At 37.8% G+C, this 57,671-nt stretch carries 54 protein-coding genes and 1 riboswitch (2 of these 55 only partly in view); of the genes, 16 read left to right on the forward strand and 38 right to left on the reverse strand.

Annotated features, from left to right (window positions below):
- A protein-coding gene (locus P256_RS08010) for a glycoside hydrolase family 68 protein (RefSeq protein ID WP_023273181.1) crosses the window boundary here: on the reverse strand, window positions 1–703 show its 5' portion. The gene continues 620 nt to the left of window position 1, outside the view; the window shows 703 of its 1,323 coding nt (coding positions 1–703); it begins with the start codon at window positions 701–703; its stop codon lies beyond the left edge, outside the window.
- A gap of 304 nt (window positions 704–1,007) precedes the next feature.
- On the opposite strand from P256_RS08010, the gene P256_RS08015 reads away from it, so the two are divergent.
- Window positions 1,008–1,526 carry a GNAT family N-acetyltransferase gene (locus tag P256_RS08015; protein WP_023273182.1) on the forward strand — a complete coding sequence of 173 codons (519 nt, stop codon included), beginning with the start codon at window positions 1,008–1,010 and terminating at the stop codon, window positions 1,524–1,526.
- A 55-nt stretch (window positions 1,527–1,581) separates the two neighbouring features.
- On the opposite strand, the gene P256_RS08020 is transcribed toward P256_RS08015, so the two are convergent.
- Window positions 1,582–2,268, reverse strand: a complete 687-nt coding sequence (locus P256_RS08020) for a S24 family peptidase (protein WP_023273183.1) — start codon at window positions 2,266–2,268, stop codon at window positions 1,582–1,584.
- Window positions 2,269–2,467: 199 nt separating this feature from the next.
- Here P256_RS08020 and P256_RS13115 point away from each other — a divergent pair, with 199 nt between their 5' ends.
- The 3 genes from P256_RS13115 (at window position 2,468) to P256_RS08030 (ending at window position 7,672) form a co-directional block, all read left to right on the forward strand.
- Entirely contained in the window at window positions 2,468–2,665 is a 198-nt protein-coding gene (locus tag P256_RS13115; protein ID WP_322783240.1) for an ogr/Delta-like zinc finger family protein, read from the forward strand.
- 187 nt (window positions 2,666–2,852) lie between these two features.
- Complete coding sequence (locus P256_RS08025; protein WP_023273185.1) at window positions 2,853–4,043, forward strand: multidrug effflux MFS transporter; 1,191 nt, start codon at window positions 2,853–2,855, stop codon at window positions 4,041–4,043.
- A 143-nt stretch (window positions 4,044–4,186) separates the two neighbouring features.
- On the forward strand, window positions 4,187–7,672 hold the full coding sequence (locus P256_RS08030) for a hybrid sensor histidine kinase/response regulator (protein ID WP_023273186.1): 3,486 nt from the start codon (window positions 4,187–4,189) through the stop codon (window positions 7,670–7,672).
- Between the two features lie 54 nt (window positions 7,673–7,726).
- Here the strand turns inward: P256_RS08030 and P256_RS08035 are convergent, their stop codons facing one another.
- The gene (locus P256_RS08035) at window positions 7,727–8,377 is read right to left on the reverse strand and encodes a response regulator (protein WP_040332014.1); all 651 of its coding nucleotides are present in this window, start codon (window positions 8,375–8,377) and stop codon (window positions 7,727–7,729) included.
- Window positions 8,378–8,806: 429 nt separating this feature from the next.
- On the opposite strand from P256_RS08035, the gene P256_RS08040 reads away from it, so the two are divergent.
- Complete coding sequence (locus P256_RS08040) at window positions 8,807–9,712, forward strand: mechanosensitive ion channel family protein (protein WP_051353582.1); 906 nt, start codon at window positions 8,807–8,809, stop codon at window positions 9,710–9,712.
- Here P256_RS08040 and P256_RS08045 read toward each other — a convergent pair.
- From P256_RS08045 to P256_RS08055, 3 genes are all read right to left on the reverse strand, one after another.
- On the reverse strand, window positions 9,709–10,422 hold the full coding sequence (locus P256_RS08045) for a 16S rRNA (uracil(1498)-N(3))-methyltransferase (protein ID WP_023273189.1): 714 nt from the start codon (window positions 10,420–10,422) through the stop codon (window positions 9,709–9,711). The two genes, P256_RS08040 and P256_RS08045, sit on opposite strands and share 4 nt — an antisense overlap.
- Window positions 10,419–11,696, reverse strand: a complete 1,278-nt coding sequence (locus P256_RS08050; RefSeq protein ID WP_023273190.1) for a 3-deoxy-D-manno-octulosonic acid transferase — start codon at window positions 11,694–11,696, stop codon at window positions 10,419–10,421. Before P256_RS08050 ends, P256_RS08045 begins: the two co-directional genes overlap by 4 nt.
- A 150-nt stretch (window positions 11,697–11,846) precedes the next feature.
- Complete coding sequence (locus P256_RS08055; protein ID WP_023273191.1) at window positions 11,847–12,491, reverse strand: LysE family translocator; 645 nt, start codon at window positions 12,489–12,491, stop codon at window positions 11,847–11,849.
- A 145-nt stretch (window positions 12,492–12,636) separates the two neighbouring features.
- On the opposite strand from P256_RS08055, the gene P256_RS08060 reads away from it, so the two are divergent.
- Window positions 12,637–13,539: a LysR family transcriptional regulator gene (locus tag P256_RS08060; protein WP_023273192.1), complete on the forward strand. Its 903-nt coding sequence runs from the start codon at window positions 12,637–12,639 to the stop codon at window positions 13,537–13,539.
- Between the two features lie 36 nt (window positions 13,540–13,575).
- Here the strand turns inward: P256_RS08060 and P256_RS08065 are convergent, their stop codons facing one another.
- The 3 genes from P256_RS08065 to prfB form a co-directional block, all read right to left on the reverse strand.
- Window positions 13,576–14,643 carry an alkene reductase gene (locus P256_RS08065; protein ID WP_023273193.1) on the reverse strand — a complete coding sequence of 356 codons (1,068 nt, stop codon included), beginning with the start codon at window positions 14,641–14,643 and terminating at the stop codon, window positions 13,576–13,578.
- A 36-nt stretch (window positions 14,644–14,679) separates the two neighbouring features.
- Window positions 14,680–14,982, reverse strand: a complete 303-nt coding sequence (locus P256_RS08070) for an ArsR/SmtB family transcription factor (RefSeq protein ID WP_040331968.1) — start codon at window positions 14,980–14,982, stop codon at window positions 14,680–14,682.
- A 156-nt stretch (window positions 14,983–15,138) separates the two neighbouring features.
- Window positions 15,139–16,234, reverse strand: a protein-coding gene (gene prfB, locus P256_RS08075; RefSeq protein WP_155756753.1) for a peptide chain release factor 2 whose coding sequence is annotated in 2 segments (ribosomal slippage) — window positions 15,139–16,161 and window positions 16,163–16,234 — 1,095 coding nt in all. Because the reading frame shifts where the segments join, the coding sequence is not laid out codon by codon here.
- 340 nt (window positions 16,235–16,574) lie between these two features.
- On the opposite strand from prfB, the gene P256_RS08080 reads away from it, so the two are divergent.
- Window positions 16,575–17,351, forward strand: coding sequence for a putative porin (locus P256_RS08080; protein WP_023273196.1), 777 nt, complete (start codon window positions 16,575–16,577; stop codon window positions 17,349–17,351).
- A gap of 41 nt (window positions 17,352–17,392) precedes the next feature.
- Here P256_RS08080 and recJ read toward each other — a convergent pair whose 3' ends face one another.
- The 8 genes from recJ to P256_RS08120 form a co-directional block, all read right to left on the reverse strand.
- On the reverse strand, window positions 17,393–19,099 hold the full coding sequence (recJ, locus tag P256_RS08085) for a single-stranded-DNA-specific exonuclease RecJ (protein ID WP_023273197.1): 1,707 nt from the start codon (window positions 19,097–19,099) through the stop codon (window positions 17,393–17,395).
- Entirely contained in the window at window positions 19,100–19,756 is a 657-nt protein-coding gene (gene pdxH / locus P256_RS08090; protein ID WP_023273198.1) for a pyridoxamine 5'-phosphate oxidase, read from the reverse strand.
- A complete protein-coding gene (gene glmM / locus P256_RS08095; RefSeq protein ID WP_023273199.1) occupies window positions 19,756–21,096 on the reverse strand; it encodes a phosphoglucosamine mutase in 1,341 nt (446 codons plus the stop codon). Before glmM ends, pdxH begins: the two co-directional genes overlap by 1 nt.
- A gap of 142 nt (window positions 21,097–21,238) precedes the next feature.
- Window positions 21,239–22,705: an IMP dehydrogenase gene (guaB, locus tag P256_RS08100; protein WP_023273200.1), complete on the reverse strand. Its 1,467-nt coding sequence runs from the start codon at window positions 22,703–22,705 to the stop codon at window positions 21,239–21,241.
- 208 nt (window positions 22,706–22,913) lie between these two features.
- Entirely contained in the window at window positions 22,914–23,489 is a 576-nt protein-coding gene (locus tag P256_RS08105) for a TMEM165/GDT1 family protein (protein WP_023273201.1), read from the reverse strand.
- 73 nt (window positions 23,490–23,562) lie between these two features.
- Window positions 23,563–23,694, reverse strand: a riboswitch (yybP-ykoY riboswitch).
- 182 nt (window positions 23,695–23,876) lie between these two features.
- Complete coding sequence (locus P256_RS08110) at window positions 23,877–25,853, reverse strand: 2-oxo acid dehydrogenase subunit E2 (RefSeq protein ID WP_023273202.1); 1,977 nt, start codon at window positions 25,851–25,853, stop codon at window positions 23,877–23,879.
- A gap of 2 nt (window positions 25,854–25,855) precedes the next feature.
- On the reverse strand, window positions 25,856–28,573 hold the full coding sequence (aceE, locus tag P256_RS08115) for a pyruvate dehydrogenase (acetyl-transferring), homodimeric type (RefSeq protein ID WP_023273203.1): 2,718 nt from the start codon (window positions 28,571–28,573) through the stop codon (window positions 25,856–25,858).
- A 238-nt stretch (window positions 28,574–28,811) separates the two neighbouring features.
- Window positions 28,812–29,402 carry a M23 family metallopeptidase gene (locus P256_RS08120; protein ID WP_023273204.1) on the reverse strand — a complete coding sequence of 197 codons (591 nt, stop codon included), beginning with the start codon at window positions 29,400–29,402 and terminating at the stop codon, window positions 28,812–28,814.
- A gap of 105 nt (window positions 29,403–29,507) precedes the next feature.
- Here P256_RS08120 and P256_RS08125 point away from each other — a divergent pair, with 105 nt between their 5' ends.
- On the forward strand, window positions 29,508–29,948 hold the full coding sequence (locus tag P256_RS08125) for a DciA family protein (protein WP_023273205.1): 441 nt from the start codon (window positions 29,508–29,510) through the stop codon (window positions 29,946–29,948).
- 82 nt (window positions 29,949–30,030) lie between these two features.
- On the opposite strand, the gene lpxC is transcribed toward P256_RS08125, so the two are convergent.
- The 9 genes from lpxC to P256_RS08170 all read right to left on the reverse strand — a co-directional run bounded on the left by lpxC (window position 30,031) and on the right by P256_RS08170 (window position 40,306).
- A complete protein-coding gene (lpxC, locus tag P256_RS08130) occupies window positions 30,031–30,933 on the reverse strand; it encodes a UDP-3-O-acyl-N-acetylglucosamine deacetylase (RefSeq protein WP_023273206.1) in 903 nt (300 codons plus the stop codon).
- A gap of 122 nt (window positions 30,934–31,055) precedes the next feature.
- Window positions 31,056–32,252, reverse strand: a complete 1,197-nt coding sequence (gene ftsZ / locus P256_RS08135; protein WP_023273207.1) for a cell division protein FtsZ — start codon at window positions 32,250–32,252, stop codon at window positions 31,056–31,058.
- A gap of 169 nt (window positions 32,253–32,421) precedes the next feature.
- Window positions 32,422–33,684 (reverse strand): cell division protein FtsA, encoded by a 1,263-nt coding sequence (gene ftsA, locus P256_RS08140; RefSeq protein ID WP_023273208.1) that lies wholly within the window; start codon window positions 33,682–33,684, stop codon window positions 32,422–32,424.
- Between the two features lie 64 nt (window positions 33,685–33,748).
- Entirely contained in the window at window positions 33,749–34,600 is an 852-nt protein-coding gene (locus tag P256_RS08145) for a cell division protein FtsQ/DivIB (RefSeq protein WP_023273209.1), read from the reverse strand.
- Window positions 34,601–34,603: 3 nt separating this feature from the next.
- Window positions 34,604–35,530, reverse strand: a complete 927-nt coding sequence (locus P256_RS08150) for a D-alanine--D-alanine ligase (RefSeq protein WP_023273210.1) — start codon at window positions 35,528–35,530, stop codon at window positions 34,604–34,606.
- 46 nt (window positions 35,531–35,576) lie between these two features.
- Window positions 35,577–37,025, reverse strand: a complete 1,449-nt coding sequence (murC, locus tag P256_RS08155) for a UDP-N-acetylmuramate--L-alanine ligase (protein ID WP_023273211.1) — start codon at window positions 37,023–37,025, stop codon at window positions 35,577–35,579.
- 13 nt (window positions 37,026–37,038) lie between these two features.
- Window positions 37,039–38,139, reverse strand: a complete 1,101-nt coding sequence (murG, locus tag P256_RS08160) for an undecaprenyldiphospho-muramoylpentapeptide beta-N-acetylglucosaminyltransferase (RefSeq protein WP_040331973.1) — start codon at window positions 38,137–38,139, stop codon at window positions 37,039–37,041.
- A 359-nt stretch (window positions 38,140–38,498) separates the two neighbouring features.
- Window positions 38,499–39,443 (reverse strand): glutathione synthase, encoded by a 945-nt coding sequence (gshB, locus tag P256_RS08165; RefSeq protein ID WP_023273213.1) that lies wholly within the window; start codon window positions 39,441–39,443, stop codon window positions 38,499–38,501.
- A gap of 44 nt (window positions 39,444–39,487) precedes the next feature.
- Window positions 39,488–40,306 (reverse strand): shikimate 5-dehydrogenase, encoded by an 819-nt coding sequence (locus P256_RS08170; RefSeq protein ID WP_023273214.1) that lies wholly within the window; start codon window positions 40,304–40,306, stop codon window positions 39,488–39,490.
- Between the two features lie 160 nt (window positions 40,307–40,466).
- Here P256_RS08170 and P256_RS08175 point away from each other — a divergent pair, with 160 nt between their 5' ends.
- Window positions 40,467–40,679, forward strand: a complete 213-nt coding sequence (locus P256_RS08175; RefSeq protein ID WP_023273215.1) for a DUF1737 domain-containing protein — start codon at window positions 40,467–40,469, stop codon at window positions 40,677–40,679.
- A gap of 28 nt (window positions 40,680–40,707) precedes the next feature.
- On the opposite strand, the gene pyrE is transcribed toward P256_RS08175, so the two are convergent.
- Complete coding sequence (gene pyrE / locus P256_RS08180; protein ID WP_023273216.1) at window positions 40,708–41,358, reverse strand: orotate phosphoribosyltransferase; 651 nt, start codon at window positions 41,356–41,358, stop codon at window positions 40,708–40,710.
- 41 nt (window positions 41,359–41,399) lie between these two features.
- On the opposite strand from pyrE, the gene P256_RS08185 reads away from it, so the two are divergent.
- Together P256_RS08185 and P256_RS08190 are read left to right on the forward strand one after the other, a co-directional pair.
- The gene (locus P256_RS08185; protein ID WP_023273217.1) at window positions 41,400–42,221 is read left to right on the forward strand and encodes an exodeoxyribonuclease III; all 822 of its coding nucleotides are present in this window, start codon (window positions 41,400–41,402) and stop codon (window positions 42,219–42,221) included.
- Window positions 42,222–42,765: 544 nt separating this feature from the next.
- Entirely contained in the window at window positions 42,766–43,116 is a 351-nt protein-coding gene (locus P256_RS08190) for a Spx/MgsR family RNA polymerase-binding regulatory protein (protein WP_023273218.1), read from the forward strand.
- 47 nt (window positions 43,117–43,163) lie between these two features.
- On the opposite strand, the gene P256_RS08195 is transcribed toward P256_RS08190, so the two are convergent.
- Complete coding sequence (locus tag P256_RS08195) at window positions 43,164–43,598, reverse strand: DUF2147 domain-containing protein (protein WP_023273219.1); 435 nt, start codon at window positions 43,596–43,598, stop codon at window positions 43,164–43,166.
- A gap of 171 nt (window positions 43,599–43,769) precedes the next feature.
- Between P256_RS08195 and P256_RS08200 the strand changes: the two genes are divergently transcribed.
- Window positions 43,770–44,669, forward strand: a complete 900-nt coding sequence (locus tag P256_RS08200; protein ID WP_040332017.1) for an alpha/beta hydrolase — start codon at window positions 43,770–43,772, stop codon at window positions 44,667–44,669.
- A gap of 32 nt (window positions 44,670–44,701) precedes the next feature.
- Here P256_RS08200 and dsbD read toward each other — a convergent pair whose 3' ends face one another.
- The 5 genes from dsbD to P256_RS08225 all read right to left on the reverse strand — a co-directional run bounded on the left by dsbD (window position 44,702) and on the right by P256_RS08225 (window position 49,239).
- Entirely contained in the window at window positions 44,702–46,546 is a 1,845-nt protein-coding gene (dsbD, locus tag P256_RS08205; RefSeq protein ID WP_023273221.1) for a protein-disulfide reductase DsbD, read from the reverse strand.
- Window positions 46,547–46,569: 23 nt separating this feature from the next.
- A complete protein-coding gene (locus P256_RS08210; protein WP_023273222.1) occupies window positions 46,570–47,340 on the reverse strand; it encodes a transporter in 771 nt (256 codons plus the stop codon).
- Window positions 47,341–47,358: 18 nt separating this feature from the next.
- Entirely contained in the window at window positions 47,359–47,901 is a 543-nt protein-coding gene (locus P256_RS08215; protein WP_023273223.1) for an ankyrin repeat domain-containing protein, read from the reverse strand.
- 135 nt (window positions 47,902–48,036) lie between these two features.
- A complete protein-coding gene (locus tag P256_RS08220) occupies window positions 48,037–48,663 on the reverse strand; it encodes an HAD family hydrolase (protein WP_023273224.1) in 627 nt (208 codons plus the stop codon).
- 228 nt (window positions 48,664–48,891) lie between these two features.
- Window positions 48,892–49,239 carry an HPF/RaiA family ribosome-associated protein gene (locus P256_RS08225; RefSeq protein WP_023273225.1) on the reverse strand — a complete coding sequence of 116 codons (348 nt, stop codon included), beginning with the start codon at window positions 49,237–49,239 and terminating at the stop codon, window positions 48,892–48,894.
- 376 nt (window positions 49,240–49,615) lie between these two features.
- Between P256_RS08225 and uraD the strand changes: the two genes are divergently transcribed.
- The 3 genes from uraD (at window position 49,616) to P256_RS08240 (ending at window position 51,471) form a co-directional block, all read left to right on the forward strand.
- The gene (gene uraD / locus P256_RS08230; RefSeq protein ID WP_023273226.1) at window positions 49,616–50,098 is read left to right on the forward strand and encodes a 2-oxo-4-hydroxy-4-carboxy-5-ureidoimidazoline decarboxylase; all 483 of its coding nucleotides are present in this window, start codon (window positions 49,616–49,618) and stop codon (window positions 50,096–50,098) included.
- Window positions 50,095–50,421: a hydroxyisourate hydrolase gene (uraH, locus tag P256_RS08235; protein WP_023273227.1), complete on the forward strand. Its 327-nt coding sequence runs from the start codon at window positions 50,095–50,097 to the stop codon at window positions 50,419–50,421. Before uraD ends, uraH begins: the two co-directional genes overlap by 4 nt.
- Before the next feature lie 180 nt (window positions 50,422–50,601).
- Window positions 50,602–51,471, forward strand: a complete 870-nt coding sequence (locus P256_RS08240; protein WP_040332019.1) for an outer envelope protein — start codon at window positions 50,602–50,604, stop codon at window positions 51,469–51,471.
- A 45-nt stretch (window positions 51,472–51,516) separates the two neighbouring features.
- Here P256_RS08240 and hpxO read toward each other — a convergent pair whose 3' ends face one another.
- Complete coding sequence (gene hpxO, locus P256_RS08245; RefSeq protein ID WP_023273229.1) at window positions 51,517–52,674, reverse strand: FAD-dependent urate hydroxylase HpxO; 1,158 nt, start codon at window positions 52,672–52,674, stop codon at window positions 51,517–51,519.
- Window positions 52,675–52,873: 199 nt separating this feature from the next.
- Between hpxO and P256_RS08250 the strand changes: the two genes are divergently transcribed.
- Complete coding sequence (locus P256_RS08250) at window positions 52,874–53,113, forward strand: putative hemolysin (protein ID WP_023273230.1); 240 nt, start codon at window positions 52,874–52,876, stop codon at window positions 53,111–53,113.
- 43 nt (window positions 53,114–53,156) lie between these two features.
- On the opposite strand, the gene parE is transcribed toward P256_RS08250, so the two are convergent.
- The 4 genes in view from parE to gshA are tightly spaced (at most 41 nt apart) and all read right to left on the reverse strand, a layout consistent with a single transcriptional unit that may run on beyond the window.
- The gene (gene parE / locus P256_RS08255) at window positions 53,157–55,037 is read right to left on the reverse strand and encodes a DNA topoisomerase IV subunit B (protein WP_023273231.1); all 1,881 of its coding nucleotides are present in this window, start codon (window positions 55,035–55,037) and stop codon (window positions 53,157–53,159) included.
- 3 nt (window positions 55,038–55,040) lie between these two features.
- Window positions 55,041–55,649, reverse strand: coding sequence for a YqiA/YcfP family alpha/beta fold hydrolase (locus P256_RS08260; protein ID WP_023273232.1), 609 nt, complete (start codon window positions 55,647–55,649; stop codon window positions 55,041–55,043).
- 41 nt (window positions 55,650–55,690) lie between these two features.
- Entirely contained in the window at window positions 55,691–56,182 is a 492-nt protein-coding gene (locus P256_RS08265) for a disulfide bond formation protein B (protein ID WP_023273233.1), read from the reverse strand.
- A 22-nt stretch (window positions 56,183–56,204) separates the two neighbouring features.
- Window positions 56,205–57,671 carry the 3' portion of a glutamate--cysteine ligase gene (gshA, locus tag P256_RS08270; protein WP_023273234.1) on the reverse strand. It continues 111 nt past the right edge of the window, so 1,467 of the gene's 1,578 nt are visible here — the last part of the coding sequence; the start codon falls outside the window, past its right edge; it ends in the stop codon at window positions 56,205–56,207.

Raw genomic sequence — 57,671 nt, forward strand, 5'->3', positions numbered from 1 at the left:
TTTGTGCACTGCCAATGGTATGTGTACCGCGGTCGCCTGCGACATTGCCTTCAAAGACCATATAGAGTTGTCCATCATTTGGGTCAATGAATGGGCATGGATCACGGAAGTTCCAATACGTATTTTGTTCTTCTGTTTGATAATATGTACCATCAGCAGAGAATAATGACTTCACTGTGGTAAACCCTGCAACCGAAACACCCTCATCTGAAGTCACTAAACGTCCACGTACTTTAGAAATTGTTGCACCTGGCGTGACACATGTGTAGTAAAGATCAATATCACCTTGATCATTTAATAAAATTGGTGTTCCAGCCCACTCACGAGATGTCGGAGAAACCCCTTCTTTCATTACACGACCACCAAAGATCCAGCTTTTTCCATCACGGCTATACCAGAAGCAGATACGTGCACGACCATGACGGTCATTCCAGTCAGCAGTAATGTCATAATCACCGTTAGCATCTTTGAATTTTTCTGGACTACGTTCAGCAGTCAATGTAAAAATCACTGACCATCCATCTACAGATACAATCGTACCATCTAGTGTACGTAGTGGCATCGTATCCCAGATAAAGAGTCGATCATCTAGAACTGGGAAGTTTGCAGGTACAAGAGGTTGAGTTGTTGTTGGATCATCTGTGTGTACTTTTAAAGCATCTGCACGAGTCCAAATTGTTGATTGAAAGTTTAAGTTAGTCATTTCTATTTTCCTTATTTAATTAAGATTTGCGAAACCGCATTTAGAAAATAGAACAAGAGGAGAATTAAAAAAACTAAATCCCGATGTGTGAGAAACTACACAACGTACTGATTTAATTATATTAATAATTAACTATCCACTTAATCACACAACAAAGATTGATAAGAATAGACCCCTCAATATGTTAAAGTTTTTTGAGAGAAGATCTATTTCAGTAAATAAAACAATATTTTTGATATAGTAAATTTAAAGAGCTAGTTAGCATAAGCTTCTAGCTAATACACTTCTTTGAATGAGAATAAAAATGACAGCAATCGAGATTTTAGAAATACATGATATTCAAAATAATCAGCATCATTTATCGGATTTACTACAAAATACTGTAGATGGAGGTGCATCCATCGGTTTTTTATCTCCAATAACAAATAACGAGATACTAGATTACTGGAATGAAGTGAACAATGAATTAGCGAATGGCACTCGAAAACTATGGGTTGCTATTCAGAATGGGAATATTGTTGGTAGTATTCAATTATCTATGGTGAATAAAAAGAATGGCTTACATAGAGCAAATGTAGAAAAGTTGATGGTTGCAAGTTCAGCACGAAAACAAGGTATAGCAACTTTACTCATAAATAATTTAGAGTCATTTGCGAAAACAAATAAGTTAAGTTTACTTGTACTAGATACACGCGAAGGAGATATTTCAGAAAAACTCTATAAGAAAATGGGATTTATACGAGTTGGTGTTATTCCAAACTTTGTAGTTAGTTCAAATGGTAACTATGATGGAACAGTAATGTATTATAAAAATATTCACTAATTTTTACATGTTTTAGTAAAAAAATAGGAGGTTAAACCTCCTATATAAAAATCTACTAAGGCAATGGATTTTGCACATTAAATGCATATGCAACAACACAAAACTCTTGATCCATAATCTGCTCCGCAGTTAGGGACTCTTCTGGATATTCCTCTTTATTTGCACTCACAATACGTACTCCACCCTTTGGCATACGATACAAAAATTTAAATTTAAATAGTCCACCATGACTTATTGCATAAATTTTTCCATCAGTAATATTGGTACGCCCGACATCTACATAAACTGTTGCACCACTATTTATAATAGGTGACATGGAGTCACCAAAAGCTGTTAAAGCATATGCATTAAATTCAGAAACACCATATTTACGGAGTGTTGATTTACTCAATCGTAATTTACGCGTTTCATTTCCAACAACTTCAGAAAAAGAACCATTTCCACAAGAAATAAGTACATCCTTATAAAAAGGGATTTCAACCTCATCATCATCCACAGGTGTTGAAGAATCCCAACCTTTCACTTGAGTCACATCCATATGTTCATATGGTTGACCACCTTGTAAAATCCAATTTGCCGATACGCCAAAAGCTGCTGCACCTTTCAGCGCACCAGATTTAGATACACCTCTTCTTTTCCAATTTGTAATGGTTTGAGCCTGCTCGCCAATTCTTCTTGCAAGCTCTTCTTGAGTTAGCTTACCGCCACTTGCCTCAAGTAACCTTGTGAATGAAGCATGCATTTCTCTTACTCAACTGTTTGTTTGTTATGATTTATTCATATTATTGCTGAAAGTAATACATAAGTAAACAAATTAAAATAAACAAAAGACTTGCCTAAAGTAAACATAGTGTTTATTATTCAAAACATAAACTACTTTATATTAAAGTTTATACCTTAAAAATATATGATAACTAACATAATGTGAGAAAAGTAAAATGATGAAATGTCCTATTTGCAAACATGCCGCACATACAAGAACAAGCAGATATATCACTGATACTATTAAAGAAATATACTACCAATGCCAAAATGTAGAGTGCTCTGCAACATTTAAAGCAATAGAAAGCCTTGACCGAATTATTTCTCAACCAGTTTTTATACCTAAGACTCCACATAAAATAAAACAAAATGTTTAGATTAAACATTTTGTTTATATAAATAAAATTTAAAGTAGACAGTAATATTTTGCTGTCTACTTATTTTAATTTCATCAGCTGAAAAAAACCAAATCACCTTTTACATCTTCAAATTAAGTTTATTTTTATATGTATTTATTATTATATTTTCTATTCTAAATTCATTATATTTAATATTGGCGAGTGCATGACTCATAAACCCTATACTTTATCTTGGATATTTATCCTTGCCACACTCACTGCACTTGGACCATTTTCAATAGATATGTACCTTTCTGCCTTACCAATTATGGCAAAGGATTTATCTGTTACAAGCAGCCAAGTAGCAAATACCTTACCTGCTTACTTTATGGGTCTTGCATTTGGGCAACTCATTTATGGACCTCTTACAGATCACTTTGGTAGACGTAAGCCTTTATTTATAGGGCTTTCCATCTATCTTATTTCAAGTATCGTTTGTATTTTTGCAACTCAACTCGATGTCTTAATCATTGCACGTATTGCTCAAGCATTAGGTGGCTGCGTTGGTGTCGTTGTTGCACGTTCAGCTATCCGTGACACATTAAATGGTAAAGATGCTGCTCAAGCTTTTTCATCGCTAATGGTAGTTCAGGGACTAGCGCCAATACTAGCACCTTTATTTGGCAGTCTAATTCTTTCATTTCTGCATTGGCGTATTATTTTCTTATTTCTATTTATATTTGGTGGCGTTGGCTTATTACTCGCATGGTTTAAGTTGCCTGAAACACTTCCTATAGAACGTAGAAAAAAACATACTCTTTCTTCAGCATCTGCAACCTATATTGCCCTAGCAAAAGACCGCCGTTTTATTGTGCCATCTGTTGCGAGTGGTATTCTTATGGGCATGATGTTTACCTACATCAATAGTTCATCTGAAATTATTATCGATCAGCTTCATGCTTCTGCCATTTTGTTCTCCATTCTTTTTGGTATTAACTCTTGCGGTATTATTTTTTCATCGAACTTAAACCGTATTTTACTTAAAAAGTATGAACCTCTACAGTTACTTAAATTTGGAAGCAGCGTGCAACTTGTGGGCGCACTTATTCTAAGTACAGTAATTTTCACTCACCATCTGAACACTTTTACAATCATGTTAGGATTATTCCCAATCGTGGCATGTGTTGGCTTCGTTGGCCCGAACGCAACTGTTCTTGCTTTGGCAGATCAAGGAAATCGTGCTGGGCAAGCAAGTGCACTCCTTGGTTCATTACAGTTCTTTTTCGGGCTCGTTTCAGGTGTGCTTCTTTTTTTACTACCATTTCATGTCGAAATTGCAGTATGTATTGTGATGCTTCTTTATAGCTTTACAGGTGTTGGACTCATTCAAAAAATTAAACCCGCGATCCCTCACTAACTCCATATCAGTGCTCATGCCAAAAACCTTCATGGCATGAGTCATTATCACTTTATTGTTTTATTTCATAACCCTTTATAAATTCTCTCAAGCACACGTCACATCAGTTATTATAGGTTTAAATCTGAATGCTTTAGGTTCTTATGAATAGTCTGCTCATCATTGGCACACTCATCTTATATATTTCCATACTGTTTATCTGTGCCATATTTGGTGAAAAGTATGCCATGCATCTAAGCGCAAAACGCAGGATGTTGCTGTTTAGTTTAACACTTGGGGTGTACTGTTCTTCTTGGACATTTTATGGTGGTGTCGGCGAAGCTGTAAGGCATGGTATTAACTATTTACCCATTTATTTAGGGCCACTTTTTTTTATTAGTTTTGGCTATTATATTTGGCGAAGAATTGGAAAAATTCGACAATATCACTCTATCGCATCTATTTCAGATTTTATTTCAGCCCGATATGGTAAAAGCGGTGCCCTTGCTGCAATGGTTACTATACTTTCTGTTGTCGGTACTGTGCCTTATCTTGCACTCCAACTTAGAGCAATTTCTTTAAGTACAGTCGCGATCTTGCCCGAAACTGCTTCTGTTCACCTGACCACTAATATTGTACTTTGCCTGACCACCATTATGGTCATGCTTTCCATGGTGTTTAGTACACGTCAGGTCTCAAATACAGAGCAGCATGCAGGACTCATGCTTGCTGTTGCCATTGAATCTTTTGTGAAAATTTTTGCCTTACTGTGCGTTGCCTTATTTTTTATATTTATGCATCCGAACAGCTTGAGCTTACTGTCACACGACTTAAAGCAACAGTATGCAAATATGCAAATATCAGGCGTACCTGAGACATTTTGGACACAAACCATATTAGCAGCCCTCGCTATGATCTGCCTACCTCGCCAGTTTCATGTAGCCGTCGTTGAACTTAGAGATGAGCAACATATTAAAGGTGCTCGAAAGTGGTTTTCAATTTATTTAATTCTAACGGCGATAGCTATTTTTCCTATCGCAAGTTGGGCATTACATTCAGATATTAGTTTATTTGGTATTCCTGATATTGCTGTGCTCACACTGCCATTAAACTATCAGCATGAATGGCTAGCACTTCTTGCATTTCTTGGTGGATTTTCAGCATCGACAGGGATGCTGCTTGTTTCCTCTGTCGCAATCTCTACTATGCTAAGCAATGACTTAATTATGCCTGCAATGTGGCGATTAGGTATTATTTCTCGACATGATGAACGCTTACCATCTGTACTCAAAATCGCACGGCGTATTTCCATTATTTTTGTAATGGCACTCGGCTTCCTTTTCTATCATGTATTTGACAGTGTTGACCAACTTTCAATTTTAGGCTTGCTGGCTTTTACTGCTGTTGCACAGTTCTCCCCTGCGCTTATTGGAGGCTTGTATTGGCGTGGAGGCAGTAAACAAGGTGTCTATGCCGGACTAATTGCTGGCTTTATGATGTGGGGCTATACCCTATTATTACCAACCATTTTAAAACATGTCTCTCCTGCACAATTCTCATTAGATCATCGTATTTTAACAGACGGTTTATTAGGAATTCATATTCTTCGCCCTGAAGCATTATTTGGTTTTTCTTCACTTTCCCCACTCACACATGGTGTACTTTGGTCACTTGGCCTCAATGTTTTACTATATGTTTGGGTATCGCGTATTTATCGCCCTAGCCTTGCAGAGCAGATTCAAGCAGAAAGTTTCTTTTACTATGAAACCAAGGTTTTACCCTCACAACAACAAGCAGATGATGCCAATTATTTTAATACCGATAGTCATCGACTCAAGGTCGCAGATTTATTGGCACTTGCAGGAAGAGTCACAGGCGAAAAACAAGCACAACTTGCTTTTGATAAGTTTGCAAAGCGCTATCATCTCGTTTTGAATCCAAATCATATTGCTAATGGTATTTGGTGGCGATTTACCGAACAATACCTTGCCAGTACCATTGGTGCAGCTTCTGCACGAACACTATTAAAGACAGCACTCGTCAACAATGGGTTAGGCGTTGCTCAAGTTGCAAATATTCTTGACCAAGCCTCTCAGTGGCAACGCTTTAGCCAAAACCTACTAATGACCATGATTGATCATATGGCACAGGGTGTCAGTGTCGTAGATGCAAATATGTGTCTTGTTGCATGGAATACTCAATACCTGACATTGTTTGGCTATCCACAAGAGCTCGTATATGTTGGTTGTCCTGTCGCAGACCTCATTCGTTATAATGCAGAGCGTGGTGAATGTGGCCCCGGCCCTATCGAAGAGCATGTTCGTAAACGCATTCACTGGATGAAAGTTGGAAGCCCTCATGAATATGAGCGCGTGCGTAAAGATGGAAAAGTCATTCAAATTCGTGGAAACCCCATTGAAGGCGGTGGCTTTGTAACAACATTTGCAGATATTACTCCATTTAAGGAAGCCGAAGCTGTACTCGAAGCACGTGTAACCGAAAGAACAAAACAGCTAGAAACAGCACTGGCAGAACAACAACTTGCACGTGAGCAAGCAGATACAGCAAATATGTCAAAAAGCCGTTTTATTGCTGCAGCAAGCCATGACCTTTTACAACCCATGCATGCTGCTCGTTTATTTAGTACCGCATTAGAACAAAGTATTCATCAAGAAGAGGATCGTAAGACCTTACAACAGCTCGATCGTGCCTTATATGGGGCAGAAAGTATGCTTTCAGCACTACTTGATATTGCGCGCCTTGAAGGTGGAACCATTCAACCGAAACGACAAGCCTATCCATTACATGATTTACTCAGCGATCTAAAAATGCAGTTTCAGTCAATTGCTGCTCAGCGTGGTATTAAGTTTCATGTACATGATGCCAAGTTTTGGATTGATACTGACCAACAATGGATTAGACGTATTATTCAAAACTTTGTAAGCAATGCACTTCGCTATACCGCAAAAGGCAAAATTATCGTTGGTGTATTACGCAGTGCCTCACAACCTAACCATATTCGTATTGGTGTTTGGGATACAGGCCCCGGTATTTCTGAAACGCAAAGAAAGAAACTTTTTCAAGAGTTTGAACGATGTGGACATACTTCACCATGGGGTGAACAAGGCTTAGGGCTAGGGCTTGCAATTGTTCAACGCATGACACATATGCTCAACTATCCTGTCAATGTCTATACAGAAATTAATCAGGGTTCATGTTTCATGCTTGAGGTACCTATTACCGATGCGCCTAAGCAAGCAAGTATGGATTTACCAACTGTGAGTACACATCACCAAAACTACAAAATACTATGTTTGGATAATGATGAAGCAATTCTAGAAGGTATGGTCACACTGCTGACAAAGTGGGGCTATGAAGTCTTTAAAGCAAGAGAACCCGAAGAAGCCGAAGACATATTACAACGTGAAAACATTCAGGTTTGGCTCATTGATCAGCATCTAAATCATCACAAACGAGGTTTAGATTTTATTGAGAAAAATCGTCAACAGCATCAAGTTCCTATTGCCCTGATTACTGCAGACTCTGACCCTGAACTTCCTCAACGACTCAAAGCACTCAATATCATGCTACTGCGAAAGCCTTTAAAACCTGCATCTATGCGTGCATGGATTTCAAGACTAAAAATATAGTCTATAAAAAAAGCGAGGTAAACCCTCGCTTTTTTTATGCTATACAATCACAGCTTATATTGTTTTTTCACTAATATTTAATGCACTAATAGCAAGTACAGCTTGTGTACGGTTTTGTACATTCAACTTTCTAAAGATCGCAGTCACATGGGCTTTAATTGTTGCTTCAGACACATCTAAATCATATGCAATTTGTTTATTTAACAAACCTTCTGCAACCATCATCAATACACGGAATTGCTGTGGTGTGAGCGATTGGATACGCTCTGCCAATACCGTTTCATCACTACTACAAGCATCATTAATATGGTGTGCAGATATATTTGCAGGAAGCCATATATCACCCTCTAATACCTGAGTAATGGCATCGCTAATATTGTCAGGATTTGCAGACTTTGGAATATATCCCATTGCACCATGTGTAATTGCACGGCGAATCACGGAGGTTTCTTCATGTGCAGAAACCACTACAATTGGAATTGCTGGATACTGTGCGCGTACATGAACAAGCGCTGAAAATCCTGAAGCACCTGGTAAGTTCAAATCTAGTAATACAAGATCTGGTTCTGCACCACTTTCAAGATATTCATAGAATTCTTTAACGGTTGCTTTTTCTTGAATTTGAGCTTGAGGTAGACCATGACGCACAGCTTGTATTAAAGCATGGCGAAATAAGGGGTGGTCATCAACGATTAGTATATTCATAATACGTTTGGCCATGTCCGTGTAATGTGTGCAAAATGCTGTCTTTACTATAAAAGTAAGTCAATCAATATTACAGATTTTTTACTATTTGTATCTACTTTTTAGCCTAAAATCATATTTTTTTTATCTGTTCTTTTTTTTTATTATAAAAAACATTAAAAATCAGTATCTTTTTAAAAAATATTTTTTCTGATTTTTAATGAAAAGAGCAATATATTCACATATACAAATTTACTTGTATAAATAAAATACTACTAAATAAATAGAAAGTTGTGATTTTTTTTGCACTTTATTTATACATATTATAATAAATCTCATTTTCATATTGTTTATGTAATTAAAGAGTTAAAATTAGACATCGTTTAAGGCACAATATATTTAACTCTATCATTTTTGGAAAAAATTGTGGCAGAACAAAATACGAACGCGATAACAAATGCAGGCAATAAAGCTGCAAACATGTTCGGTCAAAATGGGCAATATCATGATGCCTATTTGACCATAGACCGTATCGTCAATAGCTTTTGGGAACGTGTTCCATACCTATGTATTGCGATTGTGGTATTCATTATCTTTTGGCTACTTTCAAAAGTCTTTAAAGTCTTTGTTGCCAAAGCATTATCAAACCGTCCTTATGCCAAACAAAACCTTGTACTCGTTCTTAACCGTGTAGGTAGTACATTTATTATTTTCTTTGGTTTCCTCATCGCACTGGTGATTGCTATTCCAGGCTTCACCCCAGGTCAGTTAATGAGTGCTTTAGGGATCGGTTCTGTCGCAATCGGTTTTGCATTCAAAGATATCTTTCAAAATCTACTTTCAGGTATTCTTATTTTACTGAGCGAGCCTTTCCGTATTGGCGATGCAATCGTATGTAATGGCTTAGAAGGAACTGTCGAAGATATTCAGATTCGCGCAACAACTCTACGCTCATACGATGGTCGTCGTCTTGTGATTCCAAATGCAACCGTTTATACAAGTTCAATTACTGTTGTTACAGCATATACACAACGCCGTTGTGAATTTAATGTTGGTATTGGTTATACAGATGATATCCAAAAAGCCAAAGAAGTGATTCTTAAAATTTTAACAGATAACAAGAACGTACTAAATCAGCCTGCAAGTATTGTCAATGTTAGTTCACTTGGCGATTTTGCAATTAACATTAATATTCGCTGGTGGATTGATACCAATAAAGTTGCAATTAACAACTCAATCAGTGAAATTCAAGAACTGGTCGTTGCTGAATTTGCGAAAAACAATATTAATATTCCATATCCAATTCAAGAACAAATTACGCAGGCACCTGCAAAATCACTTGAAACTCAAGTTTAATAAGCAGACAAACGCCCAAGTAAATAAGAAACCGCTGTTTCTGTTCTGAGTATACGGTTGCCGAGTTGAATGGCTTGGCAACCGTTTTTTATGAGTAAATCAATCTCATAAGGAATAAAGCCACCTTCGGGCCCAACAATAATAATACCTTGCTCAGATGCAATATTTTTAGGTAGCTTATTTTCAATATATGGATGTGCCACATATGCCCAGTCTTTTTGCTGAATCAGTTCAGGTAAAACATCTTCAACAAATGGTTTAAAACGTTGGTAAAGTTGAATTTCAGGTGCGTAGGTATCACCTGCTTGCTCTAATCCCAAAGTTACATAGTCATCAAGTTGCTTTAAAAATGGACTTTGCCAATAACTTTTATCTACTCGAAAACTATGCAATAAAATAATTTTTTCCACACCTAAAGTGACACTATCCATAATTAAACGGCGCAATACTTTCGGTCTAGGCAATGCAAGTACAAGCGTAATCGGACATTTTTCAGGAAGAGATACCTTTTCTAAGACTTTTATCTCTATTTCTGTTGTATTCATTGCAATAATTTCAGCAATATAGCGTGCACCATTACGTATACCTACTTTTAAAGTATCTCCTACTTTGGCATTTAAATGCCCATAAATATGCGTAAGTTGTCTTTGCTCCCGAATAAACCACCTAGATTGATTCTGTTCAGATTCAGGCAATAAAATAATATTCATAGAAATTGATCAATCAATTTGATATGGCGCGCGACTGAACCTTGGTTTTTACAGAAAATCGTATTGGCTTGCTCAACCATTGCTTGTTGCTGTTGCTCATCGTTCAAAAGTGTATACAGTAACTCTGCAGCCTCTTCAGCCGACTGTACAACTTGCACACCTTTATTTTCCACAAACTCATCAACTAATGTTTGAAAATTAAAATAATTTTTACCGAGTATCGTTGCTATATTCATGGCTATCGGTTCAAGAATATTATGTCCACCACCAGGTTCATTCAGTGAGCCACCCACATAACTCACTTGACTCAAAGCATACCAAATCCATAACTCTCCCATGCTGTCGGCTAAATAGACTTGTGTATTTTGATCAATACTTTGCTGTAAGCTACGGCGTTGAACAGTTAATCCAAGGTTTTCAATAATATTATAAACTTCATTAAATCGTTCGGGATGGCGTGGTACAACAATACATAATAGTTGAGCATCTGTTTTAAGCTGATGTTCTAAAGCACTTAAAATATTCTTTTCTTCATCTGCATGTGTACTTGCCAAAACAATAATTTTTCGACCTTGCAAATGCCAGTCTTGATATATGGCTTTGGCAGTAGTTACTGCTTGTTCAGATGGCTGAATATCAAATTTAATATTACCCACCACACTCATCGACGCCGTATTTTTTCCTAAAGATGCAAAGCGTGTATATGTTGCCTCATCTTGTGTAGCAATCCAGTTTAACTGCGAGAGCATCGGTTGTGTTAAACGCTTAAATTTAGCATAACCATTTGCAGATTTTTCTGAGAGTCTCGCATTCAATAAAAGTTGAGGAATTCCCTTTTTAGACACAATTGCGAGCAAATTTGGCCAAAGCTCTGTTTCCATTAAAAGTAAAATTTTAGGCTGATACTGTTTTAAGAACTTCTCGACTTGCTCTTGTGTATCAATTGGTAGAAAAACGGCTTGAAATGATGAAGGGAATTTTTCCGCAAATAATGATTTTGCTCTTGCCTGACCTGTTTTTGTTGTATTGGTTACAAGTACATTTTTACCTTGCTTTAAATAATGCTCAATAAGTGGCTGAGCTGCATTGGTTTCTCCAACAGAGACAGCATGAAACCAAATGACATTGGTATTTAAGGCAGGTACAAGCTCTCCAAATCGTTGTTTTAATTCCTCATCTAATGCCAATGCACTGTCTGATCTTTTTTTAACTCGCCAACGATAAAGCGGCTGAATACACTGAAGTAGAAACTGATACCAAAATGGAGGCTGCAATGAAAAAATCCTTATCTACGTTGGGTGATATTTCTACACATATAACGTGATAAAACTCACCATAAAATCACCGAAAATTATATCAAAGGATTTAAAAATAACTATGCTTTCCATATAAGAAAGCAAGGTTGTAAGATTAATTTTTACATATCAAATATGACCAATTTGAGGAATAGGCTGTAGACAAAGCAAAATTGAGAAATAAATAAGACATAGCCCAGATACATACATTAAAATTTTACTATATCTTTGGCTATTTAAAATAGTAGCAAACTTCTTAATGAATAAAGTCATCAATATAAACCAAGATGCTATAACTACCGCATGTATAGTAATTAGTAGTACACCTTGTAAGTGATATTGGCTTTGAGAGAAATGAATAAATTGTGGAAAAGCTGCAAGATAGAACATAGATACTTTAGGATTAAGAAGTTGTGTTAGGAAACCCTCTTTAAAGCTATTCAATTCATTTGTTCTTTTTAGATTATTCAGTTGAAAAGACTTTTTATCACTACGACTCATACCCTGCATGATAAATTTCACACCTAAATAGAATAGATATAGTGCACCTATCAACTTTATGGTGATAAATAAATTATTTGATTTTAATAAAATTAAAGAAATCCCAAATAAAGACAAAAGACCATGAATATATGTTGCTACCACCAATCCCAATATTTTAAATAGTGTTTCCCTTTTTCCAATGTAAGAGGCTGTACTAAAAACTAAGAAAGTGTTGGGTCCTGGAGATATAACAAGAATAAAGCAGATAACTATATATTTGAAGAGTGCCATATTTATACCTAAATTTTAATAATTTTCTAGGCTAAATAAACATGTATATCAGCCTTCTAGAACGTATTAGATACTAGAATAATTCTTCTCTTTGCTTGACCATTATTTTATAGTCTAAGCATCATTATTTTTTGGCCTGTCTATCATGATTAAAGAAATAAATACTTTTTTATTGGTTGTTAGATATGGTTCTTTTTCTAAAGCAGCAATTCATTTAGGGATAACAGCCTCAGCTATAAGTGCTCAAATAAAAAATTTAGAAAATCATTTACACGTACAGCTATTTACTCGATCAGCTCACTCAATTGCTTTAACAGATGAAGGTAAAAAAGTTATTGATCATGCAAAAAACTTAATGAACTCATACGAGCAACTAAAATATATATCGAACTCAGAAGTTTATTTAGGAAAAATAAGACTTGGGGTAATTAATACAATACAAACAGGCATATTACCTCTGAGCTTAAAAATATTTCAGCAAAATACAAAGCATGCGGATATGAAAATTATTCCTGGGCTATCAACACAACTTATTTCAGCACTCATTGAAAAAGATCTTGATTTAGCAATTACGGTCAAACCAAACTATTTACTACCCAAAGATATTCTTATCGAAACTCTTTTTTACGAACCATTTGTATTAATCTACCCTGAAAACATTAAAACAACCGAATACAGAGAAATTATAGAAAATAACTTTTTTATTCAATACGATAAAGACTCAATAGATGGCAAACAGGTCTCTCAATTTCTAATTAGAAATAAAATACATCATCACACTATTTATGAATTAGATGAGATTGATGCAATTGTCAAAATGGTGAAGTTAAGTATAGGTGTTTCGATTATTCCTTTAGCTGGTGTGCTGCTTGACTCCCCCGTTACAGGAGTTAAATATTTAAACCTAACATCAGAAAGACTAAATCGAGAAATTGTTTTAATACAGCATTACTCTTCAAAGGATTTAAAATCTCATCAAATATTTAGATCTTGCTTATATGAATCAATTCAAGCACATGCCATGAATAAAGCTTATATGAAAGTATGATGAACTTAACTGGCTCACCATACTTACTTTCATTTACTATTCAGCGACGACTGGATAATCTGTATAGCCTGTTTCCAATGGTTTTTCAGGATTAGGATACATCGTTGAAGTATCCAAATCATTTAAAGGTAAATTCTTGGTTAAACGCGTTAAAAGATCAGGGTTAGCAATATATAATTTACCAAATGAGACTGCATCTGCACGGTTTTCTGCAAGCATTTGCTTAGCAGAATCTGCCGTTAAACCTTCATTTGCAATCCAAGCACCTGTAAACTGCTCACGCAATTTTGGTCCAATACTGTCTTCAGCTTCATACTCACGTGAGAAAACAAAAGCAATATTACGCTTACTTAATTCTTTCACAACATAACTAAATGTTTCTAAAGGATGATCGTCATGCATGTCATGTGAGTCACCACGTGGCGCAATATGTACACCAACACGCCCAGCTCCCCAAACACCGATTAACTCATCAACCACTTCAAGCAGTAACCGCGCACGATTTTCTAAGCTACCGCCGTATTCATCTTCACGCGTATTTGTACCACTTTGCAAGAATTGATCAACCAAATACCCATTGGCAGCATGTAACTCAACACCATCAAAACCTGCTTCTTTTGCAAGTTCTGCACTATGTTTATAAGCTGAAATAATTTCTTTTATTTCAAAAACTTCAAGTGCTTTAGGCGTTACATACGGGCGAATAGGACGTAGTAAACTGACATGGCCTTCTGGTTGAATTGCACTTGGTGCTACTGGTGTTTCGCCATTGAGTAAACTTGGATCTGAAATACGACCAACATGCCAAAGCTGTGCAACAATTTTTGAGTCTTGCTCATGCACAACGTCTATAATTTGACGCCATGCTTGTGCTTGTACTTCATTCCATAGTCCTGGTGTATTTGCATACCCTACTGCATCTGCACCAATCACTGTTGCTTCAGTCAAAATTAAACCTGCATTTGCACGCTGTTTATAATATTCAACCATAATTGATGTCGGCACACGTGATTCATTACTACGTGCACGAGTTAACGGTGCAAGGACTAAACGGTTTTTGAGGGTAAGATCGCCCATTTTTAATGACGAATTTAGATCTGCCATGATATTTCTCACTTCACGATACACTTCGTTGAATCACTAGAGTGTTTGTTGTAAATGTTCAATATATTGCTGAATCAATGCTTCGTTTCTAGAAAAATAAGACCATTGTCCATGTTTTTTTACATCCACCAAACCTGATTTCTGTAACACAGACAAATGGTTGGACATGGTAGATTGTGCAACTTTTCCAAGCTGCTCAATTTGTCCTGCACAAACACCCTGTTCTAAATCACCTGCATATCCACCTGCTAAAAAGTGTTCATGAGGGACTTTCAGCCAAATTAAAATCTGACGTCTTAGAGGGTTTGCAAGTGCCTTACTAATTAAATCAATATCCATAATTAAACTATCTAAAGACATTACTAGAAGGTGGCATTGCTTAACAACCAATAATATCGAATATACACGATATATGTATCGAAATAAATAGATTCATATATCTATTTATTTCGATTTAATAGCAATACCACTTCTTTTATCTATAACAGTATGCCGTTATAGCCCTTTTTTCAGACTTGCTTCAATAAACTTGTCTAAATCACCATCGAGTACCGCAGTCGTATTGGTATTTTCAACACTTGTACGTAAATCTTTAATACGTGAGTCATCCAATACATATGAACGAATCTGACTACCCCAGCCAATATCAGACTTAGAATCTTCAAGTGCTTGCGCTGCATCATTACGTTTTTGCATTTCTAATTCATACAATTTTGCACGAAGCAATTTCCACGCACGGTCACGGTTAGCATGCTGTGAACGTTCATTCTGACATGCCACAACTGTACCTGTTGGTGTATGTGTTAAACGAACTGCTGAATCTGTTTTGTTAATGTGCTGGCCACCTGCACCTGATGCACGATAGGTATCTGTACGTACATCTGCTGGATTAATATCAATTTCAATATTGTCATCCACTTCAGGCGATACAAATACTGCGCTAAATGACGTATGACGACGGTTACCACTATCAAATGGTGACTTACGTACAAGACGGTGCACGCCTGTTTCAGTTCTTAACCAACCGAATGCAAACTCACCTTCAACACGAATCATCGCAGATTTAATCCCTGCGACATCACCATCTGAAACTTCCATAAGTTCCGCTTTAAAGCCATGGCGTTCAATCCAACGCATATACATACGCAATAACATTGATGCCCAATCTTGTGCTTCAGTACCACCAGAACCTGCTTGAATATCTAAGAAGCATGGATTTGGATCCATCGGATTACTAAACATACGACGAAACTCTAACTTCGCCAAAGCTTCTTCTGCTGTATTCAGCTCTGACTCAACATCAGCAAGTAAACTCTCATCTTCTGCTTCAACAGCAAGGTCTAGCATTGCTTTTGCATCTTCTAACTGTTCTGCAAGCTGATCTAATACATTTAGAACGTTTTCAAGCTCACCTTTTTCACGCGCCATCGCTTGCGCGCGATTTTGGTCATTCCATATAGCAGGGTCTTCTAACTCACGTAAAACTTCTTCTAAACGTTCTTTCTTAAGATCGTAGTCAAAGATACCCCCGTAATGTCTCGCTACGATCAGCTAGGTCTTTTAATTGGTTTAGATAAGGATTAATTTCCACGTGAATTTCTCTCTACAAACTATCAATACTCACTTCATTTTACCATATTGCTTCTGTGATACATCAAATAAAGACAATTCAGCAAACTATTGGACCTTCAATTTCAGATTATTTTTCATACAGAAACAAATTAATTATGGTAATATCACATATTTACAACGTTTTTAATAAAACATAACAATATATATTATTAATAAAAATCAGATCCTTAAGTAAGTTAAATTACAATATCTTACGTTTGTACATTTCAATTACGCATGCCTAGTTGACCATAATTTTTTTTTGCATAGACTAAAAGTTGTAACAAAAGATGAATGTGAATTTTCACAGGAGTATCATCATGAAAAAGACATTTATTGCAGCTGCAATCCTTGCAGGTCTTGCATTTACGGGAACAGCAAATGCCTACCAAAGCGAAGTTGGAGGCTCTTATAGCTACTTAGATCCTGATCATGGCAGTGGCGTTAGTCAGTTTGGGGTAAATGGAACATACTACTTTAACCCAGTACAAATTAAGAATTCACCTCTTGCAGAAGCTGCATTCTTAGATCGTGCAAGTAATGTAAATGCTGCCGTAAATTACGGTGACAATGACGGCACAAAAAACTCTACCTATGGCATTGGTGCTGAGTACTATGTACCAAACTCAGACTTCTACTTAGGTGGTGGTGTTGCACGTGACGAATATAAAGTAAAACGCTATGGCGTAGACAATAAAACTACGCGTTACAACGCAGAAGTTGGTTATCTACCTGCACCAGGTTTATTGGTTGCCGTTGGTGTACAAGGCTATGACGTAAAAGATGGTGATGATGGTGCAGACCCAACTTTACGTGCAAAATATGTTACGCAGATTGGTCAACATGACATCAACTTAGAAGCACGTGGTGTATTTGGTGATGGCAACAACAAACAATACTATGTTGGTGGCGACTACTACATCGACAAAACTTTGAGTGTTGGTGCGGACTATACAAAAGACAAATCTATTGACCAAGATCAATGGGGAATTACTGCGAAGAAATTCTTCAACGAAAATCTTAGTGTAGATGGTCGTCTTGGTTTCGGTGATGATAAATATAATACCTATACTGTAGGTGCATCTTACCGTTTCTAAGAGTTAACTATATCAAAAGCCATGCAATTGCATGGCTTTTTTTATAGCGAATATAAATGTTTAATTTTCAGTTGCAAATTTACTCTGCCATTAAATTCATTTTTATCTAATGTATATACAAGATAGATTTGATCTTTATTTTCATTAAATTCAAATTTATCAAAAGCATTGAATGCAATTGCATCTAGTTGCTGACCTGATGATAATTTCAATGTGAGTTTAAGATGTTTATCTTTGAGCCAACGATAATTCACAATATCAAAAGCACCCTCAAAAACAGGAGATGGAAAATTTTGTCCCCATGGGCCAAGTGCTTCAATGTCATCAATGGTCTGTAAATTAAAATCCTTATCTTCAAGTTGTCCATCTGTCCAGATCGTTGCCTCTAATAATTGAGGATCAACTTCCGACACATATTTTTCAAAACAAGATTTAAACTCATTAAAATATTTTTTCTCAATAGTCAGCCCTGCTGCCGCTGCATGACCACCAAAGTAACGAACAAGATAAGGATGTATTTCTGCAACCTTTTCAATCATATCTCGGATATGAATTCCTTCAACCGAGCGAGCAGAGCCTTTGATGTGAATACCATCTTCATCAGGTGCAAATACGATACTTGGGCGATGAAACTGCTCTTTTAAACGCCCTGCCACAATACCAATTACGCCTTGATGCCAATGTGGCTCAAATAATACTAAAGCACTTGGAAGCTGTGTGGTATCTAACTGAATCTGCGCTAAAGCATTTAGTGCCTCTTCTTTCATTTCAGTTTCAACTTGGCGTCTTTCTAAATTCAACTGTTGTAACTGTCTTGCGAGTGCATATGCCTCGGAAAAATCATTAGACAACAAACAATCAATACCAATACGCATGCTGTCCATACGCCCTGCAGCATTTAGCCTTGGGCCTAAAACAAAACCAAAGTCTTGTACACTCAATGTACTAAAATCACGACCTGCAACATCAAGTAAAGCCAAAATACCTGCACGGCATTGACCACTTTGAATTTGCTTTAAACCCATCTGTATTAAAATACGATTGTTATAATCTAAAGTTGCTACATCTGCATATGTACCAAGCGCGACCAAATCTAAATACTGTGTCACTGACGCAACTTTTTTATTTTGTTGCTTACGTAACTTCATTAAGCTCGCAAGAATATAAAAAGCAACACCCACCCCTGCAAGTGCTTTACTTGGAAAACCACAGCCCAGCTGATTTGGATTTACGACTGCTTCCGCTTTGGGCGGTTGCTTTGTCGTTAGGTGATGGTCTGTAATAATGACTTTCATGCCATAAGACTGTGCTCTTTCCACCCCTTCATGACTTGAAATACCATTATCAACCGTTATCAATAAATGAGGTTGATACGTATCTTGTACCAAGTCAGCAATTTTAGCTGTCAGACCATAGCCATATTTAAAACGATCAGGCACGATATATTCAACATCCGCATTTATAGCACGCAGTACCAAAACCATAATAGCTGTACTGGTTGCACCATCAGCATCATAGTCTCCTACAATAACAACCTTTTGCTGAGACTCAATGACATCATTAAGCAAAGTCACTGCACTTTCTAAACCTTTTAAAGTCGGTTTAAGCAATCGTGGCAACTTTAATTCTAGCTCTGATGCTGACTGAATTTCACGGCGCGCCAAAATGTTAGCCATAAATGGCGAAAGCCCTAGAAAAGTATCAGGGCTCGTTTTAATTGGTCTTTGACGAATATGTAATATAGACATTTATGGCATTAAACGCTGAAGTGTCCAAGTCGTGTCTTGCTTTATATATTGAAGACGGTCATGCAAACGGTTTGGGCGACCTTGCCAAAACTCATAAGAAGTTGCTTGCAAACGATAACCACCCCAAAATGCTGGCTTATCTAAAACAGACTGCTGTTTCACTTCTTCAGATAAAGTTTCAAACTTCTGTTGTAAGGTCTGTCTATTTTCAATCGTACCACTTTGAGGTGTACTTACATGGGCAGCAATCTGACTCTCTCGTGGTCTTTTATGATAATACTCTGCTGACTCTTGCTCAGAAATTTTAATCACTTGACCATGAATACGGATTTGACGCTCTAAACTCGGCCAATAAAACAAAATTTCTGCACATGGGTTTTCTTCAATATCCAATCCTTTTTGACTATCATAATTGGTATAAAAGTCATATCCTAAATCGGTTGCACCACGTAACAGTACCGTTCGCACATGTGGATGCCCTTGCCCATCTGCTGTAGCAAGATACATTGCATAGGGCTCATGAAGCTGTGCTTCTAATGCAAAATTAAACCAATTTAAAAATTGTTCATGTGGGTCATTTGAAACTTGGTCTTCGACAAGCTCACCTTGCTCGTAGCTTAAACGTAGTTCACTGAGATCTTTAATTGTATCTGTCATTACGCATTTTCCTCAGCATGTTTACGAATTAAATCAGCCAAGTCATTTGCTAAAGCTTGAACTTCAGATGCATGCTCACCTTCGACCATGACACGAATCATAGGCTCTGTTCCTGATTTACGAATAAGCAGACGCCCACGACCTTCAAGCTGTTTTTCAGCATTTTTAAATGCTTCTACCAAATGTGGTACAGCAAATGGATCAATCATTTTCTCTAAGCGTACATTTACAAGAATTTGAGGAAATAACTTCAGTTCTGAGGTCAGTTCATGTAATGATTTTTGCTGATAAACCATCACCGTAAGTACTTGTAACGTCGCAATAATGGCATCACCCGTGGTACTTTTATCGAGTGTTAGAATATGACCCGATGGCTCACCACCAATACTCCACTGTTTTTCTGCAAGCGCTTGCAGTACATAACGGTCACCAACATTTGCCCGTACAAATGGCACTTCTGCTTGTTTAAGTGCAAGCTCAAAAGCCATATTACTCATGACAGTGCCAACAATACCTAAAGGCTTTTTCTTTGCTTTTGTCGCCAAAATATAAAGAATATGGTCACCATCAATGAGGTTTCCTTGATGATCCACAAGTACAACACGGTCTGCATCACCATCAAATGCAACGCCTAAATCGGCCTGATGCTCAAGTACTGCTTTTTGTAATGCTTGCGGATGAGTTGAACCACAATTCTCATTAATGTTTAAACCATTTGGTTCATTATAAATTGTGACAACTTTTGCCCCAAGCTCTCGAAACACAGCAGGTCCTACGTTATAAGCAGCACCATTTGCACAGTCCACAACAATTTTTAAATTTCTTAAATCATAATGATATGGAAAAGTTGATTTACAGAACTCAATATAACGACCATTCGCATCTTTTACACGAACACTCTTACCAAGATCGGCAGTATTTTCAATTAGAATTTCTTTTTTAAGTTCTTCATTAATCGCATTTTGAAGACTATCAGGCAATTTCTTTCCTTCAGCAGAAAAGAATTTAATCCCATTATCAAAATATGGGTTATGAGATGCAGAAATTACAATCCCTGCATCAGCATGTAATGCACGTGTTAGGTGTGCGATTGCTGGGGTTGGAAGAGGCCCAAGTAAATGAACATATACGCCTGCAGCATTTAAACCCGACTGTAACGCAGACTCAAGAATATACCCAGAAAGACGTGTATCTTTACCTAAAACAACAACAGGTTTATGATTAAAGCTTTGCTGCTTTAATATCGTACCTGCTGCAAATCCTAGTTTTAATGCAAACTCTGGTGTAATTGGAAGCTGTCCAAATTTTCCACGTATACCATCTGTGCCAAAATAACTCATGTGTCTCTCGTATTTTATATTACTTTACTGGTTAACTTAAAATGTTAATTCATTTTCATAATTTGAAATACTTTACACCAAAAATAAAAAAACCGTCATAACAATGACGGTTTTTCTACATTTAAATTACGAAAAACATGAATTATCCTAAACGATAATTCGGTGCTTCTTTCGTAATGGTCACATCATGTACATGTGATTCTTTCATACCAGCAGCAGTAATTTTTACAAATTTTGCATTATGGCGTAAATCATCAACTGTTGCTGAGCCTGTATAACCCATTGAAGAACGAAGTCCACCCATCATTTGATGTAGGATTGTACCCATGTTTCCTTTATAAGGAACACGTCCTTCAATACCTTCAGGAACAAGTTTCTCAGCACCTGCTTTCGCATCTTGGAAATAACGGTCAGCAGAGCCTGAAGAGCCAGCCATCGCACCTAAAGAACCCATACCACGATATGCTTTATAGTAACGCCCTTGGAAAAACTCAACTTCGCCTGGTGCTTCCTCAGTACCTGCAAGTAAAGAACCAACCATGATTGTACTTGCACCTGCACCAATGGCTTTAGACATATCACCCGAGAAACGAATACCACCATCAGCAATTAAAGGAATTTGTTCTTTTAATGCATTCGCTACGCTATCAATTGCAGAAATTTGTGGAACACCAATACCTGCAACAATACGCGTTGTACAAATAGAGCCTGGGCCAATACCAACTTTCACTGCATCAGCACCAGCATCTAATAATGCAAGTGCAGCATCACCTGTTGCAATATTCCCACCAATCACTTGAACTTGAGGGAAGTTCTTCTTCACCCAGTTTACGCGATCAATTACCCCTGCTGAGTGTCCATGTGCTGTATCAACAACAATCACATCTACACCTGCTTCAACTAAAGCTTCAACACGAGATGGTGTTTCTGCACCAGTACCTACTGCTGCACCAACACGCAAACGCCCTAAATGATCTTTAGAACTGTTTGGATAAGACTCTGCTTTGCGGAAGTCAGTCACTGTAATTAAGCCTTTAAGTGCTTGATTATCATCAACCACTAAAACTTTTTCAATACGGTGCTTTTGTAATAATGCTTGAATATTTTCTTTAGATTCGCCTTCACGTACAGTAACTAAACGCTCTTGTGTCGTCATTAAATTACTAACAGGCTGTTCTAGATTTGTTTCAAAGCGTGTATCACGCCCAGTAATCATACCAACAACACGGCCATCTTTTACAACAGGCAAACCACTAATATTATTTGCTTGTTTAATTGCGATAAGCTCACGTACTGTTGTTTCTGGTGTAACAGTAATAGGGTCTTTGACCATACCCGCTTCGAATTTCTTAACACGGCGAACTTCAGCCGCTTGAGCAGCAATATCCATATTTTTATGAATAATACCAATACCACCATTTTGTGCCATTGCAATTGCCATACGGGCTTCTGTAACCGTATCCATTGCAGCAGAAACAAGAGGAACATTCAGGTGGATGTCACGTGTTAAACGCGACTTTAGAGAAACATCTTTTGGGAGGACAGTAGAATAGGCAGGCACTAAAAGGACATCATCGAAGGTTAGCGCTTCTTGAATGATGGTTAGCATAACAATCTCACTGGTTAATTCCGTGAGCTATTATAAACAAATTTCATTTTAAATTGCATCGTTTCTTTCATTTTCTTTTTCATACTTTTCTAAATACTTGGTCTTTATTTTTGCAAAATATTTTTTAGTTTCAAATTCATCAAAACAAATATACAAATATAAAAGAAGTCGTACCTATTTTATAAACAGGTACGAATTCATGATTTCACTAGAAATAATAATGTTCAGCGAGTGTACTTACCCCTACCACTAAAAAGATAATTGCACCAATTTTATGAATAAGTGCAATAGGTAATCTCCCTGCTAAACGATCTCCAATAAATACAGCGGGTGCATTGGCAATCATCATCCCAATGGTTGTACCTAGAAGAACAATCCAAATACTGTCAAAGCGTGCAGAAAGTGCCACGGTTGCGATTTGTGTTTTATCACCGATTTCAGCAAGAAAGAAAAGAATAAATGTTGACCCAAAGACACCAAAGCGTTGCCATTGATTAATGCTTTCTTGTCCATCATCTAGTTTATCTGGAATAAGCATCCAAATTGCCATAGCAATAAAGCCCGTGGCTAAAATCCATACCATGACTGTAGGGCTTACGACTGTTGTTAGCCATTGGCCTAAAACCGCAGATACACCATGGTTAATTGTGGTGGCCAAAACTATTGCAATAAGAATCGGAACTGGCTTACGAAAGCGTGCGGCAAGTAATAAAGCAAGAAGTTGTGTTTTATCGCCCATTTCTGCAAGGGCAACAACAGCAACGGAAATCAGGAAGGCATACATATATGTTTTCCTTGGCTGGCAATAGCTACCAATGATTCATCTCTCCTGCCAGCCAAAAAGTTGCAGAGTGATAAATCAAAGGTCTTGCCAACAAAAGAAAAAACTTGGTTCTTTGCTATGATGACCATGTTCAAAAGAACAAGTATGTTGACCATCATCTATTTACAATAATTGTAAATAGCGGCTACTCCCCAATGAAGTTACTGATAATTATATAAGTTTTTTCCAACATTGCAATCCCAACTAAATTAGTTGGTTTAATTTTATTTTGAAACATAACTTAAATTAAGCTTAATTATTTGTTTTATAATTTTTTATTAATTTACACTTATCGTTATAAAGTATAAAAAAACCCCACCGAAGCGAGGTTTCTATCATCCTTTTACGTTACAGTAAAATAGAACGAATATCATTCAATAATTTAGTTAACTTATTGGTGAAACGTGCTGCATCTGCACCATTAATCACACGATGGTCATAAGACAACGAAAGTGGCAACATTAAGCGTGGGTCAAAATCTTTACCATTCCAAACAGGTTGCATTGTTGCAGGCGAAATACCTAAAATTGCAACTTGTGGCCAATTTACAAGCGGTGTAAACGCTGTTCCGCCAATGCTACCTAAACTTGTAATAGTAAAGTTTGCACCTTGTAAGTCTTTTGGAGAAAGTTTCTTCTCACGTGCCTTTTTACTTAGCTCACCCAGTTCAATCGCAATTTCTTTAATTGACTTCTGATCTGGATTACGAATAACAGGTACTGTTAATCCATCTGGTGTTGCAACTGCAATACCCATATGAATTTCATTACGCAGTAATACTGTTTTCTGATTATCTGCCAAATGTGCAGCAAAATAAGGCTCTTCTTTCAATAGATGTGCAACCGCTTTTGCAATAAATGCAAGAATGGTTAAGCTAATACCTTGTTGCTTAAAGCCACCTTTCAGCTCACCACGCCATGCTTCTAAATCAGTAATATCAGCATGGTCAAATTGCGTAACTTGCGGAATAAAGTTATTTAATGACAGTTGCGGTACAGATACTTGCTGTAAGCGTGTCATTGGTTTTTCTTCAACACCACCAAACGCTGTGAAATCAGGTAGTTTAGGTAGTCCAGCAGCAGGCGCAGCAGTTGTCGCTTCAACAGCTTTAGGTTTCTCTGTTAAACGCTGTTTAACAAAAGCAAAAACATCTTCTTTCATTAAACGTGCATGTGGGCCAGAAGCCTTCACTTCAGCAAGCACCACACCCAACTCACGTGCAAGCTTGCGTACAGCAGGACCTGCATATACTTTAGCATTGTCAGCTTGTTGCTGTTTCGTTAGCTTTTCAGTAGATGAGTTTGCTTCAACAGGAGATGTTTTTTCTACAGTTTGTTGTGATGTAACTGAGGCTTTAGGCGCTGTCGCTTGTGGCGTAACAGGTGCACTCGCTTGTTGCGCCTTTGAACTGCCTTTAACTTCAATTGTTGCAAGTTTCAAACCTTGTTTGACGCTTTGTCCAACTTCAACATGTAAAGCAGTAATTACACCTGACTCAGTACTTGGTACTTCAACAGTGGCTTTATCAGACTCTACAACAATAATGCTGTCATCTTTTTCAATTGTATCACCTACTTTTACCAAGATTTCAGCAATTGCTGCTTGATCCACACCTAGATCTGGTACTGCCATTTCAACAGAACCACCTGATGTTTGGGTAGATGATGCTTCTTGTACTTGAACTGTTGGTTCAGCAGGCTTTTCTGCTTGCTGAGGTGCTGAAGTAACTGATGGGGTATCTTTTGAAGCAGTTGTTTTTAATTTAATAAGAACAACGCCTTCTTTGATTAAGTCACCTTCTTTAATTTCGATACTTTCAACACCCCCTGCAGAAGTACATGGCACTTCAACAGTTGCTTTATCAGACTCTACAACAACAATACTGTCATTTTCTTCAATTGTGTCGCCAACTTTGACAAGAATTTCGCCAACTGTCGCTTTCTCAACACCAATATCAGGTACTTGAATATCAATTACTTGTGAAGAGGTAGATGTCTGAACAGGTGCAGTTTCTGCTTTTTCTTCAGTAGCAGCTTTTATTGCAGGCGCTTCTACTTTCTCTTCTTTTTTAGGCTCACTTGGTGCAGCAGATTGTTGCTCTGAAGATGAGATTTCAAGAAGTGGAACACCTTCTCCGATTTCATCACCCTCTTTAACAAGAATCTTCGTCACTACACCTGCTGAAGTACTTGGCACTTCAACAGTTGCTTTATCTGACTCAACAACAATAATGCTGTCATTCTCTTCAATAGTATCGCCAACTTTAACAAGGATTTCGCCAACAGTTGCTTTGTCGACACCAATATCAGGTGTTTTGATTTCCATGCTTAGTTCTCCTCACCTGCTTGATCTTCACGATACTCAGCAACGGGTTGTACTTCAGGATGCGCTTGTGGTGCCCATGCAACAGGACGATCTGTCTCTAATTCAAATGATGAAATAGCATCTTTAACTAAGCGGTTATCTACTTCACCTTCATCTGCTAGTTTCTTCAGTGTTGCAACAACAATATGTGCAGCATCTACACCAAAGTAGCTACGAAGGTTTGCACGTGTATCTGAACGACCAAAGCCATCTGTCCCTAATGTGACATACGGACGGTTATCTGGAAGATACGCACGAATTTGTTCACTATATGCACGCATGTGATCCGTTGCTGAAACAACGATACCATCTGTTGGGCGTAATTGCTGTGATACCCATGACTCTTGTGTTGTTTCATCCATTGGGTGTAAGCGATTGTATTCTTCACATACCATGCCATCGCGTGCAAGCTCATTAAAGCTTGTAACACTCCAAACATTTGAATGAATTTGGTATTCATCACGAAGTATTTTTGCAGCTTTAATCACTTCACGTAAAATAACGCCTGAGCCCAATAGCTGCACAGTTGCTTTTTCATCTTCTTCAAATAAATACATACCACGTTTAATCCCTTCCTCAACGCCTTCAGGCATTGGTGGGTGCTCGTAGTTTTCATTCATTAATGTGAGGTAATAGAACACACGCTCTTGGTCTGCATACATGCGTTTTAGACCATCATGCATAATTACAGCAAGCTCATAACCAAAGCATGGGTCATAAGCCACACAGTTAGGAATTGTTCCCGCAAGAATATGAGAGTGACCATCTTGGTGCTGTAAACCCTCACCATTTAATGTCGTACGACCTGCAGTTGCACCGAACAAGAAGCCTTGTGCTTGTGCATCACCTGCGGCCCATGCAATATCACCAATGCGTTGGAAACCAAACATGGAGTAGTACATGTACATTGGAATCATAGGTAAGTTATTGGTTGAATAACTTGTTGCCAACGCTGCCCATGCGCTCATTGCACCTGCTTCGTTAATCCCTTCTTGCAACATGTGACCATCTTTTGCTTCGCGATAGTTCATCAGTTGCTCTTGGTCTTCAGGGGTATAATTCTGACCGTGTGCAGCATAAATACCGAGCTGACGGAACATTCCTTCTAAACCAAATGTACGTGCTTCATCGGGAACGATCGGTACAACATGATTTTTCAGTGCTTTTTCTTTTAGTAATGCCGAAATTAAGCGCACAGAAACCATTGTAGTCGATTGCTCTTTACCACCACTTCCTTTTAATACAGCATCAAATACAGAGAGCTCAGGAATTGGTAAAGCAGCACTTTCTTTACGACGTGCAGGTAAGTAGCCACCGAGTGACTCACGGCGCGCTTTAAGATACTTCATCTCAGGTGAGTTTTCACTTGGACGATAGAATGGCAATTCTTCTAACTGCTCATCATTAAATGGCAAGTTAAAGCGGTTGCGGAAGTACTTCAGCGACTCTAACTGCATTTTTTTAATCTGATGCGTCTTGTTGACTGCTTCGATTTCGTCAGAAAGACCATAACCTTTTACAGTTTTTGCAAGAATAACCGTTGGCTGACCATTGCTTTGTGTTGCTGCTGCATAAGCTGCATACACTTTATGCGGATCATGCCCACCACGCTTAAGCGCATCAATATCATCATCACTTAGATTTTTTACGAGTTCTTCAGATTCTGGATATTTACCAAAAAACTTCTCGCGGGTATAAGCACCACCTTTCACTTGATAACGCTGATAATCACCATCTACGGTTTCATCCATACATGCTTTAAGTGCACCTGAGTGATCTTTTGCAAGTAATGGATCCCACTGACGACCCCATACCACTTTAATGACGCGCCAGCCAGCACCACGGAATAAAGATTCCAGTTCTTGTATGATTTTGCCGTTACCACGAACAGGACCATCAAGACGCTGTAAGTTACAGTTTACAACCCAAATAAGGTTATCTAGCTTTTCACGACCTGCAAGGGAAATTGCACCTAAGCTTTCAGGTTCATCCATTTCACCATCGCCAAGGTATGCCCATACCTTACGGTCTTCTTCTTTAATCAAACCACGATTCATCAAATACTTTTGAATGTGTGCTTGATAAATTGACATGATTGGCCCAAGTCCCATAGAAACTGTTGGGAACTGCCAATAGTCAGGCATTAAATAAGGATGTGGATAGCTTGGTAAGCCATTACCATTCACTTCACGACGAAAATTACTCAGTTGTTCTTCTGTTAAACGACCTTCTAAGAACGAGCGTGCATAAATACCTGGTGCGCAGTGACCTTGGTAATAAATCATGTCACCGCCAAAGTTATCACTATTGGCACGGAAGAAATGGTTAAAGCCAACATCATACAACGTTGCTGAAGATGCAAAACTTGCTAAGTGACCACCCAAATCATCGCCCGTCTTGTTTGCACGCAACACCATTGCCAATGCATTCCAACGAATAAGTGCGCGAATACGACGTTCCATGCTTGAGTCACCCGGCATAGCAGGCTCTTCTTCAACTGAAATCGTATTTAGATATGGCGTATTAAGACGCTGGATAGGCACATGTTTTGCAACAGCTTGTTGATACAATTTTTCTAATAAGAAAGCGGCACGCTCTGTACCCATATGTTGTAAAACAGAATCAAAGGCATCTTGCCATTCTTGGGTTTCTTGAGCGTCGGAATCACCATAATACGCCATATTTCACCTTTCCTTAATCATTATCAATAACCGCCTATAGTTTTACCATGTTTTCATGGCTATAAGTAATGGTTACATTTGAATACAACTATATCTCGACATTTCGTAAATAAATACCGATGAATTTAAACCACTTTAAACATAAAATTACGATACAAGTAATTCAATGGTAAAGCCCTATTTTTCTAGCTTATAGAGATTTCACTGGTGATATTATACATCAGTTTTTATATGCAACTTATGGCAACATTGCTAAATAAGTTTCAGGGTTTTTACGCTTTCCATCAAGTACAATTTCATAATGCAGATGTGCACCTGTACATCTCCCTGTACAGCCTACCTTTGCAATTTCATCGCCAGCATCTACACGGTCTCCAACTTTAACCAATAACCGTGAAGCATGTCCATAGCGAGTTAAGTAACCATTGCCATGATTAATTTCGATGAATTGACCATATCCTGTTACCCAGCCTGCTCGAACAACCAGCCCTGAACCTGAAGCAAATATAGGGGTTCCTGTAGGTGCTGCAAAATCGACACCTGAATGTCCCTCTCGTTTCCCAAACATAATACGCTCACCAAAATCTGAGCTCATACGTGTATTAGGCAATGGATGCTGTTTTAGCCACTGCATCACTGCATTTTTTTCTGAGAACTTAGTATTTTTTGATGCTACATTGGTTGCAATATTTGATGACTTTTTTGTATCCAAACGATTTTGTTGCTCACGTGACTCAACATCCTCTTGACTGCTATAATTTTCAATCAGATCTGCATAAGCAAATGGTGTTGACGCAAGCATAGATAATGCAAAAAAAATACGGCGCATAAATTTTCCCATTTATGTTAGGTTTTACCCAAACCGTTTCATATCTCTTGTTTGACTCAACTCAATCACATTACTATCCTTGTCATTTATAAACAGAGTAATGCAATGTCACAACCCACCAAGTTTTTCGAAACAGCAAATAAAAAAACAAATAAATCAAGTAATGTAAAACACTTAACTCAACAAGTGGCATATTGGCAAAAGCTTACAAACATTATTCAGCCACTTTTACCACAACCTGAGAACTGGCAAGTTGCATGTTATCAGCATGGGATATTGACATTAACAGGTGAAAATCAGGCAATGATTAGTCAACTTGGCTACTTGCAAAAAAACTATGTGCAAAAACTCTCAGCACTAGATGCTTTCAAAGATTTAGAGAGAATCCATGTGAGACTTCGCCCTAAACAAAGTATTCCCAATGCACCTAAAGTATCTCAACCTCTTCCTGAGGAAACACAAAATATGCTCAAAAGTGCTGCAAGCTTTGTAACTGACCCAAAGCTAAGCCAAGCACTACTTAATTTCGTTAATCAAAAAAAGTAACATGTTCAATTATTATATGTTTTATAAAGATGAGCAATTTTAGTTCACGTTTTTAAACAAACATTAGTTTTCGATTAAATGCTTAAATTACACTTACATAAGGGATAGGACAGTTTTTAATATCATCAAATGTTACAATTTCATAAGCAGAAGGATCACTTTTTACATTGCGTAATAACTGATTATTCAATGCATGCCCTGACTTATAAGCATCGAACTTTGCAATAATTTGATAACCTAACAAATAAAGATCACCAACAGCATCTAAAATTTTATGGCGCACAAACTCATCGTTATAGCGTAGACCTTCTTCATTCACCACACCATTTTCATCAACACCAATCGCATTTTCTAAGCTTGCGCCTAAAGCTAAGTTATTGGCCTTTAAAAAATCGAGGTCTTTCATAAAACCAAATGTACGTGCATCACTGACTTCATATACAAATGTTTCGGTAGAAAAATCGATTGTTGCAGACTGATACTCTCTTGCAAAAGCAGGATGATCAAAGTCGATGGTAAAGTTTAGCTGAAAACCATCATGTGGTGAAAACTTCGCTGTCTTATCATCAATCTGAGCTTCAACAGGCTTTAAGACTCTTATAAACTTTTTCGGCGCATCTTGCTCAACAAGTCCACCTTGCATAAGTAAATAAATAAAAGGCCCTGCACTACCATCCATAATAGGTGCTTCTGATGCAGACACTTCTACAATGAGGTTATCAATTCCCAATGCAGCAATTGCACTCATGACATGCTCAATTGTCCCAACCTTCAAGTCACCTTGAATGAGGTTCGAACACATAAATGCTTCTTGAATAAGCATTGCATCTGCAGGAATATCCACAGGTGGCTGAACATCAATACGACGAAAAACAATGCCCGAATCAACCGTATGCGGCACAAAATTAATCATGACTTTTTGTCCGCTATGCAAGCCAATTCCACTGGCTTTAACAACACGTTTGAGGGTACGCTGTTTCAACATCTGTACTCATCTTCTACCTATAAAACCGCTATACGTTAGCACATTTAGCCATTGATAAAAAAGAAAAAAGGTAGATGAAACACCTACCTTTTTTCAGATTAAAACCATCGGGCAAACAAATATTATCTACCTTGTTGTTTTTTAAGGTATTCTTGAATACTCATTGGGCTTGGTCTTGCATTAGACTGTGCCGCCGTTGGTTCTTGTTGTGGTGCATTTTCAGCCTGTTGCTGTCTCTGAATCGCAGGAATTTCATCTTCAGACACAGGTTGTTGGCGTGCCGCCTGCTGATGTGCTGCTTGGTGAACAGCAACTTTTGAAGGTCGAGTCTCTTGCTTATTTGCATTACGAGTTAGACCTGTTGCAATCACAGTTACACGAATTTCATCACGTGCTTCAGGGTCAAAGACTGTTCCAAAGAAGATTTCACCTTCATCTAAATCGACAATCTGATTCACAACATCGGTAATAATTTGCGTTTCACGTAAAGTAACGTCATTACCACCTGTAATATTAATCAGTGCACCTTTGGCATTCATAATATTTACGTTGTCGAGTAATGGGCTACGAATTGCTAAACGTGCAGCTTCTTCAGCACGCTCAGGGCCTGAGCTTTTGCCTTCACCCATCATTGCATAACCACGTGTACTCATCGCTGTTTTTAAATCGGCGAAGTCAAGGTTAATATGTCCCGGACGTACAACCAAGTCAAAAATACTACGCACAGCGCTTAACAATACATCATCTGCTTTACGATAAGCATCTTGCATTGAAATATCGCCATAAACATTCAGTAAGCGCTCATTTGGAATAATAATTAATGAGTCTACAAATTGCTCTAGTGCCTCAATCCCTTTTTCAGCAGATTTTTGGCGACGACGACCTTCGAAGTTAAATGGTGTAGTAACAACACCAACCGTAAGTAACCCCATCTCTTTAGCAACTTCTGCAACTACTGGTGCAGCACCTGTACCTGTACCGCCACCCATACCTGCAGTCACAAATACCATATCTGCACCTTCTAAGTGCTGACGGATTTGCTCACGACTTTCTTCTGCTGCAATTTGCCCCACTTCAGGGTTTGCACCAGCACCAAGTCCACGTGTGCTTTGCTCACCAAGTTGGATTTTAAAAGGTGCATTCATACGGTCTAATGCTTGTTTGTCTGTATTTGCACAAACAAACTTCACACCTTTAATATCTGATTGCACCATGTGCTGAACAGCGTTACCGCCCCCACCACCTACACCAAATACAGTGAAACGGGCTTGACCGTTACCATCAAGTTGTTCGTCGTCTAAAAATTCAAATGAGGCCATGACCTTGAGTGTTCCTAATGTTTATTGGCAGCCACTTGAGCCCGTATACTGCCTTGCACTTCATAACTAAAAATACAAATTTTTTTTAGGATGAAGTGAGAGAGTGACCTTTGTCAAGTATCAATGCTCTCACTTACAACATCCCTACAATGTCTAAACTGAGTTTAACTCAAAAGATTGACTTCAGCTTATTATTTAATGTATTCCATCCACTTTTCAAACGCTCTACAAGCGTCTGATCTTCTTCATCGCTTTGCACATCAAATGCCTCAGAGGTTTCTCTTTGGCTATACATGAGTAACCCTGCTGCCGTTGCATATTGTGAACGGCGTAATGCAGGAAGCAATTCGTCGATTGCAGTTACCTGTATTGGCGCATTTCCAAGATGTGCAGATATTCCAACCACTCTACGCGTGAAATTAACCATACCTTCGATTTGGCATGCATCTCCAGCTAAAACAATACCATGATATAGACCATGAATTGCACCCGTACCTTCTAAATCACCACGAATTTTGTTTAAAATTTCTTCATAACGCGCAATAATAATCTCACTCAGCTCTATACGACTAATCGTTTGAGGTCCTTCAATCCCCTGCACTTGTATCATATGGTCTGGTTTGACTGCGTTTAAATCGATACAGCCATGTAAAACTTTCAGCCTTTCAGCTTCTTCAGTGGTTGTTTGCAAGACTGCTGCAATATCACGTGTGACGTTTTCACCACCAATGGTATAAGTTTGTGTAAAAGCAAGTCGACCATCTAAATATACGGCAACACTGGTTGTACTTGCACCAATATCAATAAGACATACACCATAGTCTTTTTCATCTTGTAACAAACTTGCTTCAGATGTTGGCAAACAAGAGATGACCATTTTCTCTACACCAATACTTGCCCCTTTCATTGCCCGATCAAGATTTTGCATTGTATTAATAGGCAACATCATGAGCTGATAATGTCCTGTAATCTGCTGTGCAGACATTTCTACAGGATTAATTACCCATTGGTCTGTACCATCAAGTTCAAACCCTAAAGGAACAGCGCTAGATAAATAATAGTCAGGAATAATATATTGCTCTTTCGCAAGCTCTAATGCACGCACAACTTCATTGGTTGTTATTATTTTTTCAGGATTATGAATAGGCGTTGTACCGAGCGCGTAAAAGCTTTTCAAATCTGTACTTGGAATAGATACCCACGCAGAGTGAATACGACATTCAGCCATATCTTCTGCGGCTGATACTGCGTTTTTTACAGCAGCAATCACTTTATCTAAACTAACAATTTTGCCTTTACTCATTCCACGGTTTCGCGCGGTGGCCATCCCCACAACTTCAATATTGTCAGGAGAATGTACCTTTCCTATTAGAACGGCAATTTTGTGCGTTCCAATATCTATTGCTACAACTGAGGAAACAGCGTCACTCATTACCTAATACCATTTATTTATCATTAATTTTGGCGTATATACGCCTGCTATTTAAAACCGCGTATTATCGCTTGGTCTTCTCTCTTCCTGCAATGGTAGAGTCACTATTCGTTACAACAAATTGACCATGTAGTACAGGTGGACGACCTTTCCATTGGATAGATAAGCCATTTCTATAGCGCAAGTCAATTGTGGTAATCTGTGACCACACAGGTTCTAAGTCTCTTGAAGCCATCTGACTGAGTCGTTGTAACTTACTCATTGTTTGGTCTTGGTCAACAATAATTCTTAGACCTGTATCAAACTGCATAAACCATGTCATGCGTTCAGTTAAGTACAGTTCTTTCAAATGTAAATTTAATGGTTGAAACAATTGATTAATTTCATTGTAACGACGCATCATAAGTTGAGCTTGCGTTGCAGGGCCATGTAACAACGGCAAATTCGCATGATTTTGAGGTACAGCTTCTTTAAACACCGTACCATTATCACTAAGTAAACGACCCGTTCCCCAACGTGCTACAGGATGCTGAGGAATAATACGCAATCGAATCTGATTTGGCCATGCACGAGAAACAACCACATGGTCAACCCATGAAATTTCCAATGCTCGGTCACGAATTTGCTCTAAATCGGCAGTAAAATAGTTGTTTTTTACAACAGGCTGAACATAGCTTACTACCTGCTGGCTCTCTACAGGTGAGTCTGTGCCTACAACATCTAAGTCGGCGACATGCGCATCTGTAATGACTTTATACAGCCCATAAGCACCTGCTAAAGCAACTACTGTTGCAAATATAAGAAGTAACCATCCTCCCACATTTGCAATTGTTTCTTTTTTTGATGGTGGCTTATCATGAATAGAAGTCACTGCTGCCGTACGTTTACGGCGCATTGAAGCAGGTAGTTGAGCCATAAACTAGCCAGCCGCTTTTATTGTTTGTTCTAAAATTGCTAAACACAAAGCATCAAAGCTATAACCCACTGCTTGTGCAGCTTTCGGTACAAGCGAATGACTGGTCATTCCTGGTACAGTGTTCACCTCAAGTAACCAAAAGTTCCCATGCTCATCTTGCATTGCATCTATACGTCCCCAGCCATTTGCACCAACTGCTTGAAAGGCACGTAAAGTTAATGACTGTAATGCTTCTTCATCTTCAGCAGATAAACCACTTGGAATACCATACTGCACATCATTACGCTGATACTTTGCATCATAGTCATAAAAAGCAACATCTTCAGGTGGCTGTAAACGGATAACTGGCAATGCCTGACCATTTAGTACCACAATGGTATATTCACGACCTGTTATCCACTTTTCAGCCATAACTACATCATCTAGTGCAGTTGCTTTTGCAATCGCTGTCGCAAAGTCTTCTGCTTTTTCAACTTTACTCATACCAATACTAGAACCTTCATGTACTGGTTTAATAATGAGTGGTAAACCTAATGCTTCAATAACATCATTTGCAGGTGTTTCTTTGGTCACAATACGATAAGGTGCTGTCGGCAAATCACTCCCCTGCCAAATTTGCTTTGTTTTTACCTTATCCATACCTATTGCGGAACCTTGTACCCCAGTTCCCGTATAAGGTATGTTTAACCATTCAAGTACACCCTGAATTTGACCATCTTCACCACCACGACCATGCAAAACAATAAATGCACGGTCATAATTTACAAGTTCTGTAACGGAACGCTCTTTAGGGTCAAATGCTTCAGCCTGAACACCTGAATTCAATAAAGATGTAAGTACCGATTTCCCACTATCTAAAGAGACATCTCTTTCAGCAGAACAACCGCCAAGCAAGACCGCAACTTTGCCGAATTTAGAAGCATTTGACACATTTATTTCCTTAAACTTTAAATGATGATAAAACCCATTGAATGACTTACAAAAACAATTTCTTTTGTGCTAACTCTGCAGAAATCGCGCCAACATTGCCTGCGCCTTGTGTGAGCACTAAATCATTGGACTTTAATACGCTTTTAATTACACTTTCAAGATGCTTTTCATCTATTGGATCGACAAGGATTGGTTCAACCTGACCACGCAATCGAATACTACGTGCCAACGCACGGCTGTCCGCACCAACAATTGGCTTTTCACCTGCGGGATAGACCTCTAATAGAACAAGTTGGTCTACCTGTGACAGTACATCTACAAAGTCATCGAAACAATCGCGTGTCCTAGAGAAGCGATGCGGCTGAAAAACCATAACTAAACGGCGATCTGGGTGACTTTGACGTGCAGCTTTAATCGTTGCGTCCACTTCTTTCGGGTGATGACCATAGTCATCAATCAGTTTAACTGTGCCTCCATCAAGCGCATACTCACCGTGAATCTGGAATCTACGTCCAACACCACTAAACCCTGCCAATGCACGACTAATGGCAGCATCTGAAACACCTTCATCTGTAGCAACACCAATAGCAGCCAGTGCATTGAGTACATTATGCAATCCCGGTTGATTAATGGTTAAACGTAGTGGTTCATGTCCTTTACGAAGTACTGTAAAGTGCGACTGCATACCATCTTGTAGGATATCAATCGCACGAATATCATTATGTTCTTCAAAACCATACGTCAGTATTGGACGCGCAAGTCTTGGCATAATTTCACGAATATTTGCATCATCTCCACAGACCACTGCCAAACCATAAAATGGCAGTCTACGTGTAAACTCGACAAAGGTATCTTTTAACTTATCGAAGCTTCCTTCATACGTATCCATATGATCTGCATCAATATTGGTAATAATTGCAGCCATCGGTTGTAAATGTAGGAATGAAGCATCAGATTCATCTGCTTCTGCCACAATAAAGCGACTCTCCCCTAACGCTGCATTTACACCCGTACTATTGAGCAAACCACCAATCACATAAGTCGGATCAAAGTTTTCTTCTGCAAGCATTGTTGTGAGCAAGCTTGTTGTTGTCGTTTTTCCATGTGTACCTGCAACAGCAATTCCATGACGGTAACGCATCAACTCACCCAGCATTTCTGCACGTCGAACCAATGGAATACGTTGTTCTATAGCTGCTTTAATTTCAGGATTTTCACGATCAATTGCTGTAGAAACCACAATCACATCTGCATCTTTTACATTATCTGCAGAATGACCAATAAAAACAGTCAATCCATCTTTTTCTAATTGGGCTGTTGTTTTTGAAGCTTTAATATCAGACCCTGACACATGGTAACCTTGGTTTTTTAACACCTCGGCTATACCACACATACCAGCACCACCAATACCTACAAAATGAATATGCTTAATACGGCGCATTTCAGGAACTTTGATCAATTGTTTTGCTTGTTGAGCAGGAATTGCTGGAGACATATAACTCTCTAACTTATAGTGTTTCAATTAAATGAGCGACTTGTTCTGTCGCATTTGGTTGTGCATGCTGGCGAGCTTTCACCGCCATTTCAGATAAGAACTTTCGATTCATTAATGGTGTTAACACTTCTACAGCGTGTTCTACTGTAAATGTGGCCTGTGGGCAAAGTTTCGCTGCACCAATATCCGATAAAAATTTTGCATTTGCTGTTTGATGGTCATCTACGGCACTTGGCAGTGGAATAAATACAGACGCTACACCTGCGGTTGCAACTTCTGTCACTGTAAGCGCACCTGCTCTACAAATAATTAAATCAGCATCACTATATGCTTTTGCCATATCTTCAATAAATGGAACGGTATTGACTTGAATATGAGCAGGTAGACCTTGATATTTTGCTTGTGTTGCCTCTAACTTTTGTTGACCACATTGATGTGTAATTTGCAATGGCATCGAAAGCTGCTTAAATGCTTCAGGTAATGTTTCATTGAGTGCCTGAGCACCTAAAGAACCACCTACAACCAAAACATTCAAAGGCTGATTATTTTTTTCGCGTTGCTCATAACGCCATGCTGGGCTCAATATTTGTGCAATTTCCGCACGTACAGGATTACCTGTCGTCACCACTTTTTCACTTTCAGGAAAAGTTTTTGGAAAAGCTTGGCAAATTTTCTTGGCCATACGTGCAAGTTGAAGATTGGTAAAACCAGCAACTGCATTTTGTTCATGGACTAAAATAGGAATACCTAGTGCACGTGCAGCTAAACCACCCGGACCTGCAACATAGCCACCAAAACTTGCAACAACATCAATTTTTTGTTGTTGAATAATTTTAATTACACCAAACGTGGCTTTTAGAATTTTAAAAGGAGCAACAATTTTACGAATAAAACCATTTCCTCTCACACCCTGAATATCAATTGGGTAAATTGGAATCGTTTTTTCATTTTGAAGCAATCTATTTTCCATACCATTTGGCGTTGCTAGCCATGAAATTTGGTGCCCTTGTTGTTGTAATAATTTTGCTACGGCAAGCGCAGGAAAAACATGACCACCTGTTCCTGCGGCCATCATAAGAATATGTTTAGATTGGGGCTTTTGAGAATTGCTCACGTGTATAATACTTCAGTTATAAACTATTAAATTTTCATATCTTATTGTAATCATAAACTACTTCATGCGTGAACGATTTTCACATCGTTTAAACAAATTTAGATGAATTTTGCCGTTGTATGGCTTCTTCTCTGAGCAAGCTTATGATACGCATTATGTATTTTATACCCAACACCCTATTTATATGTGCTAACTCATCATATAAATTCAGCAACAACTAGATTTTTGGGCTAAATATATTGATTAGTCTACTCTGTATAAGACAAACCTTACAACCCAAGTTCTCTATTTTTATATAAAATGCGAAAAAAATCACAATCATTGATATGAGCACATGCTCATATCAATGCTACCAATGATTAACTCACTCGACCTTGCTCAAGTACATCAAACAAGGTATCTGCAATAGACGTTCCAAATTGAGCATCAATTTCACGAATACATGTTGGACTTGTGACGTTAATTTCTGTGACATATTCACCAATCACATCTAGACCCACAAAAACAAGTCCTTTTTCACGTAAGATCGGGCCAACTTTTGCTGCAATTTCTTTATCTTTTGCTGTAAGTGGTCGAGCCTCACCAAGACCACCTGCTGCCAAATTACCACGAACTTCACCATTTTGTGGAATACGTGCTAAGCAGTAAGGAATTGGCTCGCCATTGACCATAAGAATACGTTTATCCCCTGCTGTAATTTCAGGAATATAACGTTGTGCCATGATGGGTTGCTTACCTAGTTCCGTTAACATTTCTAATGTTGAGCCAATATTTGCACCTTGTGCACTTAAACGGAATATTCCACTTCCACCCATACCATCAAGGGGTTTTACAATGACATCTTGATGCGTTTGAATAAACTCACGAATCAATGATTGCTGAGAAGTTACAAGTGTCGGTACTTGTAGTTCAGGAAATTGAGTTGCAAAAAGCTTTTCATTGCAGTCACGTAATGATTGCGGCTTATTAATAATCCAAGCACCTTCTCTTTCTGCCTGCTCTAATATGTAAGTTGTATACACAAAGTTCATATCAAAAGGAGGGTCTTTTCTCATTAACACCACATCATACTCAGCCAATGATTGTGATTTTTTTTCACCAAGTTCATAGTATTTTTCTGAATTTTCAAAAACTTGAAGTGGTGAAACAAGACCAAATGCTTTGCCTTGATTAATATATAAATCTTGCTGTAACACATAGCCAAGTTCATGACCACGACGAGATGCTGCCCAAAGCATTGCCATTGTCGAGTCTTTTTTAAGATTTACATGTTCAATGGGGTCCATCACTACAAGTACACGCATTATTTTCTTCTCATGCAATTAAAGTTTCGTTCATCATACTGCGATCAGAGTGTACGAGAAAAGGTCGCAGCAGCATGAAATAATTCTTTTTCAGGATAAACCCCTGTATATAGGTAAAACTGCTCTAATGCTTGTAATGCAAAAACTTCAGAGCCTAAAATCGTTTTCTTGCCATATTTTTCAGCAAGTTGAATGAGTGGTGTATTTTCAGGAAGTGCAACGACATCAAATATCACCTTGGCATTTCTTATTTCTTTATCTAAGAAAGCAGTTTCATTTTCATAACCTGCACCTTGCATCCCCACAGGTGTTGCATTAATTAAAAGATCTGCTTCATCTGTATCTGATAGTTCTTTTTTCCACACATAGCCTGTTGCATCTGCAAGTGCAGAACCTGAGATTTCATTTTTTGCAAGTATAATCCCGTTCTTAAACCCTTTACTTTTCAGTGCAAATGCAACCGCTTTTGCCATACCCCCACTGCCTTTGAGTACAAAGCGAGTCTTTGGATCAATCACATGTTTTTCAATAATTTTTTGTATTGCAATATAGTCGGTATTATATGCTTTTAATATGCCATCTGTATTTACAATCGTATTTACAGACTGAATCTCTTGTGCAGAGGCATCCATTTCATCGACCAAGGGAATTACCACTTCTTTATACGGCATAGAAACTGCACAACCACGTACAGGCAAACCACGCACACCAAGTATCGCCTGTTTAATATCATGTGGTGCAAATGCTTTATACATAAAGTTTAAATCAAGTTCTTCATATAAGTAGTTATGAAATCGTGTTCCAAAGTTACTTGGTTTTGCTGCCAATGACATACATAAAACCGTATCCTTATTTATTCTCATGTGCTTCCCTATCACTTTTAATTTTCCTGAACATTTATACTAGCACTTTGAATTCAAAATACCTTGTAAACTTGCTTGTCTGTAAAATTTCTACAACGATGATTAAATTTAAGAGCGATCTCTGTCATGATGACAAGTCGACTATTATGAAGTTCAAAAGATGAAACTATATCGCTATTTAACAGGTGTTGATGATTCAGCATTTTGTGCTCGCGTTAGCAAAGCTATTAATCTAGGGTGGGAACTTTATGGTTCACCAACTATGTCATTTAATGGTGAAAATATTATTGTTGGACAAGCAATTTGTAAGGAGGTCGCTAAAGACTATCAGGAAGATACCGATATTTTATTCGAGCTAAAATCTGCCTCATAAAAAAGGAGCCTTTCGGCTCCTCTCATATTTAAATACCGTATTTCACACGGTATGCTTGCATACTAGCAAGTGACTCTTGATCACCTTTTTGTTCAAGATAGTCCATTAAATCTTTCATGGTAATTAATGCATGTACTGGAATTTCAAGTTCTTTTTGTACTTCCTGAATTGCAGAAAGCTTGCCTTGCCCACGTTCTTGACGATCTAAAGCAACCAATACCCCTGCAATACTTGCACCCGCTTCTTTAAGAATTTCAACCACTTCACGAATTGCCGTACCCGCTGTGATTACATCATCAATAATCCAGACTTTTTTACCTGCAACCGATGCACCCACTAAAACACCACCTTCGCCATGGTCTTTGGCTTCCTTACGGTTAAAACCCCATGGTACACTTTGGTTATATTGTTGCGATAAAGCCACCGCCGTTGCTGCAACAAATGGGATTCCCTTATATGCTGGGCCAAAAATGACTTCAACATCGTTACAAGCCATTAATTGTGCCGCGTAGCCTTGCGCCAAAAGAGATAAGGCTTCGCCATCATTGAGTAAGCCAGCATTAAAAAAATAAGGGCTCACACGTCCCGATTTTAAAGTAAACTCACCAAACTTAAGCACACCACGTGATAAAGCAAGTTCAATAAAAGCTTCAGGGTTAAATTGATTCGGCGTTGTCATGCGGTGCTCCATTTTTTTAGATACTGAGGTCAAACTGGCATATGATACCAAAGGATCACTATCCAAGTGATGAAAAAATTCTTCGAGTTGTTTCTCTTAACGTCAATGGCCTACGTGCATCGGTAAAAAAAGGGCTTCTTGAATGGCTTGAGCAGTCAGATGCAGATGTTGTTTGTATTCAAGAAAGTCGTATTACTCACGTACAATGGACAGATCAATTTAAGCCTGAAGGCTGGCATACACATTTATTCCCTGCTGAAAAAGCAGGTTATGCGGGTACAGCCATATATAGTCGTCTGCCTTTTGTGTCGGTAAAAGATGGACTAGGTTTTGAACTTGCAGACAGCCAAGGGCGTTTTACTGCTGCCGAGTTTGACCTTGGTTTAGAGAAAAATGTTTATATTTGCTCGCTTTATCTCCCATCAGGATCTTCTGGCGATGAAGCACAAGCAAGAAAAGAAGTTTTTCTAGAACACTACCAAAATATTTTAAAACAATGGCGAGATGAAGATAAGTCAATCATTATTTGTGGTGACTATAATATCGTTCATAAACGCATTGATATTAAAAACTGGTCAGGCAATAAAAACTCATCAGGCTGCTTGCCTCATGAGCGTGCATGGCTAGACCATATGTACGATGATCTTGGCTATGTCGATACATTTAGAGAAGTGCGCCCTGAGGCAGAGTTGTACTCGTGGTGGTCTAATCGAGGACAAGCCCGTGCAAAGAATGTTGGATGGCGTATTGACTATCAAGCCTGCTCGCCTGATTGGAAAGCACGTACAGTAAATGCTTGGGTTTATCGTGAACAGTGGTATAGCGACCATGCACCTGTGATTATTGACTATCGTATTAAATAGTCGAGATAAAGGAGGTCAACCAAGCGTTGCCTCTTTTTTAAAAATAAGAAAAGAGCAATCAAAATCAAATTAACTTTATAGTATCTATACCTTACCTCCAAAAATATATTCTACTTTTGATATATCGTTATAAGAATAATCTTTTTGAGCTGAATCTATACTCATGATATATATAATATTTTAAATCAAAAAATCAAAAAGTGAACATCTGTTCACTTAAGACTAGCTATTCACCTACAAATTTTGTCGTTTTTGAGGCTATCCATTCACTTTAAATAAGCGCAATATGAGCACACGGCAAAGGGATATGTCAGGATGACAGCACAAGGATTGGAAGCCGTAGGATGGAAAGAAAATAAGTTAATGATTTAATTTATTTTTCAAGGATGTGACACTGGACGTTGAACCATGAGACCCGCATAATCAGGATGATATAATGCGGGTTTTCTCTTTTATAATAACACTCATTTTTACTCTTCTCCCTCTAGAGATATTCACTATTCTTAGATAGGCTAATAGCTACGATATTAGGAATAGCACGACAATGTTAAAGATTTATGGCATAAAAAACTGTAGCTCTATGAAAAAAGCATTCGACCTACTCACAGCACTTGGACTCGAATACGAATTTCATGATTACAAAAAACAAGGTGTTGATGCTGAACATTTACAGAAATGGTTTGCAGAAGCAGGGCAAGATGTCATCTTAAATAAAAAAGGAACAACTTGGCGTAAGCTAGATGCTCAAACACAGCAAAAAGCTTTAGAAAGTGAATCTGAATTAATTAATACACTCCAAGCCAATACAAGCATGATTAAGCGTCCCGTTTTAGAAACTGCTCATGGCATTATTGTTGGTTTTGATGAAGATAAATATAAAGCTCTTAAAGATTAATTTTCATAAAAAAGTCTGCTTTATTGCAGACTTTTCATTTTCATAACTTATTGAGCACGTTGCCAAATCTGATTTCGACCCAATAAAGAAATACCCAAATAGCCTCTTAGCTTCAATGTTTTACCATTATTTAAGATTTCTCCTTTTAAGCTATAGGTTTTACCATTTTTAGGATCTGTAATTTCACCATTTGCATATTGACCATTACCAATACTTTTTAAATGATGAACAATCGTTACGCCCTTCAAAGGTTTATTATGATATGGCCCTTCACAACCATCGCACGGTCCATCTTCTCCAGGCACTAAAATTTTCTCAATTGTTCCTGTAAGAACACCATCTTTTTGTTCGTGAAACATCACCAATGCTTTTGGCTGATTTGTTTCATCATCAATGGTTTTCCAAAGTGTACCATTAAGAGGGTCTGCTGCATGTACAGCCATACTACCCAAAAGTCCTAGAGCAAGTAATATTTTCTTCATTTCGATACCTTCATCCACATGGATAAATTATTAATACAATCAAATTAAAACAATGTTGCACTTTTGTCATGTGACGAATGAATGCTAGCCTGACATAATATGCATCATATGCACTTTATAAATTTCGATGAGTTATTTTATAACAAATAAAGGACGTCTATTATGCAAGAAATGTGGAAACAATGGCTTGTCGAAGCCTTGTTAAAAACAACCATTCGTTATCCGAGCCAGCGTCAATTTTCACCAAACTTGAATCGTTTTTACATTAACCATGCAACTTCAGTGTTTCCATTACACCATAAAAATTTAACTACTGAAAAGAAAACTCTCGCTCACCTTCCTATTGAAATTATTACACCATCAACTCAAAAGAATGAGTCTGTTATCTTTTATCTACATGGTGGCGGCTTTCATCTTGGTTCTTTAAAAAGCCATAGAGCATGGCTATACCGCCTTGCAGAAACAACCAAAACCCAAATTATAAATGTAGACTATCCCCTTGCACCAGAGAGTCCCTTTCCACACTCAAGCCAAGCAATATATAACGCATATTTGGCTCTCATTTCTTCAGGTATACAAGCCGAAAACATTATTTTGGCAGGCGATGATAGTGGCGCAAACTTAGCTTTAACACTTGCCTTACGCCTTATCAGACAAAAAGATACTGTATTGCCTCGTGCAGTTATGCTGTTCTCACCTTTCCTTGATTTAACACTGACAAGTCGCTCTATACGTTCAAACAGAAAACACGATGCTTTAACATCTATTCAGTTCTTACAAAAAGGAATTGGATATTATACTGCCAATACAAATTTTGAAGCAGATGACCCTCGCATTTCACCACTATATGGAGACCTTACAGGACTTCCTCCTTTACTTATTCAAGTTGGAAGTAAGTCTGTACTTCTTGATGATGCAACAAGATTAAAAGAAATGGCTGAAGCTGTAGATGTTGTTGTCGATTATCAGCTATACACAGGGATGTGGCATAACTTTTTCATGTTCAATGAATGGTTTGATGAAGGAAAGCAAGCGCTTCTTAATAGCAAGGAATTTATAGATTCACTATAAAAAAGGAGGCATATAAAAATGCCTCCTTTTCTCTAACGGTTTCTTAAATCTTGCAATTGTTGTATTAACTGAGGTGCTTCAAACTCACCTACTAAGCGGAGTTCACGCCTTTCTTGATGTTGTTTATCTAAAAATAAATATGTTGGTGGGCCTAGAATATCCCACTGTGCAAGTAATGCTTGATGTGATGTGTCATATTGGCTCAAATCCAACTTAATTAAATAAAATGGTTTTAGCCCATTTTGAACATTTACTTGCTTCAAAATATGATGTTCAATTGGCTGACAAGCCACACACCAGTTTGCATAGACATCAATAACAACGGCTTGTCCTTGTGGAGCACTCTTTAAAATTTTCTCAAACTCTGCTGCATTTTTTGCCACATGCCACTTTACTTCAGCCCCACTGGTCACTTGAGCATTTTGTACGTATTGATACTGTGCATAACTTATTCCAGCAAGAACAGCTATAAGCAAAAGTGCAAATAGAATTTTAATGCCTTTTACATATTTAAAAATACCATAGATTAAATAAATTGCCGCAAAAACATACAGTACCAATGTTAAAATATGCATGAGCGACAGTGATAGCATTGGTCTTAAAAAGTAGAGTGCTAACCCCAACATAATAAAAGCAAAAACAACTTTAATCTGTGCCATCCACTCGCCTGCTTTTGGCAATATTTTTGTACCTAAGATACTGACTAAAAGCAAAGGAATGCCCATACCAAAACCAAGTACAAATAAAAGAACAGCACCATGCCATTGGCTTTGTGTTTGGGCAATAAATAAGAGAGCACCAGCCAAAGGGGCTGTCATACAAGGACCAACCAACAGCGCAGAGATAATGCCCATCACCGCAGCACCAATAAAAGAGCCACCTTTTTGCATAGACTGTACTTGGTCTAAACGAGAAGTCCAAGACTGAGGCAATTTAATTTCAAATAAACCAAATAAATTTAAAGCAAAGACAATAAATAAAATACTAAATGCAATTAATGTTGTTGGTTGCTGTAACCAACGTTGAAAACCTAACCCTGCATAAGATGCAACCATGCCTAAAATTGCATAGACACATGCCATACTACAAACAAATACAAGTGCAATTGCCCATGCTTTCGTACCTTTCTTTTCACGAATAATAAGAGAACTAAGAATAGGCAGCATCGGCAATGAACAAGGAGTGAAAGCGAGTAATAACCCTAATCCTAAAAAGAGGAATAACCCATAGAAAAAAGAATGATCATGCAACTTTTCCGATAAAATTTGATCTTGAGCAAGTGGCGATGGGTTTACTTTCGTAAGTATCGGAGGATTATTACTCACACTTTCAGTAGTTGGCTTGGCACTATTGAATTGATCATTGCCATCCAAAGACATATCTGATGTTTTAGGCGCTAGACTTAATAAACTTGAACTTTGTACTGTTTGATTTGCATCTGCAACGAAGCCATCTTTGTCTGTTTTAAATTGTGTATGCTGAGGTGGATAACATAGTCGATCCTTTGCACATCCTTGCCAACTGACATCATATGTTGCGTTTGCATTGGTCTTAATATTGAGTACAACTTGATTAAAATAAACTAAGCTTGTACCAAATGTCGCATCATGTTGCTGAACGGCAGATGGAAATTTGAGTTGCACAGGATGACCATTCTCTTGAATAGAAAATTTATGCTGATATAGATAATAATTGGGTGCAATCATCCAAGCTAAGGATGCTTGTTGATGATCTAGTGCATTTGCAGAAAATTGAAATGCTTGTGCAGCAGGCAATAGCGGTTCTTCTGCTCGTGTTGTTGCGGATATCGTGAAAAATAAACAGCACTGTATAAAAATACACAGTGCTGCTAAAAATTTATTCTTTATAAGGCCCATGATCTGTCCAAATGCTTAACACACTAGAACAGGAATGATACGCCAAATCCACCTTTATAGTCAGGTACATCACCGCTTAACCCTGCCCCAATGCTTGCATCTAATTGCATACGATTGTTGACAGCATACATTACACCTGTTGCTAAAGATGTTTGAATATGTTCACTTTCTTGCTTACGGTAAACAAACTCTGAATACCCAGACCATTTATTTGACAATTTGTAACTTAAAGTTGGTACTGCTGTCACTGCCCAATCGCTATTTTGTATTTCATAGCGCATGGTTATCCCAGTCGTTAAAATATCATTTTGTGCATATTGCACTGTTGAAGCCAATGCATAAATACTGTCATGGTTTGAAAATGCATAATTTCCCGTTGCGATCGTTGCTTGACCAAGCAGTGCCATGCTCATACGATCATCATGTAAATCGATTGCTTTTTTTAGACCAACACTCATATCGCCTAGGCCATTGGTCGTCGTTTTTTTACCATTTTGCGTTGTACGCAACCAGCTTGGGCCATCCCACCCTAACTGTAGTTCTAAATCTTTTGTAAGACCAGTACGTAACAGCATATCTTCTTGTAAAGAAACATTTTGTGTTTGGTCATTACTTATATTTGCCTTACTGTATTCGACAGTTGGAAGCCCTTGCTCCCAAGCCAAACTACCTACAGGTGTAATACTCGTACCAAACCCAGTTCCCGGACGGTCAAAAGAAAAATCATCTGCAAAAATAGAAGAGCTTGCTAGTATTGCTGATGTAAGTATTGTTATCTTTAATCTATTATTCATAATGCTTCCAGTCTGTGTTTAAACAAGTTCTTTTGACATTTTTGCGCCATGTTCACGCAGTAATTCTAATGTCTGTTTTTCTTCAGGAAGTGCTTGCGTCCAATCAATTTCATCATAGTCACACTCAAAGAATAACTGACTAATTGAAGACAATACTGTCAGGTCATCATCATCTTTGGTATTTGGGTCTACTTTTTCTTTCAGTAATCTTTCAACTGCTGGCACACATGCTGCACTTGCAGCATCCCAAAGTGGGCCATAAAACTCATCGGCATCCCATAGATGCACATTTGCTTTCGCTAGAATTAAAGCATCAAGTAATTCGATATGAGGAGCTAGTCTATGCTGTTTTTCTTCTTCAGAAAGTGGGGTTTCATTTTCATATGCTTCACAGACATTTTCCCACCATTGGAAAATACCGTCACATGCAATTGAAATTGGAGGACCTTTTTCAGGATCAATAAAATTAGGATCTAAACCATCTTTTAATAATGATTGAACCCCTTGAACATCTAAACTTTCAATATTTTGAATAAGTGATTGTTGTTCCGTTGTTAGCATAATGTGTTCACTCTAATTTGCTTAGATCGCTTTCTAAAGATAATAACAGTGTAGCAAGAAACTTTTATTTAAACGATAAAAGAAAAACTCAATAGTATCGGTTCAGCATAGACCCTAATTTTTTCTCCCTATCATTCATACCTCTACTTTAGGAAGAATACCCCCCAAAATATCTGCAAAAGTTTGTCCTTTTTTTCGGTTAATCAAACGCGCAGACATCCCAAACTCAATTGGACCATGCATATCTGCTGATGGTGTATCTCCAATAAAGAGCACCTCACTTGCATGACAGTCTAGCTCATCAATTAAATATTGGTAGATAGATGGATCAGGTTTAGTTGTACCTACCTCATAACTCCATGCATAAGCATCTAGTTCAGGTAACATTGTCCCAACTACTTTACCGTAAGGCGTTGCTAAGTTAGAGCATAATGCTAAACGATATCCTTCACATCTCAACTGCTCTAAAGTTGAAAGACTATCACTAAATAATTCAATTGTTTTTAGTTCTTCATTTAGGTCAAACACCAAAGCTTCTAATATATCTTCGGGGATCTGCATACCCCATTTTAAAGCCAATTGAGTAAAATCTGCATCAACAGACATAATATATCTGGCATCATTGGATTGAGGCGCTCTACCTTGCTGTTTAAGATACTTCAGTAAAGTTTTATATGGATGGTTCTTTTTACCTATTTTGACTAAAGTACCAAATACATCAAAAACAATAACGGATGGTTTGGTATCTAAAGATAAACTCATATTATTCTCCCTAATGACTTTATCAAATCATAATCATTTTTTTTCAATCTAAACAATATCTATAAAAACCTTTATCGTTGAACAACATGTTTTATTACAATAAATAAAACCCGCGCCATAAAAATGACACGGGTTTCATTCAATTCAGTTTTCTTTAAATTTTATTAAAGTAGTAAAAGGCGTAAGTATAGTTTTATATATTTCTCCAATATCATTGGTTAAATAAAACTAGTCCTCAATAATTTCTAAGCCTTTATGATCACGAGGATGATCTAATTTATCAAATAAGTGTTCTAAACTTCTTTTTAGACGATCTAATGCGCCATGAATTGCTGCATCAACATTTGCTGCTTTATAAGATACAGCAACAGGTTTTAAACCAGCAGGACGTGCTTCAATCATACAACGTAGGTCGTCATCCCCACCTTTTGCTGCATTCTCATCACTTAAATGTACAGAGAAATGAGTGATTTTTTCGCCATAACGATGAAATTTTTCTAGGAGCTCTTCTCTTACGTAATTAATTAAACGCTCACTATTTTTTATATTCTTATCAGTACGGATTTCAATATTCATAGTTTATCCTCACTCATTGCGCATGTTATGCGAAATCGGTATATCCTTCTTATTTCACACCTTTTTAAATGACTTAGTACTATTTATCATGACTAAGCTTATTTAAACTTTTTTGTGTTCCTATCAATTTAATATGATCCTTCTATAAAAATATGCAAGTCTATTTTTATAGTTTTGATTAAAAGAAAAGCAATAGCAACGTGTTCATCTCATAACCTCTATATTTAATTACAAACTATATGTATTTGTTTACATGACGCTTTCTACTTTAGACGTATACCTTCTAAAAATGTATAAATCTTGCAAAACTGGGCATATTTTTTGCTTTTCTATATTTTATAAACTTAAATTTATTTAAAAAGAATTTGGAAAAAATATGCAACTCACTGTGTTTAATCATTCTAGTTCAACAGAAATCCAAGATGTACTCATACGCTGTGTAAACATCCCTAGCTGGGTTAAAGCCATTGATAAAATGCGTCCATATAAAAGTAAAGAAGCTCTCTTAGATTTTGCTAAAACATTGGCTCAAAACTGGACATGGCAAGAGATTTTAGGTGCACTGAATGAGCACCCTAAAATTGGTGAGAAACCAAAAACTGAAAATAGTTACTCTAATAAAGAGCAAGAAAAAATTTCAACAAAGTCACAAGATAAAATAGCACTCGTACAGGCAAATATGGCCTATGAAAATAAATTTGGTTTTATTTTTCTTATTAAAGCTATGGGGTTATCTACATCCCAAGTACTCACTGAAATAGAGCTAAGACTAGAAAATAATTTAGATACCGAAAAAAAATGTGTTCATGAACAACTGATGTTAATTACCTTACTTCGACTTGAACAGGAAATTGTATGATTAGTACACATATTTTAGATACTCAACTTGGTAAACCTGCAAGTTTTATTTCTGTTCGACTATTTCAAGTAGAAACCAATCGCTATATTGGTGAGGGTGTCACTGATTCAAATGGTCGAATACAAGACCTTCAAATTCAAATACCTATCGAGCAAGGTATATATCAACTTGAATATGATGTAGCACCTTATTTTCAAAAACTAAATACTCCCTCATTTTTTCCTAAAGTTTATATTCAGTTCTATATTTCTGCTTTAAATGAGCATTACCATATTCCGCTTTTACTCAGTGCACATGCCTACTCTACTTATAGAGGTAGCTAATATTACAAATAAACTTTTGTTTTAATTTAAATATTTAAAAAAATATTATTTTTTTATTTCTTTTTTATTACAAGTTTTATACATTATGGCTCATTTTTTGCAGAATACGCCTATGCATAAGCAGCCTTACTGCTTTTTGCATTTATTCTGACCATTGGGGGTTTTTACATGGTGCCACATATGATGTCTTTTTTTAAAAAGTCTGCCACAGCAATTGGTCTTACTTCAATTGCACTCATTTCATCTTCTAGCTTTGCACTCACTTGGAGTGATAATGCAATTGGTTGGCGTTATGGCAGTGACTTTGCTGAACCATATAAAAATAATGCTGATGGCTCAAGAACTAATATTGCTAAACAAATTTACTCATTCACTCACAGTAGTGGTTATAGCTACGGTACAAACTTTTTAAATGTAGATTTTTTACAATCATCTAAAGAAGTTTATGGTGGTAAGGAAGCAGATCAATTCGATCGTGGAACACAAGAAGCCTATTTAGTTTATCGTAACAACATTGACCTAGGTTCTGTACTTAAAAAAGACTTCTCATCAAAAGGTATTCGTGGTTATGCACTAACAGCAGGACTCGACTGGAATACAAAAAATGACTCTTACGGCTCTAAAAAGCGTATGTGGGTGGTTGGGCCAACCATTAACTTTGATGTACCAGGATTCTTAAGCTTAAGCGCTTTGGCTTTCTTTGAAAGCAATCAACCAAAAGGTTTAGGACATCGTTACTCTTATGACCCACATGCTGCATTCCAATTGACTTGGGGTATTCCTCTTGGTCAGACACCTTTATCTTTTGAAGGTTATGCACTATGGATCGACTCTAAAGGTAAAAATGAGTTTGGTGGTAAAACTTCCCCAGAAACAAATATTGATGCAATGATCATGTATGATTTAAGTACGTTATGGGGTAAAAAAGATAAAACGTTACGTGCAGGTTTTGAATACCAATACTGGCACAACAAATTTGGTAACCCAACTAAGGGCGATAAAGGCGCAACTGCCAATACCCCAATGGTACGTGTAGATTACCACTTCTAATAAGTGATTCAGGGCAAAGAAAAACTTTGCCCTGACATCAACCAATTAATCTAAAACATTACCCACAATATTATTTAGAATTCCTTTCATAATATTTTCTCCTTTTTCTTTTCTTAGCTCGCCATACCATGCTTCTGTAATGCAAGCATCTTTCATATGTGTAATGTCACAGCGCTTTCTCGCACGTAATACCATTTCTTTGGCACGTTCATTTCGTTTATCTTGGTAGCGACTTAAAGCATCTTCAATGCCTAAACTATTCACTTGCAATGCACGTGCAAGATAAACAGCATCTTCCATTGCTTGGCAACCACCCTGACCAATATCTGGGGTCGTACTATGTGCAGCATCACCAATGAGTACAACAGTACCTTTATAAAATTTCAAGAATGGTTCAATATCATGAATCTCGACACGATTAGTTCTTTCAATATCTAACTGCTCTATAAGCATTTGAACCTGTGGACACCATCCTTCAAAGTAAGATTTTAAATCAAACTTATAATTTTGTTTATTATTTTCAAGTCCTACGGGTAAAGGCACGTCAAAGAAAAAATAAAATCTTCCTTCGGAAACAGGCATCAGTGAAACACGCTTACCATCTGCAACATAGGTCGTCCACTGCGCTAGTGGTGCAATCTCTTCAGAGGCTTTTACAAGACCATTCCAATTCACATATCCTGCATAACGGCGTGGTACTTGCTCACCTAAAACATAGCGGCGTGTCATAGAGTGTGTACCATCGGCACCGATAAGTAAATTTGCTCTATCCTCAGAGCCATCCTCAAAAGTAATATGCACACTGTCTTCTTTTTGATTCAACCCTGTCATTTTCATACCTAAATAGATATCTTCATGACCAAACTCATCCATAAGCATGCTTTGTAATTCTGCACGAGATACAGGGTATGGGCGCTGTCCTGCATCTTGAATTAATGGCATCAAGCTGAATGCTGTCATTACATCACCATGAATACCATCAACATAAGAAAGATGATCCATCTGACCGCCTAATGCTGCAACTTTATCTTTCAATCCTAAATAGTTTAGACATTTGACACCATTAGGCCATAAAGATATGGCTGCACCAACAGGTCGAATTTCTTTTACTTGCTCATAAATAACAACCTGATAACCGAATTTTTTTAGTGCAATTCCTGCTGTTAGTCCTGCAATTCCTGCACCAATAATGACAATTTTCACTTTAGTGTGCCTTATTCTAGATATTTAGCATTTATATAGCGAGAAATATGCCACTCTTTAGATATAAGAATGTATGAAGTGATTTAAGAAGAATAAGCGTAAGAACGATACAGTTTTATAAAAGCATACTTTATAAAATTTACACTTTGAATGAGTTATATCCGCTATATTTTTATTGGGATAATATAGATTTTGAATTATGAATAAATTGGTTATATTTACTGTTGTATCTTTAGGTCTTGCACTAAGTGCATGTAGTAGTTTACCTACATTCCATAAAAAACAAGGTATGGCAAACCCTGCAAGTGAATATTGTATTTCACAACATGGAAAGCTCAGACAACTCAAAGATGCTTATGGCAATATTAGTTTTAACTGCAAACTGCCTAATGGCGTAGAAGAAGATGAATGGGATCTCTATCGCGAAACCCACTCTTAATAAAAAACGGCATTATATGCCGTTTTTTATTTTTCTATTTCCATTAAACAGCAATATCTGCCAAGTTACCCTTTTGTTCTAACCATTGTTTACGGTCTGCTGAACGCTTTTTCGCAAGCAACTTATCAAGCAAGCCTGCTGTAAAATGCGCATCATCTAAATCTAATTGCACCAAACGGCGTGTGTCTGGGTCCATCGTTGTTTCACGAAGTTGACTCGCATTCATCTCACCTAACCCTTTAAATCGGGTAATTTGTGGATTTTTAGTTTTCGTTCGACTAAGCGTTGCATTCAGCTCATCTTCATCTAAAGCATAGTGCACATCTTTACCATCATCTATACGGAACAATGGTGGCATTGCAACATACAAGTGCCCTTCTTCGACAAGCGTCGCAAAGTGCTTCACAAATAATGCGCAGAGTAAGGTCGCAATATGTAAACCATCCGAGTCTGCATCTGCCAAAATACAAATACGACCATAACGCAACTCTGACAAGTCATCACTTCCCGGGTCTACACCAATGGCAATGGCAATATCATGGACTTCTTGTGAAGCCAAGACTTCATCTGAAGCAACTTCCCACGTATTTAAAATTTTTCCACGAATGGGCATCACAGCTTGAAAGTTCTTATCACGTGCTTGTTTTGCACTACCACCTGCCGAGTCACCCTCAACAATGAATAGTTCACTTTCTTCTCGCGTTTGCCCCACACAGTCAGCAAGTTTTCCGGGCAATGCAGGGCCAGATACTATCTTCTTACGTTGTACTTTTTTCGCAGCTTTTAAACGACGGCCTGCTTTGGCAATTACAATTTCAGCAAGTTGTATTGCAACTTCTGAATTCTGATTTAACCACAGCGTAAATGCATCTTTAGCGATGTTTAATACAATACCTGAAGCTTCACGGCTTGAAAGTCTCTCTTTGGTCTGACCTGAAAATTGTGGTTCTTGAAACTTCAACGACAGAATATAGTTCACACCATCCCAAACATCTTCGGCAGATAGTTTCAGGTTTCTTGGTAAAAGATTTCTTAACTCACAAAACTCACGCAGTGCTTCGGTAACACCTGAACGTAACCCATTGACATGTGTTCCACCTTGCGCAGTTGGAATCAAGTTCACATAACTTTCTTGAACTTGCTCACCACCATCTACATTCCAACATAATGCAAAATCACAGCTTGCACGTTCGGCATCGCCTTGGGTCACAAAAACAGGTGTTGGTAAAATTTCACGATCTTGTACTTCATCCATAAGATAATCGACAAGACCATTTTCAAACTGCCACTCTATTTTTTCATTATTAATTTCATCAACATAAATAATTTGTAGCCCTGCTGCCAAGACTGCTTTTGCTTTTAAATTATGCTTGAGTGCTTTTACAGCAAATTTTGGATTATCAAAATACTTTGCTTCAGGCCAAAAATGAACACGCGTACCTGAAGCCTTTTTCGGTGCTTTGCCTTCAAAAACCTCAAGCGGACTCACAGGCTCACCATGTTCAAATGCCATTTTATAGAGTGAGCCTTGACGCTGTACTTCAACTTCTACACGTGTAGATAAAGCGTTCACAACCGAAATACCCACCCCATGCAAACCACCCGAAAATTGGTAGTTGTCTGTGCTAAATTTTCCGCCTGCATGAAGCTTCGTTAAAATAATCTCAATCCCACTTTGCCCATATTCAGGATGAATATCGACAGGCATACCACGCCCATTGTCTTGTACAGAGAGCGAGCCATCTTTATGTACAGTCACACATACTTTATTTGCATGCCCTGCCAATGCTTCATCTACTGAGTTATCAATAACTTCTTGTGCTAAATGGTTCGGACGTGTTGTGTCTGTATACATACCCGGACGACGGCGAACAGGGTCTAAACCAGATAAAACTTCAAGGGATTGAGCTGTATATTGTGACACGTTTTATATATTCCTTAATGATAAGTGCTGTAATAAAAACACGAGGAGCATGGGAATTTTCTCTGCAAAATTATCCATGACATGATTACCACCACACTCGGTAATCATCATACTAGAAACTTTGTGCGCACTATAATAACGCTGTGTTTCTTTATAATCCAAAGTTTCATCGCCTTGTTGCAATAATACCAACATTTTGCTCAGATCCTGTGCATCTGCAAGCTCATATTGCTTTAATGTATAGACATCTTCAATAGTTAACGACCAATTTGCTGTAACCAAATACGGAAGCTGATGAAATCCAACCTGCTTTTCAAACAATTTCCAAGGTCGAATAGCAGGGTTAATGAGCACACCTGCACAGTTGTAATAATTCGCCAAATAGGTGGCATAGAATCCACCTAAACTGCTACCAACAAAAGAAAGACTTGTAAGCTGATCTTGAGCAATTTTTTTATGAATCTGTTCCATTGCCATATGTGGTGGCAAGTTTAAATCGGGTAAATGAACTTGTATGTTTGGATGATGACTCACACAATATTCTTTTAACAAAGTCCCTTTTACAGAATTTGTATGGCTTTTAAACCCATGTAAATAAAAAATATGATGCATACTTAACTTAATAAAAAACCACCGCAAGGGTGGTTTTTTCTTTAGAACTTACGAAACATTTGCCAAAAACAGACAATGACCAATCCACTAAAAAATACTACTGACAGTTCAGGCAGTGAAAAACCCATGAATGTCCAATCGATTTTAGCACACTCCCCCGAACCTCGAAGTACTTGCTCTAATACGTCTTTCATTGGAAAAACATCAATTAAATAATTTAATCCCGGCCCACAACTTGGCACTTGATCTGCGGGTAAATGCTGTATCCACACATGTCTTACCGCAACACCTGCTGACCAAAGTACACCCAAACCAGCCAGCAATGCATATATACGCTTCATGACACTACTTTTGGGATTATGCAAAAATGCAATTAAAGCCACAATACCCATGGCCATAAGCCCTACACGCTGAAAAATACATAACGGACATGGCACTAAATGTTTTACATGCTCTAAATAAAGCGCAAAAGACATTCCTACAATACTGGCCAAAACCAGTAACCCACTGACGAGACGATAGCTTACTTTCACGCTTTACTCTCTCACTCTACTGTTAGCGAAAATTATTTAAATACTCTTTAAAAGTTTCAGTTGAAGCTTGTTCTAAAGCCAACTGTTCTTGCTTAGAGATGGTAACAAGTCCATCAAAATATTGCTGTTTGTCGGCTGTAATTTGATGCACATCATATACTTTTGCATGTTGCGCTGCCAAATGACCACCAAAATGTCGTGTTCCACCATGCACTTTCATTTCTTCAATAATTTGTGCAGATGGTGTTTGACTAGAGTCTTCAACACGCAATAACATTTCATTTATTGCAGCGCTATAAAGCGACTCTTGCAGGCCTTGGTCAAATAATTCAGCCAAAGGTTTCATTGCACATAAATGCTCTAGCAGCCATGCTTTTGCTGAAATAGAACCACTTGCAGTTTCTAACTGAAGTCCGTCCTCACGACCTCTTTCAACAATTAGAGCCTGATTTCTTTCAATACGCGATTGCTCATCTTCTGAAATTTCAGGACTTTCGAGCAATAAACAATACAGTGCAAATGTTTCAAGAAATGCAGCGCTGCTTTCTTTGATACCAATTGGACTATAAGGGTCTACATCAACCGCTCTTAATTCAACATATGCTACACCACGGTTTTCTAAAGCTTGTGATGGTGTCTCGCTGCCTTTTGGCGTCTGTTTTGGACGAATTAAGCTATAGTATTCATTTTCTATTTGTAAGGTATGGTCATTAATTTGGCGTGGTTCACCATTTTCATCATCTAGCCCAAGTTTAGAAAATGGTGCATATGGTTTCTTAACTGCTTCTTGAATACCTGCAAGATAGCCCGTTAAATCATTATAGTGAATACCCAATTTTTTCTGTGCAGAATTCTGATAACCATGTTTACCCATACGTAACGCAGTCGCATGTGGCAAATGCAATGCACCTGCAACCAGTGGCTTTAATTGGTGTGTTTGTCCAATCAGGAAACTACCACAAACGGTCGGGCTTGCACCAAGTAGGAAAATAATAATGGGGGTTAAACGTATAAAGTTTCGGATTAGACCAAAATAACGATAACTTTTATAGTCTTGCAAGCTCAGTGTTTTCAGCGATGTATCTACTTCATGTGCTTGTAGTTGTTCAAAGAGCTCATCAGGAAAAGAGATGTTGTAATGCACGCCTGAAATGGTTTGCATTCTACGACCATAACGGATGGCCAAACCTTTTCTATATAATGTTTTAAAGCGTCCAATATTTGAACTACCATACTGTGCAAATGGAATATTTTCCTCATCCTGATCCAACATGCACGGCATAGACATTGGCCAAAGCTTTTCACCCTCAGGTAAATTTTTATGAGCTATATAATGAAGGTCTTGTAAATACGCCAAAACTTTTTGAATAGAGCTTTCAGGAGGCGTAATAAACTCCATTAACGCTTCAGAGTAATCCGTCGTAATATGAGGGTGTGTGAGTGCGGAACCCAAACTTTGTGGATGTGGTTGTTTTGATAGATAGCCATC

Source organism: Acinetobacter nectaris CIP 110549 (assembly GCF_000488215.1).
Lineage (GTDB): Bacteria > Pseudomonadota > Gammaproteobacteria > Pseudomonadales > Moraxellaceae > Acinetobacter > Acinetobacter nectaris.

Coding starts and splice junctions, on each gene's coding strand:
- P256_RS08015 (WP_023273182.1), top strand. CDS start 1,008: ATGACAGCAATCGAGATTTTAGAAATACATGATATTCAAAATAATCAG.
- P256_RS08020 (WP_023273183.1), bottom strand. CDS start 2,268: ATGCATGCTTCATTCACAAGGTTACTTGAGGCAAGTGGCGGTAAGCTA.
- P256_RS13115 (WP_322783240.1), top strand. CDS start 2,468: ATGAAATGTCCTATTTGCAAACATGCCGCACATACAAGAACAAGCAGA.
- P256_RS08025 (WP_023273185.1), top strand. CDS start 2,853: ATGACTCATAAACCCTATACTTTATCTTGGATATTTATCCTTGCCACA.
- P256_RS08030 (WP_023273186.1), top strand. CDS start 4,187: ATGAATAGTCTGCTCATCATTGGCACACTCATCTTATATATTTCCATA.
- P256_RS08035 (WP_040332014.1), bottom strand. CDS start 8,377: ATGAATATACTAATCGTTGATGACCACCCCTTATTTCGCCATGCTTTA.
- P256_RS08045 (WP_023273189.1), bottom strand. CDS start 10,422: ATGAATATTATTTTATTGCCTGAATCTGAACAGAATCAATCTAGGTGG.
- P256_RS08055 (WP_023273191.1), bottom strand. CDS start 12,491: ATGGCACTCTTCAAATATATAGTTATCTGCTTTATTCTTGTTATATCT.
- P256_RS08060 (WP_023273192.1), top strand. CDS start 12,637: ATGATTAAAGAAATAAATACTTTTTTATTGGTTGTTAGATATGGTTCT.
- P256_RS08065 (WP_023273193.1), bottom strand. CDS start 14,643: ATGGCAGATCTAAATTCGTCATTAAAAATGGGCGATCTTACCCTCAAA.
- P256_RS08070 (WP_040331968.1), bottom strand. CDS start 14,982: ATGGATATTGATTTAATTAGTAAGGCACTTGCAAACCCTCTAAGACGT.
- P256_RS08080 (WP_023273196.1), top strand. CDS start 16,575: ATGAAAAAGACATTTATTGCAGCTGCAATCCTTGCAGGTCTTGCATTT.
- recJ (WP_023273197.1), bottom strand. CDS start 19,099: ATGTCTATATTACATATTCGTCAAAGACCAATTAAAACGAGCCCTGAT.
- pdxH (WP_023273198.1), bottom strand. CDS start 19,756: ATGACAGATACAATTAAAGATCTCAGTGAACTACGTTTAAGCTACGAG.
- glmM (WP_023273199.1), bottom strand. CDS start 21,096: ATGAGTTATTTTGGCACAGATGGTATACGTGGAAAATTTGGACAGCTT.
- guaB (WP_023273200.1), bottom strand. CDS start 22,705: ATGCTAACCATCATTCAAGAAGCGCTAACCTTCGATGATGTCCTTTTA.
- P256_RS08105 (WP_023273201.1), bottom strand. CDS start 23,489: ATGTATGCCTTCCTGATTTCCGTTGCTGTTGTTGCCCTTGCAGAAATG.
- P256_RS08110 (WP_023273202.1), bottom strand. CDS start 25,853: ATGGAAATCAAAACACCTGATATTGGTGTCGACAAAGCAACTGTTGGC.
- aceE (WP_023273203.1), bottom strand. CDS start 28,573: ATGGCGTATTATGGTGATTCCGACGCTCAAGAAACCCAAGAATGGCAA.
- P256_RS08120 (WP_023273204.1), bottom strand. CDS start 29,402: ATGCGCCGTATTTTTTTTGCATTATCTATGCTTGCGTCAACACCATTT.
- P256_RS08125 (WP_023273205.1), top strand. CDS start 29,508: ATGTCACAACCCACCAAGTTTTTCGAAACAGCAAATAAAAAAACAAAT.
- lpxC (WP_023273206.1), bottom strand. CDS start 30,933: ATGTTGAAACAGCGTACCCTCAAACGTGTTGTTAAAGCCAGTGGAATT.
- ftsZ (WP_023273207.1), bottom strand. CDS start 32,252: ATGGCCTCATTTGAATTTTTAGACGACGAACAACTTGATGGTAACGGT.
- ftsA (WP_023273208.1), bottom strand. CDS start 33,684: ATGAGTGACGCTGTTTCCTCAGTTGTAGCAATAGATATTGGAACGCAC.
- P256_RS08145 (WP_023273209.1), bottom strand. CDS start 34,600: ATGGCTCAACTACCTGCTTCAATGCGCCGTAAACGTACGGCAGCAGTG.
- murC (WP_023273211.1), bottom strand. CDS start 37,025: ATGTCTCCAGCAATTCCTGCTCAACAAGCAAAACAATTGATCAAAGTT.
- gshB (WP_023273213.1), bottom strand. CDS start 39,443: ATGCGTGTACTTGTAGTGATGGACCCCATTGAACATGTAAATCTTAAA.
- P256_RS08170 (WP_023273214.1), bottom strand. CDS start 40,306: ATGAGAATAAATAAGGATACGGTTTTATGTATGTCATTGGCAGCAAAA.
- P256_RS08175 (WP_023273215.1), top strand. CDS start 40,467: ATGAAACTATATCGCTATTTAACAGGTGTTGATGATTCAGCATTTTGT.
- pyrE (WP_023273216.1), bottom strand. CDS start 41,358: ATGACAACGCCGAATCAATTTAACCCTGAAGCTTTTATTGAACTTGCT.
- P256_RS08185 (WP_023273217.1), top strand. CDS start 41,400: ATGATACCAAAGGATCACTATCCAAGTGATGAAAAAATTCTTCGAGTT.
- P256_RS08190 (WP_023273218.1), top strand. CDS start 42,766: ATGTTAAAGATTTATGGCATAAAAAACTGTAGCTCTATGAAAAAAGCA.
- P256_RS08195 (WP_023273219.1), bottom strand. CDS start 43,598: ATGAAGAAAATATTACTTGCTCTAGGACTTTTGGGTAGTATGGCTGTA.
- P256_RS08200 (WP_040332017.1), top strand. CDS start 43,770: ATGTGGAAACAATGGCTTGTCGAAGCCTTGTTAAAAACAACCATTCGT.
- dsbD (WP_023273221.1), bottom strand. CDS start 46,546: ATGGGCCTTATAAAGAATAAATTTTTAGCAGCACTGTGTATTTTTATA.
- P256_RS08210 (WP_023273222.1), bottom strand. CDS start 47,340: ATGAATAATAGATTAAAGATAACAATACTTACATCAGCAATACTAGCA.
- P256_RS08215 (WP_023273223.1), bottom strand. CDS start 47,901: ATGCTAACAACGGAACAACAATCACTTATTCAAAATATTGAAAGTTTA.
- P256_RS08220 (WP_023273224.1), bottom strand. CDS start 48,663: ATGAGTTTATCTTTAGATACCAAACCATCCGTTATTGTTTTTGATGTA.
- P256_RS08225 (WP_023273225.1), bottom strand. CDS start 49,239: ATGAATATTGAAATCCGTACTGATAAGAATATAAAAAATAGTGAGCGT.
- uraD (WP_023273226.1), top strand. CDS start 49,616: ATGCAACTCACTGTGTTTAATCATTCTAGTTCAACAGAAATCCAAGAT.
- uraH (WP_023273227.1), top strand. CDS start 50,095: ATGATTAGTACACATATTTTAGATACTCAACTTGGTAAACCTGCAAGT.
- P256_RS08240 (WP_040332019.1), top strand. CDS start 50,602: ATGATGTCTTTTTTTAAAAAGTCTGCCACAGCAATTGGTCTTACTTCA.
- P256_RS08250 (WP_023273230.1), top strand. CDS start 52,874: ATGAATAAATTGGTTATATTTACTGTTGTATCTTTAGGTCTTGCACTA.
- P256_RS08260 (WP_023273232.1), bottom strand. CDS start 55,649: ATGCATCATATTTTTTATTTACATGGGTTTAAAAGCCATACAAATTCT.